This window comes from Gordonia sp. (in: high G+C Gram-positive bacteria), assembly GCF_047600385.1.
Lineage (GTDB): Bacteria > Actinomycetota > Actinomycetes > Mycobacteriales > Mycobacteriaceae > Gordonia.
On record NZ_JASGKZ010000002.1, the window covers coordinates 288358 to 345381 of the forward strand.

Here is a 57024-nt window from a genome sequence, read left to right on the forward strand (position 1 = left end):
TCCGGTCGTGATCTCGGAGATCCTGCTCGGTGTACTCGCGCCCCTTCGGAAATCGCGGCTGTGGGGGACGGCCCGTGTTCCTCAGCACCCGCGAGGGGAACTCGTCTGAGTGGAGCGAAAGCGAGTCGAACGGGTCCACGCCCATGCGGATCGCCTCGGCGATCTTGCGTCGGTAAGGGTTGGCGCTCTGCTCCATTTCGCGGATGGCTTCCTCCCCGTAGTACTCCATCGTGAACGGGTGACAGCTGGGTGGTTCGTTGTTCCGCGCGCGGTCTAAAGAAGCACGGATCACAGGGTGTTCATTCGCGAGCGGTGACAGATCCCGCGCGCGACGTAGGCCCTTCACGTCGTCCCGCGTCATGCGGTTGACGAGCGGCTGGTGAAGCGCGAGGATCTGCTCCGCGAGCGGATCAACCACAGACAGCAGCTCATCCGACTTCATCGACAGAGCAGGGAACCTGCGTCCCAGTTCTTCGCGGCGACCGGGATTCTTGCTGCTCATGCGGCATCGGGGCCGCGACGAACAGTGGGGCGCGCGAGGCTCTTAACCCACAGGTACAGGTCGCGTTCACTGAAGTAGTTGCAGCCCGAGATCTTGTAGACTGGCAGTTCGCGACCTTCGATCGCCGTCCTCATTCGCGTCGGGGTGATGGGAACGCCGAACACGTCGTTGAGGTAGTCCACCGCTCCGTCGCGACCTCGGATCGTTGGAAGGTCATTCAGCTGAATCTGGATGGCTTCAGTGGGCTTCCGGAGCTGTCTAGCCTGAACTTGCTGGTTGTAGATTCGCTGACTCACAGCGTTGCCTCTCTTGGGGAGGAGAGGAGTGAGATCGCAGCGAGCAAAGAAGCAGACGGCGAACACGCCCCTCGTAAGGATTGATGTGTTCGCTGCGCCAGCTGAGCGGTTCTGCGCCGCCAAGGTCTGCGCGCTGGTTCGCGCGGCCTTCCTCACTGCCAAGCTCTGGAAGGTCCCATGAATAATCAGGGACTGCTGTACGCCGACCTCGCGGCCGAAACCTTCCAGGAAACTGCGTCCTCGTAAGGGCGCAACTCGTGTTCCTCGGACCATCGATGTGGTCCGTGGTGCGCCTAACTGCCGGGCACGGTACTAAGTATAGCAAACGGCACCGTAGCCCGGCCGCACCTAGCGAGTCGTGATCGTTTGCGCGACAAGGGATCCTCCGTCCGCGTCTCCGCCGAATCTATGATCCTCCGCCGATGTAACGGAGCGTGACGAAAGTCGCCCACCTGTCATTGACCAGCGGGCGACTTACGGCAAGGGGAGTCCAAAATGTCTGGATTCCCTGAGTGGCGGCTAGGACTTGGCAACCTCGGGGCAGAGGTGCGAGACTGCGGCCACGGCGAGCCCTCTTCCCTGCTGGTCGATGTCGCCTCGCGCCTCCGCCCAGGCTCCTGCATTGTCTCCGGCTACCTTCACGCCGTAGCTTCGAGCGTCCGAGCACACCGCCTTGGCCTCGTCCAAGAACTCCTGCTGTCCGGAATCGATTTCTTCTTGCGAGTACGCGGACAACGGCCCTAACGACCCGAGGAACTTCTCTTCTTGAGCGGTAAGTGTAGTTGCGGAGGGACTCGTGACGGTGGTCGTGCTCGAAACTGCGGGAGCGCTGGCATCGCGGCCACCGCATGCAGTGAGCAGCGAGAGGGCCGCGACCCCAGTGCATAGGGCCACGTATGTCTTCTTCATCTTCCTCGTCCTATCTGAGTGATTTGAATGCGCCGATAGTAGCACTACCTGCGGTTACGTTGTTCGCACTCTGGTCGCTTGTACTCTGAACGTATGAGCTAGGGCACCGTGCCCCGCCGGAAGAACCCTGCTACCCCCGCGATGATCGTGTTCGGGGAGCGAGTACGGAACCGGCGAAACGCGCTGGATTGGAGTCAGGAGTACGCGGCCGACCAGATCGGCATTCACTTCACGCACTTGGGGATGGTGGAGCGCGGCCAGCGCAGTAGCCGTCTAGAGAACATTCTCAAGATCGCCGAAGGGCTCCAGACCACGCCGGGTGCGCTCCTTGACGGTCTGCCGTCCGAGACTCCAGATTCGGATCGGACGGACTAGGCCTGAGCCCGTATCCGGTACGAATACGGCGGATCCCGCCGAGGCTGGGGTCCGGCGTTCGGCGGGATCCGACGGTGAACGGCTACTCGTTCCCGCTAGGCGTTGGGCGCTACGGTGCAGCGCGGCCATGCGGTTGTGGCTGTGTGGCCTCGCGCCTGGCTGGGCGGTATGCCTACGGTTTGCGTGGCTGGGTCGGTGCGCAGGTCGGCCGCGTGGCGCGTCAACGCGGTACCGGCAGCGGTGCCGGTCATCGTTCACGCCCGTCGCGATCAGCGAGTTCGTCAGCTAAGGCGCGAAGTCCGGAAGGTTCCGTCATCGCCGGCGACCTTCCTCGGTATCTTCCACCGTCGGCAGGTCGGGCGTCGGAGAGGCTGGATCTCCATGAATACTCGCCCGGCCCGTCGGGGTCGCGCTGAGAACTGCGGACGCTCGCAGCCATCAGCGCCAGTCCCACGCGGGAGCCACGTACGCGCCGCTCGCCTTGATCTGAACCACGCACGCCGCGCCCCGGTACCGAATGCCCGCGCCGAAACTGCGCTGGAAGAACGAATCCTGCAATGGGTATCGCTGGTCGCGACCCGGGATGATCCGGAGGCCCCGATAGGCCGAGTTGGCGTGCTGGCGGAACGCGATCGGGTTCAGGTTGCTATTCGGCCCGCCCGTCGCCACGACGGCAACATACCCGGCGGGCAGGTAGTAGCTGGGGATGATCCACGCCGGGCCGTAGCTGCCGAGCACTTCCAGCCCGCCGAACTCGCCTGGAGCGACCTTGCCGACCACGTTCTCGGCGGTGAGGTACGCCGGGGCGGTTGCGCTCGGGATGAAGTCGTACTTTGATTCCACGCCGTTGGTTTCCAGTCCGGCGCGGAAGGTGGAGATGGTCTCGGCTTCGTTTGGGTGGCACAGCACGATCAGCCGCGAGGATGGATCGACACCGAAGCCCTTGCTACATACCTGCTCGATCGCGTCGACCAGGTCGCCGGGGTCCAGGGCGCTGTTGCCTGAGACCAGGTAGTGCGAAGTGGACGAGGTGAACTTCTGTCCTGCGTATGCGGGCGGCACCATGCCGTCGGTCCCGTTGTAGAGGCCGAACACGCGGTGGCCGACCTCGTTCAGTCCCTCGGCCGGGTCGAACAGCCGCCGGAGAATCTGGCCCGTGACAAGCCGGTTGTCGGACTCCATCGCGCGGTTGATCACGCTGTAGACCTGTTCGGCGCTGGCGCTGCGCAGGAACTTCCAGGTCATCCGACTGGCCAGGTCGTAGTCCTCGAACGTGTAGCCGAGAATCAGCGCGTCCGGTTCGGCGCGCAGGCCGTGGGGTTCGCCATACTCGCTGGCGACCTCGAAATGATCGCCGCCGATGGTCTGCGGAATGGCGTCGGCCATGTTCACCGTCGGATACGAGACCAGCGACGCCAAGGCGCTGCGTTGCTGATTCCACTTGGACATCGCTCCGGCGGTCTCGTTCCAGATGGAGTTGAGATCGACGCCGTCGGCGGTCTGGGAAACCAGGACGTCGCCTTCAGTGCTGTAGCCGACGCGGCCACTGTCACCGCCCATCGCGAAGATTGCGTCGGGCTCGCTGAAGCGAGCGCGCAGAGCTTGAAAGTCGGTCAGGGAATACGGGTTCATTGGATTGCTCCGGTTCGGTCGTGCGGGAAAGGTGACCGGCGGCTTCCTTCCGCCAAATTTCGGCCGCTGACCGAACGGGTTTCATTCTTGAGCCGGATACGACCTGGCTCGTTCCGCCGCTGTTGCGGCGAGGGCGCGTACCTACTTGGTCTCTAGCCACGCGGGCGCGCGTACCGCTACTGGGGCGCTGCCCTACGCGCAGCGGTATACCTGCCACCGTAGGCCCACCCTCCGACGCCGTGCCACCCCCGCCCCACCCCCGCCGCCGAGGGCGGTCTGGCGGTACTCAGCCGGTGATCCAGCGGTAGGCCGCTACTAGCGATTCATGGGTCCTGGCCTGCGGATATAGTTCAACGACGATCACATCACCGCAGGTAGTTCCCCTCGGACGGCAGTCCGACGCACGCACTTAAAATCCGCCAAGTGTCGGTTCGAGCCCGACCGGGGGCACCGCATGACAGCGGGTCACGGCGCATTCGTGTCGGCCGTTGCGAAATGACGGCGTACGAGGGAAATATTCCCTCGTGGCCTGCTATTTCGCAATGGCCGACATCGACCCGGGACGTGACCAGCGTGCAGGCCGTCCGACGACGCTGCAATCCACAGTCCGCGCAACAGAGTTCCTAACCCGGCCCCGCAGCGGACCCGGCCCCGTCGAACAGGTCCGTGATCTCCGCATCCGCCACCGCTCTCGGGCCCTCCATGACGAAGAACGAGACTCCCACCCGCACGTGCGGCCGGGCGATGTCGCGCGCGAGGAAGTCGACGGCCGCCGACCAGACGCCCTCCGCGTCCGACGACCGTTTCTGAACCAGAACGCTGAAGTACGCATCGCCAGCAACTTCGGGGTCGTCCGCGAACAGGCAGTTGGCGGCGTAGACGGTCGCCGTCGGCGGGCCGCTGCGCCTGCCTCCCTCGGCCGCGCTCCGCCACCGGATCGAGGCGAGGGCGAACGGGCTCTCGAGCTCGGCGATCACAGCCGGAATCCTAGATGAGCGGCTCCCGCCGATCGGACGGGACGGGGCTCGGGTGATCGTTCTCCGCGCGGCCCTTCGACTCGGATCGTCACTGCGTTCCTCCCCGGTTCAGGGAGCGGTGCGGCGCACCACGGTGGGAACACGACGGTTCACACCCGGCTCAGAGAGCGGTGCGGCACAGCAGCGGAGAACACAGCGGTTCACATGCATTTTCGACTCGGTTCACACACCGCAACGGCCCGGTCCTCCGGTCCGCTGACGCGGCGGGGCGCCGATCTCTACTCTCGGGGTCATGACCGAACGCAGGATCGACCTCGTCATCGGATGCCACGGTGCGGGCAAGTCGACGCTCATCGACACCGTGCTGCGACCCGAGCGGCCGGGTGTGCCGGTGATCGATCCCGACCGCATCGCCCGCCGCAAGTGGGGCGACGACGCTCCCCACCGGTCGTACGAGGCCAAGCAGATCGCCGACCTGACCCGCAGCGCACACATCGACGTCGGCCGCGAGTTCATCGGTGAGCTGCTGCTGGCCAAGGACTCCGAGATCGACGAGATCGAGACCGCTCGCGCGGCGGGCTTCGAGGTGGTGGTGCACGCGGTGATGGTGCCCGTCGACGTCGCCGTCGACCGGGTGCGCGCCCGCGCCGCCGCCGGCGGACTGACCGTCCCCGAGAGCGAGATCCGTCGGTACTGCCCCGAGATCTGGCCGTTGAGCTCGCGGGCGGTCACCCGCGCCGACCGCGCCGTCGTCTACCGGAACGACGGGCCGCACCCGGAGGCGATCGCCCGCCTCGTCGCGGGCACCGAACTGCCCGGCTCGTCCTGGCCGGAGTGGTCGCCCGTCCACCCCGGATGACCCGGCCCGGCCCCGGAGGACGACGCTCCGCATCCGGCACGACGATGACGATGCGGGTCAGGGTCGCACCGCACGGAAGGTCATCAGCTGCCCGAGCAGCCGCGGGCGCACCTCGACCGCCTCGAACCCGACGTGCGCCAGTTCCCGCCGTAGTTCCGCCGGGTCGATCAGCAGATGCTCCGAGCCGCTCACACCGTGCAGCACCTCGCCCAGGACTCCGGCGGAGAGGTCGTATCCGAGCAGCCGTCCACCCGGCCGCAGCACCCGGAACGCCCTCTCCACCAGCGGTTTCCAGTCGATCACGTGGTGGAGCATGAGCCAGGCGCAGACGATGTCGACCGATTCGTCGGGAACGGGGAGTCCACCGTCGGTGAGCACCGCCTCCGCGCGCTCGCCGTGGTGTGCCAGGCGTTTCTCCGCAGCGGCGATCATGGCCGGGTCGACGTCGGCGAGGATCAGCCTGTCGATGCCGTCGTGTTCACGGAGCAACCGGTCGGCCATCGCGCCGGCGCCGCCGCCGATCTCGAGCACCGTCCCGGCCCAGGGCGGGTCGTCGTCGACGAGCGGCAGGATCACCCGGTCCGCGAACACGCCCCACGGCGCCGACCGACAGAACACGCCCTCGACCCTGGACATCACGCTCATGGAGGCATCGTCCCGCCCGTCGACGGTCGACACAAGAGCCCGGTCGAACGGCGGACTCAGTTCTGCGCCGGCACGATCGTCGAACCGATCGAACCGATCAACGACGACGACACGCCGCCCGGCACCCGGACCAGACTGCCGTCCTTGCGGATCCGGTACGACCGCAACGTGGAGTGCGGCGCGTCCTGGGTGCCGAGGATGTCGACGGTCACCAGGCGCGAACCGTCGCCGGTCACCCAGTTCTGGCCGGACATCACCGGGCTCGGGCGACCGGGGTAGGGCGCGCCGGGCAGCGGAGCCAGCCGGCCGTCGGCGCCGATGCGGTAGCCCCAGGTGCTGTTGCCCAGCGCGTCCGGGGCGTACAGGAACTTCCCGTTCGGCGCGATCGAGATGCCGTGCGGCACCAGGCCCTGCGGCGCGAACGGCGATCCGGCCAGCTGCGTCAGCCTGCCCGACCCGCTCACCCGGTAGGCGCCGATCCCCGGCCGGCCTTCGGCGGCGGTGTACAGGAACTTCCCGTTCGGGGTGAACGTCGGGTTCACCGCGGCCAGCGGACCGGACTCGACCTCGCGCGCGGGCGAGAGGGAGCCGTCGCGCCGGACGTCGAACCGTCCGATGCCGCCGGACATGTACTGGGAGACGTAGACGTTCTCACCGTCGGGCGAGAACACGCTCTGCGGCAGCGGCGCGGCGGTCGGGATCGGCAGCGAACTGACCGGCCGGGCCGCTCCGCGGGCGGTCGGGATGCCGCGATCGTCGAGCGAGAAGCCCTGGATCAGGCCGCCGCCCTGCGGGTGCGGACCGTAGACGACGGCCATCGACGACCCGGTCGGCGACACCGAGACGCCGATCGGCGCGGGCGCGCCGCCGGTGCGGGCGGCCGGCAGTTTCACGGTGGCGATCCGGGTGAGTCCGCCGTCGTCGCCGATCCGGTAGACGAACACGGCGGGGTTCGGCACGGCGCCGAGCGCGTACAGGGTCCGTTTGACCACCGACGGGCGCAGGGTGGCCGCACCGAACGAGGTGGCGACCTCAGCGCCCGGGATCGGCCGCAGCCTGCCCGACTCGGTGACGGCGAAGCCCTCGATGTGGCTGGAGCCGGCCCCGCTCACATAGACGAAATCGGTCACGGTGTCCGGTGCCGCCGAGACCCGACCACCGGTGGCCGCCTCCGACACGGCACCGGTGACCAGGGCTGCGGCCATCATGAGGACTCGAAATAAGGTTCGACGTAAATTCATGTCCGGAACGTACTCGGCGGCGGGCACCCCGAATCGTTCAATTTTTCGGACATCGCGCGAGGCCCGTCCGGATGACGAGGAATCCGCCGATCAACCCTTGAGCCGCCACTTGATCGACACGCTCACTCGCACGGTCTGCTGTCCGGGTTCGATCGCCGTCGGCGCGGCCGCATTCGAGCTGCTCCTTCCGGAACGGGGTCTGCTGCCCGGACACGTTCTCCTCGATGCTGACGACGTCGCCGAGTTCGTCGCCGGACAGCGAGGCGTACTGTTCGGCGCGCGCCCGCGCATCGTCGAACGCCCGCTTCCGCGCGTCGGAGACGAGTGTCGAATCGTCCTCGATCGCGAACGAGATGCCGCCCAGCCTGGTCTGGTCGCCGCCCGCCTCGATCGCGGCGTCGAGCACCGACGAGGCCTTCGGCAGGTCCCGCACGACCACTCGGACGGTGTTGACGGCCTGGTAGCCGCCCACCCGGCTCACTTCGCCCTCGCGTGGACCGGTGTAGCGCGGCGAGATCGACATCTCCTGCGTCTGGATGTCCGCACCGTCCACGCCTGCGGCCCGCAACGCATTGCTCACCCGTCTGGCCGCGGCGTTCACCGCGCCGATCGCCGACGACACGTCGCTCCCCTCGGCCTCCACGCCGAGGTCGGCGCGCAGGGTGTCCGGTGCGCCCTGCACGTCTCCGGTGCCGGCGACCGTCACCACCCGGGTGTCGGGGTCGCCCGCCCCGTCGCTGCCGCAGGCCGCCGCCAGCATCGCGACCGCCGCCAGTACGACGATCATCGGCCACCGACCGATCGGATTCCGGATCCTGCCAGTGCCCATGGGAGTCCTCACTCGGTGTCGGGAACGGAACGTCACACCTCGATCATCCTTCCCCCGGCACCCCGGGCACAGCGATTCGCCCGGTCAGTCCTGGACGGCCTTCACGACGCTGATGCACCTGGTGATCCAGTCGTGTTCGTCCGCGTCGAGCCGCCGCCCGGCGCGCCGGGCGTCCTCGACGGCCCAGTGCGCGTTCAGGACCATCCGCACGATCACCCAGTCCCGCGCGCGCTCGTCGTCGAACCCGGCCGTCTCGACGACGGCGGCGAACCGCCGCCGGATCGATTCGCGCAGGTAGCCGGCCATCTCGTCCCAGCGGTTCCACAGCAGCGGCGCCACCTCGTAGTGCGGGTCGCCGGACACCGGCTGCGGATCGATCACCAGCCACGGCTCCCGCTCGGCGGCCAGGACGTTGCCGTAATGCAGGTCGCCGTGCACGATCGTCCCGACCGCATTGGGATCGACGACGAGGTCGCGCCCCAGCGCCAGCGCCTGATCCACCATCCGGCGCGGCATCGGGACCGCGTGCGCGTCCGTCTCCAGTGCGGTGAGCCAGCCGTCGAGCAGCCGCGGCAGCGCGGGGAACCGCTTCGGCGCGGGCCGGTGCAGACGGGGATAGAACCCGGCGACCAGCTCGCACGCCCGCAGATCCCACTCGGTGCTCAGATCCACTGCACTCCGCCCCTCGGCGCCCAGACGCTCCAGCAGCAGTGCGCGTCGCGCCGGATCGGCCCGGTACAGGCGGACCGCGCCGTCGCCGTCCCAGATCCGCAGCGCCAGGTGCTCCTGCGCGGTCTCCTCGGCGCCGTCGAACCCGACCTTGAGCATCGCGGCGGCGCCGTCGGCCCCGCGCACCGGGACCACGACCGAGGCGAATCCGTGCAACGGCTCCCCGACCGGCGTCAACCGCCATTCGGCGAGGAGGTCGTCGCACCGCCGCGGCAGGACGTCGACCCACGCCGCCCAGTCGGGGCCCAGCCGCCGTCGGGCCTGGAGTCCTTCGGGAATCCGCACCCGTCCACCGTAGGCCGATGGGCTAGCGTCGGCGAGGTGAGTCACCGCCTGCCCGAACCGGAATCGCCGGACACCGCCGCCACGCCGCCGCCCCGGGAACCCGCCGGACACGCGCACCCGCACTCGCACGGCCACTCGCATGCGAGCGGTCCGGTGGAGAATCTGGCGCATTACGCCCGGCCGCTGGTGCTGACGGTGCTGGCCCTCACCGCGATCGCGATGGCGGCAGGCGCGGTGCTGGTGTGGCCGAGCCATTCCGGCGACCGTCCGCTGCCCACCCGCTTCCAGTCCGCCGACGGCGGCCCGATCACCACCGTCGACGCCACCGTGGTGTCCCAGACCCGCGCCGACTGCGCCACCGCGGGCGACGGCACGCTCAGCGCCGAGTTCCCGCAGATCCCGTCGACCGGCGGCACCTGCATCAGTTCGATCGCCCGGATCGACTCCGGGCCCGATGCCGGGCGGTACACGGTGCTGGCGGTGCCCACCAATGCGAGCCTCACCGACGACGACCGGCCCGGCGGCACCGGCTCCACCGCGGACCTCGACCCCGACGAGCCCGTCGCCGGCCAGCCGACCCTGCGGGTCGACCAGCGGATCCGGCTGGCCGAGGTCGTCGCGCCCGACGGCCGGCAGCGCTACTCGTTCCACGACTACCGGCGCGGCACCGGTCTGCTGTGGTGGGCGCTCGCGTTCGTGATCGCGGTGATCGCCGTCGCCACCTGGCGCGGCCTGCGCGCGGTGGTCGGTCTGGCCTTCGCATTCGGGGTGCTGGGCTATTTCACGCTGCCGTCGATCCTCGACGGTAACTCGCCGGTCACGGTGGCCGTGATCTCGTCCGCGGCCATCCTGTTCCCGGTGATCTTCCTGGCGCACGGGCTCAACATGCGCGCCGCCTCCGCGCTGCTGGGCACCCTGCTCTCCCTGGGGCTGGCCGCGGGGCTGAGCCATGCCGCGGTGTCGTCGTTGACGCTCACCGGGCTGTCCGGCGAGTCGACGCGCAGCCTGCAGGTCTACCAGGGCTCCATCTCGCTGTCCGGGCTGCTGCTGGCCGGTTTCGTGATCGGCACCCTCGGCGTGCTGAACGACGTCACCATCACGCAGGCGTCCACCACCTTCGAGCTCGCGGCCCTGCCCGGTCAGTCCCGCCTGTCGGCGTTCCGCGGCGCGATGCGCGTCGGACGCGACCACATCGCCAGCACCGTCTACACCCTGGTCTTCGCCTACGCCGGCAGCGCCCTCCCCCTGCTGCTGCTGTTCTCGGTGGCCGGTCAGCCGATCTCCGGGCTGCTCACCGGGGAGGAGGTCGCGATCGAGCTGGCCCGCACCTTCGTCGGCGGCATCGCGCTGGCCCTGTCGGTGCCGATCACCACGGCCATCGCCACCGGTCTAGTCTCGACCCCGCGCGACACCCCCGCCTGACCGACTGCCGGCTGACCGGCCGCCGGTCCGTTCCGGCGGAGACCTAACCTGGATCCCATGTATGCCAAGGTGTGCGGTCTCACCGCAGTCGACGACGTCGCAGCGGCCGTGTCCGGCGGCGCCGATGCCATCGGGGTGGTGATGAACGACACCAGTCCCCGCGCGATCGACGCCGAGCTGGCCGCGCGGATCGTCGCGGCGGCGCGGGATCTCTCCCGGGCACGACGCCGCATCGACACCGTGCTCGTCGTGAACGACAAACCCGCCGACCGGGCCGCGCAGCTGGCCCGCGAGATCGGCGCCGACGTCCTCCAGTTGCACGGCCGGTACACGCCCGACGACTTCGCCGTCGCCACCGCGATCGCCCCCCGGGTCTGGCGGGCGACGTCCCTCGCGCACGACCCCGACCTGCGCGTCGGCGCCTACGGCGAGGAACTGCTCCTGCTCGACGCCCCGCGACCGGGTTCCGGGGAGCAGTGGGATCTGAGCGCGCTGGCCGAGCGCGGCCCCCGGGGACGCTGGCTGCTGGCCGGCGGGTTGCGGCCGGACAACGTCGCCGCGGCGATCGCACGCGCCCGGCCGTGGGGCGTCGACGTGTCCAGCGGCGTCGAGTCGTCGCCGGGGGTCAAGGACCACGCGAAGATCGCGGCGTTCCTCGCCGAGGTGCGTGCCGCCGCATAGCTCGACATATGTGTGTGGACTCACCGTGATCCGTCGTTGCGGTGAAAACTGTTAGTCAGTAACACTTGGTGGCATGTCCTCAGTTCTCTTCCGGCTCGGCCGGTTCTCCTTCCGCCACAAGTGGTGGGTTCTCGGCGCCTGGGTCGCCGTGTTCGCCATCCTGATCGGCCTGGTCGTCGGCTTGAAGCCGTCGTTCGACCGAGACTTCCAACTCCCCGGGACCGACGCCGGCATCGCCATGGAACAGATGCAGGAGAACTTCCCGCAGCTGGCCGAGCAGCAGACCAAGGCCCGCACGACGATCGTGGTGGCCGCCGACGACGGCCTCGCCGCCCACGCCGCCCAGATCGACGAGCTCGCCGCGGACCTGCGGGGCCTCCCCGGGGTGACCGAGGGCGACACGATCGTCAACCCGGTGACCGTCGCGAAGGCCGACCCGGCGAGCGCGGCGAAGGTCCTGTCCAAGGACGGCAAGATCGGCCTGATCTCCGTCGGCCAGAACATCGACGTCATGAATCTGAAGGTCGAGGACAAGGAGAAGCTGCTCCACGTCATGGCCGAGAACCGGACCGACGGCCTCCGGGTCGAGGCCACCGGCACCGGTATGACGGCCCAGGAGCAGAGCAGCGCCGAGGCCCTCGGCTTCGGCGTCGCGTTCCTGGTGATGATCGTCGCCTTCGGCGCCCTGGTCGCCGCCTTCATCCCGCTGATCAGCGGCATCGTCGCCGTGGGACTGACCATGCTGCTGCTGATGGTCGGCTCCGCCTTCATGTCGGTCAACCAGGCCGCCACCGGCATCGTCATGATGCTCGGCATCGCCGTCTCCATCGACTACGCGCTGTTCATCGTGTCCCGCTACCGCAACGAGCGGAACCGCGGCGGCGACCCCGCCGATGCCGCCGGCCGCGCGGTCGGCACCGCGGGCACCGCGGTGGTCTTCGCCGGCCTCATGGTGATCGTCGCCGTCGCCGCCCTGATGGTGATCGGCATCCCGATCATCACCCAGATGGGTCTGGGCGCCGCCGTCGCCATCGTCATCGCCGTCCTGTCGTCGCTCACCCTGATCCCGGCGCTGCTGGGCGCCTTCGGCCGCTTCGCGTTCGCTCCGCGGATCCCGTGGATCAAGCACGCCGAGCCGGACGAGCAGTACGAGTCGCTGGGCGTGAAGTTCGGCAGGACCGTCGTCAAGCGGCCGATCCCGTTCATCGTCGTCGGCCTGGCGATCCTCGTCGCCGCGGCGATCCCCGCCAAGGGCATGCAGCTGGGCATGGACATGACCTCCGACGACCAGATCGCCGCCCAGGAGATCATCGCCCAGGGCTTCGGCGAGGGCGTCAACGGTCAGCTGCTCGTCGTCATGCAGGGCGACGACGGCAAGGAGGTGGCCCCGGCCGCCGACGCCGCGGTCGAGAAGATCAAGACGATGCCCGGCGTCGCCCAGCCCGAGGCCCTGATGTGGATGGGCAACGGCACCGGCGCCCCCCTGATGCGGACCGGCGCCACGGCCGCGATGATCGCGGTGACCCCGCTGAGTTCGCCGGCGTCCACCGCGACGCACGACCTCGTCGAGAAGATCCGCGCCATCGCCCCGGAGATCGGGACCGCGGGTGCGCAGCTGCACGTCGGCGGCGAGACCGCCACCCTCTCGGACCTGTCGGCCAAGCTCGACGACGCCCTGATCGGCTACATCGCCGTGGTCGTGGGTCTGGCCTTCCTGATCATGATCGTGGTGTTCCGGTCCCTCTGGGTGCCGCTGATCGGCACGCTCGGCTTCGTGTTCTCGCTGCTGGCCGCGTTCGGCGTCACCACCGCGGTGTTCACCGACGGCTGGCTGGGCCTGATCGAACACCCCAAGCCGATGATCTCGATCCTGCCGATCTTCCTGGTCGGCGTGGTCTTCGGTCTGGCGATGGACTACCAGGTGTTCCTGGTGACCCGCATGCGGGAGGAGTTCATGCACGGCATGAGCCCGAAGGACGCCATCATCGCCGGCTACCGCCACGGCGCCCGCGTCGTGACCTCGGCTGCGGTCATCATGATCAGCGTGTTCGTCGCCTTCATGCTCTCCCCGGAGACCATGGTCGTGATGATGGGCTTCGCGCTGGCCGTCGCGGTGCTGTTCGACGCCTTCATCATCCGCATGATCGTCGTGCCCGCGGTGATCTCGCTGCTCGGCGCCAAGGCCTGGGGCCTGCCGACGTGGCTGAGCCGGATCATCCCGAACGTCGACGTCGAGGGCAGCGCCGTCCGCAACCGCGGCCTCTCCGCCGAGGTGGAGGAGCCCGTGGAGCTCGAGGGGGCGACCGCGAAGTGACCGCCGGATCGCAGCCCGGGTTGCGCGAGCAGAACAAGGCGCGCACCCGGGCGGCGATCCGTTCCGCCGCACTGGAACTGATCGCCGAACAGGGCTATCAAGCGACCACCGTGGCACAGATCGCCAAGAAGGCCGGGGTCTCGCACACCACGCTGTTCCGGTACTTCGAATCCAAGGAGCAGGTGATCCTCAGCGACGACTTCGACGACGCGCACCGGCGGATCCTGGACCACGTTCCACCGGGCCTGAATCACTTCGACCTGCTCCGCCGGACGGTCACCGAGATGTTCCGGATTGCCGCCGACGATCCGTGGGTCACCGACCCGCAGCGCCTGGCACTGATCCTCACCGAGCCCGCCCTCCGGATGGCGCATCAGATCGAGGCCGACCGCGCGATCCAGGAGATGACCGCCTTCTTCGCCGAGTACATCGGCGTCCCGGAGGACTCGTTCGCCCTGCGCGTCTTCGTAGCCGCGGGCTCCGGAGTGATGATGCACATCGCCGAACGGTCCGGCGCGCCGAGCGAGGACACGCTCACCGAGTTCCTCGATGCCCTGGACCTGTTGGAGAAGGGACTCCCCCTGTCCTGACCGGTCCCCCGGGGTAACGTCGTCCACCATGACCACTCCGGGGGATCGCAGCGGCACCGACCTCGGCCCGTACCGCCTCGTCCGACGCATCGGGCGAGGCGGCATGGGCGAGGTGTACGAGGCGGTCGACACCGTCAAGGACCGCACCGTCGCACTGAAACTGCTGCCGCCCGCTCTCGCGGACGACGAGCAGTTCCGCACCCGCTTCCTGCGGGAATCGCAGACCGCGGCCAAGCTGAGCGATCCCCACGTGATCCCGATCCACGACTACGGCGAGATCGACGGGCAGCTCTATCTGGACATGCGGATCGTCCGGGGGCAGGACCTGCGCGGCCTGATCAACACCGGACCGGTGCCGCCCGAGCAGGCCGTCGACGTGATCTCCCAGATCGCCGGCGCCCTCGACGCCGCCCACGAGTCGGGGCTCACGCACCGCGACGTGAAACCCGAGAACATCCTCCTCGACGCCCGAGGCTTCGCCTACCTCGTCGACTTCGGCCTGGTCCAGTCGGCGGGCCAGAGTTCGCTCACCGCCACCGGCGCTGCGATCGGCTCGTTCAACTACATGGCTCCCGAGCGGTTCGGCACCGGGGCGCCGGTCGGTCCGCCGAGCGACGTCTACGCCCTGGGCTGCGTGCTGTTCGAATGTCTCACCGGCGCCAAGCCCTTCGGGGCGACGAGCATGGAGCAGATCATCGCCGGTCACCTGCACCGCGCACTGCCCACCACCGGCACCGCGTACGACGCGGTGATCGCCCGCGCCACCGCGAAGAATCCCGCCGAGCGCCACGCCACCGCGGGCGAGCTGGCCGAGGCGGCCCGGCAGACCCTGGCGGGGCGGCCGCCGTCGTCGCCCGTCGTCCCGGTCCCGGCGGCCCCGATCACGGCCACCAAGACCGCGCCGCCGGGAACCTACGATCCGACCGCGCAGCGGGTGCCGTCCCAGCCCGTGCCCTCCCAGCCCGTGCCGGCCCCGCCGTATCCGTACCCCTACCCGTATCCGCCCGCCCCGCCGCAGCAGCCGGCACGGTCGGTCAACGTGCTGCTGGCCGCGATCGCGGTGATCGCCGTCCTCACCCTGGTCGGACTGGGCACCTGGTTCGTGCTCGCCGGCAGCGACGACGACACCACCGTCACCGATGCGAACGCGACGGTCGGCCAGGTGCCGCAGACCCTGACCGTCACCGCCACGTCGCAGGCTCCCGCCCAGGCGCAGGAGACGACGGTCACGGCGACGCAGACCACCGGCGACCGCGGTCTGGAGACCACCTCGGCCACCGGCGACCGCGGCGCCCGGCCCACCGGAGACCTGGGTTTGAGCACCCCCATCTCCGATCCGCCGTGCGACGGGCGGACCGTCGCCTTCGTCTACAACGCGACGACCCCTGGCGCCTACGCGCAGGAGGTCTCGAACGCGCTGGCGCAGTTCCCGGGAGCGTCGTACCTGCGGACCGACCAGTCGTGCTCGTCGCTGCGGCAGTCGCTCGACGGGAACCCGATCTACGCCGTCTACTACGAGGGCTCCTCGCTGTCGGACACCTGCTCGACCAAGGCCCGGATCGGCGGCGAGACGTACGCGCGCAAGCTCGACGACTCGACCCCGGTCGGCGTCGAGATCTGCTGATCCCCCGCCGGTGACCGGTCTCCCCGCAGGGGCGAAAGTCACGACTGTACCGACAGTCGTCATCCGCCACAGGTTGTTAACTTTCACAGGTTACGATCCCAGCGTGCTGGAAGAACTCAACAAAAAGGCCAAGAACGTCGGACTGCATGTCGCCGACGCCAAGAAGTCCAAGCTGTTCACCATCCGGAAGGTGAAGAACGGCAAGCTCGTCGCGAAGAACGTGACGGCGGACGAAGCACTGTCGATCATCAAGAAGCACAAGTGATCCCCGGCGTGCAGTCACTGGTGCACGCCGCCCTCCGTCCCGCACCCGCCCTCTCCGACCTCGGTCGAGCGCTCGGCCTTCAGCACCACTCCTTCGACGGGTGCCTCGTCGTGGTCACCGGAGCCTCCTCCGGCATCGGCGAGGCCGCCGCGCGGAGGTTCGCCGAGCGGGGCGCGCACGTCGTCGCCGTCGCCCGGAACCTCGGACCGCTGACGGAGGTCTGCGAGTCCATCGCCGCCGCCGGGGGCACCGCGTCGCCGATCACCGCGGACCTGTCCGACGTCGCCGACGCCGAACGCCTCGCCGCCGAGATCACGGACCGGTTCGGCGTCCCGGACGTCTTGGTGAACAACGCGGGCCGGTCGATCCGACGCACCGTGCTCGACACCGTCGACCGCTTCCACGACTTCGAACGCACCATGGCGCTCAACTACTTCGGCGCGGTCCGGCTCACCACCGCGCTGCTGCCGGCGATGGTCGAGCGCGGCAGCGGCCGGATCGTCAACGTGGTCACCTGGGGCGTCGCCGCCGGATCGATGCCCCGATTCAGCGCGTATCACGCGTCCAAGGCCGCGCTCGCCGCCTTCGGCCAGAGCCTCGACGACGAATGCCGCGGCACCGGCGTCAGCGTCGGCAACGTCGGGTTCCCCCTGGTGCGGACGCCGATGATCGCGCCGACCGCCGCGTACGACGACGCCCCCGCGCTCTCCCCCGACGAGGCCGCCGACTGGATCCTCACCGCGGCCCGGACCGGCCGCCGCGAGATCTACCCGCGCTACGCCACCGCGCTGCGCGCGCTCGCCGGGCACTCCCCGCGCCTGGTCGGCGACCTGATCCGCCGCGCCGGAATCTGACCCCTCGTCGACCGAGCGAGCGATCTGTCAGAATCGACGGCATGGCCGATTTCATGTCCCGCGCGGACCTCGACTTCCTGCTCCACGACTGGCTGAAGGTGACCGAGCTCACCGAACGACCGCGATTCGCCGAGCACTCGCGCGAGACCTTCGACGCCGTCCTCGACCTCAGCCACGACATGGCCGCCAAACTGTTCGCCCCGCACAACAAGAAGTCCGATCAGAACGAGCCGACGATCGGCCCGGACGGCGCGGTGGTGCTGATCGACGAGGTGACCGAGGCGGTCCGCGCCTACGGCGAAGCGGGCCTCAACGCGGGCACCTTCGACGTCGAACTGGGCGGGATGCAGCTCCCGCACACCGTCGCGCGCGCCTCGATGATCAACTTCCAGGCGGCGAACGCGAGCACGTCGTCGTACGCCTTCCTGACCGTCGGCAACGCGAACCTGCTCGCGAAGCACGGTTCGCCGGAGCAGATCGACACCTGGGTGCGGCCCATGCTCGACGGCCGCTACTCGGGCACCATGTGCCTGTCCGAACCGCAGGCCGGATCGTCGCTCGCCGACATCACCACGCGGGCGGTGCCGAACGACGACGGGACCCACTCGATCACCGGCACCAAGATGTGGATCTCCGCGGGCGACCACGAGATCACCGAGAACATCGTGCACCTGGTGCTGGCCAAGACCCCCGGCGGCGGCCCCGGCGTCAAGGGGATCTCGCTGTTCATCGTGCCCAAGCACCTCCCGGACGGCCGCCGGAACGACGTCGCGCTGGTCGGCCTCAACCACAAGATGGGCAACCGCGGCACCACCAACACCCTGCTCAACTTCGGCGACGGCACCTTCGCGCCGGAGCCGTCCTCGTCGGACGGGCCCCGTCGCAACCCCGGCGCCGTCGGCTACCTCGTCGGCGAGGAGCACCAGGGTCTGCGCTACATGTTCAACATGATGAACGAGGCCCGCATCGGGGTGGGCTTCCTGGCCACCGCGCTCGGCTACACCGGCTACCTGCAGTCGGTGGAGTACGCCGCGACCCGCGTCCAGGGCCGCCCGGTCGACTCCAAGGATCCCACGAGCGCCCCCGTGCCGATCATCGAGCACGCCGACGTCAAACGGATGCTGCTGGCGCAGAAGTCGTACGTCGAGGGCGCGCTGGCGCTCGGACTGTACGCGTCGCGGCTGGTCGACGAGGAGACGACCGCCCCGGACGAGGCCGATCGCATCGAGGCGCACACGCTGCTCGAGGTGCTCACCCCGATCGTCAAGAGCTGGCCCAGCCAGTGGTGTCTGGAGGCCAACAGCCTGGCGATCCAGGTGCACGGCGGGTACGGCTACACGCGGGAGTTCGACGTCGAGCAGTGCTACCGGGACAACCGGCTCAATCCGATCCACGAGGGCGCGCACGGCATCCACGGGCTGGACCTGCTGGGCCGCAAGGTGATCATGGACTCCGGCGCCGGATTCGGGGTGCTCGCCGCGCGGATCGGCGCCGCCGTGACGCGCGGGCGCCAGGCGGGCGGCGCGGCCGCCGAGTACGCCGAGTCGTTGAACGCCGCGGTGGCGCGGCTCGGCGAGGCGACCGCGGCCGCGTGGTCGTCGGGCGATCCGGCCGTGGCGCTGGCCAACGCGACCGCGTACCTCGAGGCGGCGGGCCACATCGTCGTCGCGTGGATGTGGCTGGAGCAGTCGCTGGCGGTCGGCGACCGGACCGGCGACTTCTTCGACGGCAAACGCGCCGCCGCCCGGTACTTCTTCGTCTACGAACTGCCCAAGACGCGCGCCCAGCTCGACCTGGTCGCCGCGAACGACCGGACGACGCTGGACGCGCAGCCCTCCTGGTTCTGACGGCCGGAGTTCAGTGCGCTTCCAGCCAGGTCAGGACGTCGTCGAGCACCTCGTCCTGTTCGGGCTCGTTGAAGATCTCGTGGAAGAGCTCCGGGTAGATCTTGACGGTCACGTCGCCGCCTCCGCCGAGTTCCCCGATCATCCGGGTGCCGTCGGGGTTGGCGAGCGCGTCCCGGCCGCCGTGCAGCGCGAGGGTCGGCACGCGCAGACCCGGCAGCCGCTTCGGGAAGGTGGTCATCTCGGCGATGAGCGCCCCGCCCAGACCCGCCGGGATCTTGCCGTGGAACACCTGCGGATCGGCCTCGTAGGCGGCCACCACCTCCGGGTCGCGGGAGACCGCCGACGCGGGCAGCGCCGTCGCCGGGAGCCGCGGGACCAGACCGCCGAGCACCGGAGCCAGGGCGACCATCACCGGCGACAGGTCCGCCCCCGGGACCACCGCGGGCCCGGACAGCACCAGTCCGGCGATGCCGTCGGGGCGATCGAGCGTGTACGAGAGCGCGATCGCCCCGCCCATGCTGTGCCCCACCACGTAGAGCGGGAGGCCGGCGCGTTCCACCGCGCCGATCACCCGGCCGAGGTCGGCGACGAAGTCGCCGAAATCCTGCACGTCGGCCGGCGTCCCGTCCGACCGACCGTGTCCGGCGTGATCCGGTGCGACGACGACGTACCCCGCCTCGAGGAGCTTCGCGATCACGTGGCCGTAGCGTCCGGCGTGCTCGCCGAGGCCGTGGACCAGCGCGATCACGCCGATCGCCTCGGTGTCGGGCCGGTAGACGTCGTACACGATGGTCCGGCCGCGCGAGCCGAGCAGTGAGCGTTCCGAATGAGCCACGGGGAGGTCTCCTAGATCGGTGATCGATTCACCGGTGATAGTAGGAGACTCGGCGCCTCTCAGTCCTTACCCGGCAGGGCCCGTCGCGGATCGGGGTGCGGCTTGCCGCTGAATCCGAGGATCCCGGCCACCCCGCGGCCCGCCGACTCGATCATCCCGAGCGGCTTCATCGCGGTCTCCGCCAGCGTCACCAGGACGTCCACCTGATCGACGATGCGCTCGAAGCCGGCTCACCACGCCGCCCATCCGGTTGACGGTGGTGTCGACGTTGTCCAGCGAGCGGTTGAGCCGCGCGAGGGTGGCCTCCAGGTTCTCGATGGCGCCGTCGAGCTCACCGATGGTGTTGGTGAGCGCGCCGAGCGCCGGACCGAGGTCGCTGACGATGCCCTCGACCTGGTCGACGGTCTGGTCCGCGTTCATCGCGGCCTGGGCCAGTTTGCGGAGCCGCTGCCGCTCGCGCCCGGGCCTGTCGTTGGTCGGATTAATCGCCATGGTGCTGATTATGACTGTTGCCGAGCCCGGGCGAGTCGATTGGGTGGCATCGAGTGCATCGATTTTCTCGCGGCCGGCATCGCCTCCGGAAACCGTTGTGTGAAGCTGGACGGCATGACCCATCCTCCCGTCTCCCCTCCGCTCGCCGAACTGGTCGATGCCCACCTGGATCGCGCCCGCACCGACCTGGCCGAGTCGGTCGCGTTCGCCTCGGTGCACGACGACCCCGACCGCGCCGAGGAGAACCTCGCCGGTGCGCAGTGGGTGGCCGACCGGTTCACCGAACTGGGCTTCGCCTGCGAGGTGATCGAGACGTCGGACGGGTCGAGGGCGATCGTCGGACACCGGCCCGGGCCGGACGGCGCCCGCACCGTGGCCCTGTACAGCCATCACGACGTGCAGCCGGCCGGCGACGAAGCACTGTGGGACACCCCGCCGTTCGCCCTGACCGAGCGGGACGGTCGCTGGTACGGGCGCGGCGCCGCCGACTGCAAGGGCAATCTGGTGGCGCATCTGACGGCGCTGCGGGCGGTGGGCGATGCGGCGTCGTGCCATGTGCGGATCATCGTCGAGGGCTCCGAGGAGGCCGGCGGGGAGGGCCTCGACCACCTGGTGCGCGAGCGGCCGGAGCTGTTCGACGCCGACCTGATCCTGATCGGCGACACCGGCAACGTGGCGGTGGGGGTGCCGACGCTCACCACCGGCCTGCGCGGTGTGGTGAACGTACGCGTGCGGATCCGGACGCTGGAGACCGCGGTGCACTCGGGACAGTTCGGCGGTGCCGCACCGGATGCGATGGCCGCCTTGATCGCGCTGCTGGCGACGCTGCGCGACGAGGCGGGCGATACGACGATCGACGGCCTCGACGGCGACGCGCGGTGGGCCGGCGCGGACTATCCGGCCGAGCGGTTCCGCACCGATGCCGGGGTGCTGCCCGGGGTCGGTCTGCTCGGTTCGGGCACGCCGGCCGACATGGTCTGGGCGCGGCCCGCGGTCACCGTGATCGGCATCGACGCACCGTCGGTCGATGCCTGCGCCGCCGCGATCATCCCCGAGGCGACGGCCCTGCTGAACCTGCGGATCCCGCCGGGCGTACGACCGCAGGAGGCGTACGACGCCCTCGAGACGCACCTGCGGAACCGGATCGGCGGGCGGGGCGAGCTGGAGGTGACCCCCGACGCGATGGGCGCCCCGTTCGCCGCGAAGACCGACGGGCCCGGATACGCCGCGCTCACGGCGGCGATGCGCGAGGCGTACGACGACGCCGAGGTGGTCCACTCCGGTCAGGGCGGTTCCATCCCGCTGTGCACGGTGCTGGCCGAGACCGTGCCGCACGCCGAGATCGCGCTGCTGGGGGTGGAGGAGCCGCAGTGCCGGATCCACGCCCCGAACGAGAGCGTGGACCCGGGCGAGATCCGCCGCACCGCGCTGGCCGAGGCGATCCTGCTGACCTCGTTCTGACCGACCTCCTTCTGACGGGGTCGCGCAGACGCACGGGGCCGCCGTTCAGAACGCTGCCGTTCAGAACGCTGCCGTTCAGAACGGCGGCGGGCCGTCCCGTCTCCGCACCCGGTCGCGTTCACGCCGCCGCCGGGCGCGCTCGGCCTTCCGCCAGGCGTGCTTGTCGGCGGTGGCGGCCCGACGACCGCCGCGCGGCGCACGACCGTTTCCCGGACCGGGACCGCGCTCCGAACCCGTACCGTGCGTCGGTCCCCGTTCGTGCTCGTGCTCGTGCTCGTGCGGGCAGCGGAGTCCCCGTGTTCCGGAGAACAGCCACTGGTTCGGGGCCCGGACCTGGAATGTCGTGCCGTGACGCAGGGTCACCGACGTCCAGACCACGCCGTCGGCGTCGATCCACTGGTCGTCCACCCACCCGTCGTCCGGGACGGTGGCACCGAGGTGCGTCTTGAGCTGATGATGCCTGAGGCATTTGGGGCCGAGGTTGCACAGGCAGGTCGGTCCGCCGCTCGCCGGGCACAGCGCGTCGAACTCCTCGACATGATCGAGTTCGCAGTTCCACGCGGGGCGCTCGCAACCCGGTATGGCGCATTCGCCGAACAAGCTCTTCACCAGTGCCTCCAGCGTGGCCGTCGGCCGGTACCCGTCGGACGGCTGGCGGGCAGCCGCCGTGGGCGCCGGGGCCCCGACGGATTCTCGGAGCGCCGACGGGGCGTCCGGATCGAGGTCGCGGACGGTCGTGTCGGTGCGTCCGGCGATCTCGCGCAGCCGGTCGGCGCCGATCACGCCGTGGCCGTCGAGGAAGCCGGGTTCGTCGTTCTCGCCGTCGAGGGTCGACTTCCGGCACACCGCGTGGACCACCACGCGAGCGGTCCGCTTCTCGACGGCCTCGTCCGACAGCGTCGCGACGCAGGTGGCGGCGTCGTCGCAGGCGCAGGTGAACGCCAGACCCCGCAGGCGGGCCAGCGCGGCCGCGGATCGTCGTTGACCGGCGGTCCGGGGATCGTTCGGGCAGACGCCCGCCGCCAGCGCCTCGAGTTCTGCGAAGGCCACGCGGGCGTCGATCTCGTCGGCGGTCACGACGACCCCGGCCAGACCGTCGCCGTAGTCGCGGCATTGCACGTTCTTCCGCTTCTGGGCCTTCTCGTGCCGGCGCCGCACCGCATCCGGGTCGTGGCGGGCCACCACCAGGTCGGCGATCGACGACGCCCGTTTCTCCGAGATGTGCCCGGCCTCGGCCAGGGCGGCCGCGAGTTCGGTGTCGATCTGGGCCAGGACGACGGGATCGTCGACGATGTCCGAGCGGTGGACGACGGCGTCGAACATCGCCTGACCGATCGCGCCCTCCCGCAGCATCCCGGCAGTGCGCGGGAGCCGCTCGCTCGCCGCGATCGCGGCGCCCACCAGCGTCCGCGCGGCGTGGAGCGGCACCGCGAACAGCACGCCGATCTCGGCGACCGCCACGGTGTACGGATCGAACAGGTCGCGCTCGTCCCGCCCCGACTCGATCAGATCGGAGAGCGTCGCGACGGCGATGTCGACGAACTCGCCGATCGCGCGCAGCTGCGCCCAGTAGAGGTACGCCTGCCCCCGGAACGCCGAGGCCGCGTACCTCATCCAGCCGCGGCATTCGGCCCGCTCGCCGTCGGCCGGGTCCGGCACCGTCATCCCGACCGAGGCCAGGTCGATCCCGTCCCACGGCGACGACCGATCGAACTCCCCCATCGCTACCCCCTCAGCGAATGATCGAACATGTGATCCCGGTGACCATGACGCTACCCCCGTTCGATCATGGGCACAAGTGTTCGATATTGATCTCGCGGACTGTTCCTTTCGGGAGCGGGAAGAGGGTCTAGCCCAGCGGTCCGCAGACACCCGCCGGGAACTCGTCGATGTTCCGCAGCCACCACCTGCCCACCCGCGAGACCATCGCGGCACCGTCACCGAACGAGCCGCTCTTCGGCGTCGCCGCGATGCTGACTCCGTAGGCGCCGCGCGGCGTGGTGACCACGGCGAGCTGCCGGACCACCTGCCTGCCGTCGGTGTTCGACACCGGGCCCCAGCCGCCCTTCACCGCGGCGGTGACGCCCGGAGACTTCGGGTTCGACACGCCCCACCGCTGGTTCTTATCGGTGTGCGCCATGTAGTCGAGGACGTCGGCCCCGTCCGGGAGGCAGGGCAGGTGCGCGGCGAAGATCGACTGGTCGGTCAGCGCCCAGCGCGTGTACCCCGGATAGCTGCGGGGACGGTCCTGGTCGGAGGCCACCCGCGTCCGGCCGTCGTGCGCCTCGCGGAGCACCGCCTCCACGCCGTCGACGGATTTCCGGCCGCCCCCGACGGCACGCCAGAGAGCCTCCGCGGCCGCGTTGTCGGATGCTTCGATCGCCCGGATCTCCTGGGCGGTGACGGCCGAACCACGGGCCCGCTGCGCGGCGATCGCGACCGGCACCTTCATCGTCGACCACGCGCGGGCGGTCTTGAGGTTCCCGAACGAGATCGGCACGTCGCCGCCGACCGGCGTGATCGCGATGCCGACCGCACCGGGCAACGAGGCGGCCATCGACCCGGTCAGCCGCTGGAAGCTCTCGTCCAACTCCGCCTTCGGCACCGCCGGCGGTATCGGCAGCGCAGGCATCACCGGCACTCCGAGACTGCCGTTGGGCAGCCCCGGGACCACGTCGTGCAGCCGAGGGAGCGCCTGCGCGGCACCACCCGCGGCGAACGTCGAACCGACTATCGCGACAGCCATTCCGACCACGAGCACACACCGTCGAACCGAAACCACAATCACCCCTAGAGTCACACCTGCAACACAGGTAACACTAGGGCGTGTGCCCGGCCCCGTCGAGCCCCACGACCACGACGAGACCCGAATGTCACTGGATCGGTATGGTCTTTCCATGTCTTACGGGGGTAACAGCCAACAACCGACTCAGCCGGGCGGTACGCCGCAGTTCACGCAGCATCCGCCGGGCAAAGGCTCGTCCACCGTCCTCATGGTCTCGATCGTCTGCATCACGCTCGCGGTGACGGCGATCGTCATCACGTTCCTGCTCACCAGGTCCGACGACGATGCCTCCTCCAACGCGTCGGACACACCCGGCACCGTGGTGCACACCGAGGTCCGCGAGACCACGACCCAGACCGAGGTGCAGACACAGACTGTCGTCCCGAACGTGCCCACACCACAGAATCCCCCTGCCCAGAACGACCTCGAAGCAGTTCTGGCCGCCGAGGGCTTCACCCTCGCGTGCCCGAACTCGTCAGTCCGCAAGCAGAAGGAGGAGACCACCTGCGAATGGGCGAGCAAGGTCGAGGACGAGATCCGCAGTCGCGGCGGCGGCTTCAACGACGTGGGAATCTACAGCGACGGCGCGAAGACCACGATCTACACGAGCTGCCACGACCAGGGCGCTTACTACCAATGCACCGGCAGGAACTCGACGTTCGCCGTCGTCAAGTAGTCCTCACCGACTGTCACACCTACGAGCGACGCCACCGGGCGGCTCTCCCCGACCGGCGTGTGACCGGTATAGTTCCCCCATGTCTTATGGGGGCAACGGCCATCTACCGACTCAGCCGATTCAACCGGACGCCGCTCCGCAGTATGTGCAGCAGCCGCCGCACCGGGGCCCGTCCACGGTGCTCCTGGTCTCGATCATCTGCATCACGCTCGCGGTGACCGCCATCGTCGTCACGTTCCTGGTCACCCGGACCGACGACGCCCCCTCGAACGCGCAAGAGACTCCTGGCGCTGTGGTGCACACCGAGATCCGCGAGACCAAGATCCAGACCGAGGTCCAGACGGTCGCCCCGAACGTGCCCGCCGCACCCGCGCCCGCACCGGCGAACAATACGCAAGCGGCACTCCAGGCAGGCGGCTTCGTCTATCCGTGCGACTCCTCTGTGTATCGCCAGCGCACCGGAACCACATGCGAGTGGGCACGCGATGTCCAAAGCGAGATCTCCCGCCGGGGCGGCGGATTCAGCGGAGTCGGCATCTACAGTCGAGGCGCGGGAACCACGATTTACACGAGTTGCTACGACCAGGGCTACTTCTACCAGTGCACCGGACGAAATTCCACGATCGCCGTCGTCAAGTAGTCGATCCAGACATCATTACTGCCCGCAATTCAGCAACTCAGAGCACCGTTCAATTACCACATGTGTTGGGAAGTGCCGCCTTGATCCCCTTCGTTAAGCCCTCGGCATAGGTCTTGACACCAGCTTCACCGATCGGCACCGAACCACCGGCGCCCGGCACCCCGAATTCGTTATACACCCAGGGAATATCCTCCGAGATCAACGCGATCATCGGAATGTTCCCCGGCCACAGTGGAGCTCGACCGTTGAAACTGTTATCGGTTACCAGAACAGGCTGCCCCTCGACCTGAGTTCTCGCTTTCGCGACCGCGGTAGAGTATTGCAGACTCTTCGCAGCGGTAGCCGCATTCTTGAACTCGACGCGAGTGTGCTTCCCATTCGCCCCGACGCCTTCGCGGAAGAGCCCGACCCGCTGCGGAAACACCCTGTGATCGTCCGTGTAGGTGTGAACGCTCACACCGATGTCGGCACCGGCCTTCTCTGCTCTGGTCACTCTCTCACGATAGGTGACGTTCTCGTTCACCGAACGCTTCAGCAGCACGACCTCATAGCCGTCTCGTTCCAGGCTCCGCTTGGTCCGAAGCGAGACCTGCATGGTGTCCTCGTCTTCGGCCCCGTTCGAGTAATCGCGCATCGCGACGCCGGTGATTGGGTCGAACTCGGCGGTCTCGACCGGATTGTGCCCCGGATCGATAGCGACCACCGGAGCCTTGCATCCGTCCCGTTTCACCGATGCACTCAGCACCTCCTTGCTCGTCGGCGAGGAGGATTCCACCGTTTCACCGGCGGTCTTGAACACGGTCACCGTGGCGACACCTGAACCCTGAGGTGCCCCACACGCGGATAACATCCCGACAGCAGCCGCAACGATCGCCGCCTTAGTCGCTTTACTCTGCATTACTCGACCTTCCCCTAGACGATTCGATCACGGGTATACGAACACCACTGCGTTACCCGACCACCCGCCCTGGCAACGCCACAGGTCGATCGGATTGGAGTCACTGATCCGACCACACGACATCGGCAGGGAATCACCGTATTCTGCACTGAAGGCCGATATGTTGCGCGGGCCGGAATTCGGGTTTACTCCGGCGAGCTGCGAGGCGATATTGGTCGCGAATCCGCACGACGTCGTGCTGTATCCGGTGAACACCGCGACCGCTGAACCCGCATCACAGGTCTTGAATATCGTGAGCCCCGCGCCATAGTTTCCTGGCGGAGTCCGAAAATTTGTCGGCGCCTGGGTAACTGCGGCCTGAGTCTGTGACTGAGTGAGCGTCGTCGTCTGCGTATCGGCCGACTGAGGCTCCGCCTGCGACGACGAGTCTGCCGCAGAATTTTTCACGTCGTCGTCGTTCGCGACAAGCATGATGACGATCGCCGCGATAGCGCCGACCACGATGAAAACGGTAAGGATGAGCAGAGGAACCGTCGATCGCTGTGGCGGCGCCGGATAAACCTGGACTGGAACCACCATCGGACCCGAAGACGCCGGGACTCCCACAGGTCCTGAATACGCCGGGACCGATACCGGACCCGACGGAATCGAGGGTGAAGAGGGCCGCTGATCGATGGTCGCATGACCACCCGAACCGATCGCAGTGGCCGCATACGAGGTGGCCGTCTGCGGACCAGAGCTCCCGTGAGGCGGGTTCTTCTCAAGCGGCACCAAGTCTGTTTGCCGAGCCGAGGGCATAGCTGTCGTCGGTCCGAGCACCGGCGGCATCGCACCGTCGTTCCCAGTTCCGAATCGCATCGCCTCACGAGCAGCGGTCACCATCTCGGCGGCCGTACCGTACCGATCGCCGGCCTGCTGTTCCATGCCACGGGCGAGCACCGCGTCGAGTGCCGGAGGAAGCCCCGGACGCACGCTGCTGGCCGGTGGTACCGAACCGATCAGGACGGATTTGAGAATCTCGCTGATCGAGGTACCGCGATGCGCCGGGCGCCCCACGAGCAGCTCGTACAGCACCGTCGTCAACGAGTAGATGTCCGTCGCCGGGGAGATCCCAGTGCCTTCGAACTGCTCCGGCGCCATGTACGCCGTCGATCCGACCGCCGTACCGGTTCTCGTCAATCGATCCGCAGCAGCCGCGTCGCCGGCCACCGCGATGCCGAAGTCCACGAGATAGGCGAAGTTCTCCTCGGTGACGAGGATGTTCTCCGGCTTGATGTCACGGTGAACGATCCCCGCACGATGCGCGGCACCGAGCGCCGATGCCACCTGTCCCGCGATGTCGATCGCGAGGTAGGGGTCGAGAGCGCCCTGCTGCTTCAGCAGATCACGCAATGTCGCCCCCTCGACCAGTCGCATGTCGAGGAAGAGGGTGCCGTCGATGTCACCGTAGTCGTGGATCGGGATCACATGCGGCTCACCGAGCCGCGCCACGACCTGGCACTCGCGCCGGAAACGCTCGGCGAACGTGCCGTCGTCGCCTCCTCGCATCGCGAGCACCTTGAGCGCCACCTCGCGATCGCGCTTCCTGTCGTACGCACGGTAGACGTCACCCATACCGCCCCGCCCGATCAACGCATTGATCCGGTACCAACCGAAGTCGGAACCGACCAGCCCGCCCTGCGAGTCACTCGACATGTCTCTCCCCATTCCCGTTGTCGACGGATTCACACGTCGGCGAATCAGTAGACGTGTACCACAGCGTTGTCACCGCCACGGCACACGATGATCCCGGATTCGGGAGCACAGGACATCGTGTAGTTGAGACCGGTCGCCGGACTGGACGCGACCACTGTCCGAGCATCACCTTTCCGACCTCCCGCCAGATAAGCAGACCGGACGTTTATCGCGAAACCACACGTCGTCACCGGACTGCCGACACCGACGTCCTCATTGCAAGGAGTCGACCACGACGGGGGCGCCGCTCGAGTCGGTTCGATGGTGCTGGTGATGGTCGTCGTCGACGACTGCGCGGAGGCCATGAGACTGTCGGCCGGTCCTCGATACACGAGATAGTAGGCGCCCAACGCGATGAGTACTGCGATCAAGATTCCGATCGCGAAGAGCAAGACGATGTTCGAACGGCTCGCACGTTCCGGCGGAGGGTGGGGCTGCGTGTACCCGACGGGGCCGCTGTACTGCATGCCCACCGGGCCCGACGGATGCACGACCATCGGCCCGGACACCTGCGGCGGGACCTGCGCGTACTGCGTCCCCGCGTACGCCGCCGGATCCACCGGTCCGCTGTACCGTTCCGGCTGCGGCGCGGTGGCGGGCTGCGGCCCGGTGCCCTGCTGCAGGTTCGGGACCGCCGTGGTCGGGTGGACCACGGTCGGCCGCGACGCGGGGACGAACGACGTCGGAGCCTCGCCGGTCAGCGCCGCCCGGGCCGCCGCCCCCAGCTGCGCCGCCGAGGTGAACCGCCCCGCCGGATCCTTCGCCAGCCCGATGGCCAGCACCGAGTCGAGCGCCTGCGGCACAGCGGGGTTCGCCGCGCTGGCCGACGGGACGTCGTTCAGCACGGCCGCCTTGATGATCGAGGTGACGGTGTCGCCGGCGTACGGAGTGCGGCCGGTCAGCAGCTCGAAGAGCACCGCCGACAGCGCGTAGACGTCCGACGACGCCGAGGCGGGCACGTTGTCGAAGAGTTCGGGGGCCATGTAGGCGGTGGAGCCGATCGCCGTGCCCGCCCGGGTGAGCCCGGATTCGGCGCCGTCCTGGGCGATGCCGAAGTCGACCAGGTACGCGAACCCGGTCGGCGTCAGGAGCACGTTCTCCGGTTTCACGTCTCGGTGCACCAGCCCGGCCTTGTGCGCCGCGTCGAGCGCATCGCCGATCTGCTCGATCACCGAGACCGCCTCCTCCACCGGCATGGCACCCCGCCTGCGCAGCGCATGCCGCAGGTTGTCGCCCTCCACCAGGCGCATGTCCAGGTAGAGGGTGCCGTCGATCTCGCCGTAGTCGTGGATCGGGATGATGTGCGGCTCCCCGAGCCTCGCCACCAGCTGACACTCACGGCGGAACCGTTCGGCGAACGTGCCGTCGTCGGCGGTGGTTCCGCCGAGCAGTTTCAGCGCCACCTCCCGGTCACGCTGCGTGTCGAACGCGCGATACACCGCGCCCATGCCGCCCCGACCGATCATCTCGTCGATGCGGTACGGACCGAACACGGTCCCCACCAGATTCTCGTTCATCGCCCCGAACCCTCCCATTGACCCGAACCCTTCCATTGACCCATACCGAGCATCACCAGCACGAGCTGTTTCTCGGCGCGGCGCACCAGCGCCTCCTCCATGCTGGGCCGTCCGGCGCCGTCCAGCAGCTCGGCCACCGCCGTCATCATGATGGTCACGAACATGTCCGCGACGATCTCCAGGTCCTCGGTCTCCCAGTTCGCGAGAGCCGGGAGACGGGCCAGGTCGATCGCCAGTTCCCGGGAGAACAGGCGCAGTTCCGTGCTGATCGCGCGCCGCACCTCCGCGACGCCGCCGTGCTGCTCGCGGATGAGGAAGCGGAACTTGGCCTCGTCGGAGTGCACGTGGCGCAGCAGGATGTTCAGCGATTCGCGCGCGGTCGGCATGCCGCGGCCGGCCAGGTCGCGGCGCCCCTCACGCAGGGCGCGCCGCAGCACCCGCATGGAGTCCTCCACCAGCGTGACGCCGAGATCCTCCATCGAGGCGAAGTGCCGGTAGAACGCGGTCGGGACGATCCCCGCCCCGCGCGCCACCTCGCGCAGCGACAGGCTTCCGAATGAACGGTCGTCCACCAAGTCGATGGTGGTGTCCAGAAGCGCCTGCCGCGTCTGCTCCTTCTTCTCCGCACGGGAACCGCCGGCATCGCCGTCGGCCTTGCCACGCCGCGGTCGACGGCGCGCGCCACCAGCGGAATCGGTCGTTGCAGCCACCCGCTCAGTCTAGGCGGTGATGGCCGACACAGCGGAAACCGTTGCACAGTTCATCGCCCATGTGTCATCGTTGTTTGTGTACAGCCGTTCACTCAAATTCAGCACAGCCCCCAAGGAGCGATCATGGCTCACCGACTCGCCGGACTTCTCGAGAACCTCGTCGAAGCCACCGCCACCCCCTACCCCGTCGACCGCTACCTGGAGTTCGTGAGCCCGATGCTCACCTGGCGCGAGACCCGCGCCAAGGTCGTCCGGCACGAGCGGCGGACCGATCGGACCGTCACCCTCACCCTCGCCCCGACCCGGCAGTGGAAGGGCCACGTCGCCGGACAGTATGTCGAGGTCAGCACGGTCGTCGACGGTGTTCGCCACCGCCGCTTCTTCTCGCCGGCCAACGCCGAGCAGGACGCGCGGACCATCGAGCTGACCGTCACCGCGCACGACGACGGCTTCATCTCCAAGCACCTGCGGGAGAACGTGCGGGCGGGCGACGTCCTGGGGCTGGGCACCGCCGCAGGCGCGTTCACGCTTCCGGCGCAGCGCCCCGAGCACACCGTCCTGGTGAGCGGCGGCAGCGGGATTACACCTGTCATCTCAATGCTGCGCACGCTGGTCGCCGAAGGACACCACAAGCCGGTGACACTCGTGCACTACGCCCGTTCCGCGGACGACGTCCCCTACCTCGCCGAGCTGGAGGCCACCGCCCGGGCGATCGGCAACGTGGACGTACGACTGCACTTCACGCGCACCGCCGACGGAGAACGCTTCGACGGCGGACGCTTCGCACCCGAGCACCTCGACGGCCTCGCCGACGCCGACGGTGCACAGGTGTTCCTGTGCGGCCCGTCGTCGTTGATGACGCAGGTCCGCGAGCACATGGACGCCCGCGGCCTCGGCGACCGCCTGCACAGCGAGGCGTTCACCGTCGACACCGCCCCGGTGATCGATCCGAACCAGCCCATCACCGGCACCCTCACCTACACCGAGTCGGACACCGCCAGCGAGAACGACGGCCGCACCATCCTGGAGCAGGCCGAGGCCACCGGGCTGAACCCCGAATACGGCTGCCGCATGGGGATCTGCTTCTCGTGCACCAAGGTCCGCAAGTCCGGCTGCACGCGCAACATCCTCACCGGCGAACTCGACTCCGAAGCCGACCAGCCGATCCAGATCTGCGTCAGCGCCCCGGTCGGCGACGTCGACATCGAACTCTGAACCGCCCCCCCCCCCGCACACTCTTCTTCCCCAGCCACCGCACCGCCCAGGAGGTCCACGATCATGGCCATCAACATCACCGACTACTTCAAGTCCGACGACGACTCCAAGACCATCGAGGTCAACCTGACCGCCGAGCAGGTGGAGCAGATCGGCAAGGAGCTCGACGACCTGCGCGCCCGCATCGTCGCCGACCTCGGCCAGTCCGATCGCGACTACATCTACGGGATCATCGAGGCGCAGCGGAAGCTGGAGTTCGTCGGCCGCGCCCTGATGTACGTCCCGTTCATCCCGCCGCTGTGGCTGGCCGGGGTCGGCGCGCTCGGCGCGTCGAAGATCCTCGACAACATGGAGATCGGCCACAACGTGATGCACGGCCAGTACGACTGGATGCGCGAGGACACCTACAACTCGCGCGAGTTCGACTGGGACAACGTGTGCCCGGGCGACCAGTGGAAGCACAGCCACAACTACATGCACCACACCTTCACCAACGTCCTCGACGAGGACCGCGACATCGGCTACGGCATCCTGCGCATGGCCCGCGACCAGAAGTGGAACCCCTACTACCTGGGCAACCTGGGTTACGCGTTCGCGCTGATGGTGCTGTTCGAGTGGGGCGTCATGGTCCACGACCTCGAGGTGGAGCAGATCGTCCAGCGCAAGCGCGGCTGGAAGGACATCAAGGGCCTGGTGAGCGGCCAGTGGCGCAAGGCCGGCAAGCAGGTCCTGAAGGACTACGTCCTCTACCCGCTGCTGAGCGGCCCGTTCTTCGCCACCACCCTGATCGGCAACGCCGGCGCCAACCTGATCCGCAACGTCTGGGCGTACTCGATCATCTTCTGCGGCCACTTCCCCACCGGCACGCAGACCTTCACCAAGGAGGAGACCGAGAACGAGACCAAGGGCGAGTGGTACCTGCGCCAGATGCTCGGCAGCGCCAACATCGACGGCGGCGAACTGTTCCACATCATGAGCGGCAACCTGAGCCACCAGATCGAGCACCACCTGTTCCCGGACGTGCCCGCCAACCGCTACCCGGAGATGGCCGAGGAGGTCCGTGCGCTCTGCGAGAAGTACGGCCTGCCGTACAACACCGGTTCGCTGAGCCACCAGCTCGCCTCCACCTGGAGCAAGATCGCCAAGCTGTCGCTGCCCAACTCGTTCACCTCCGACGACAACAACGTGGTGCTGAACATCGAGCGGGCCGGCGACGCCGCCAAGGCCACCCGCTCGGAGAAGGTCGCCTGACACCGCCCCACCACCGAGACGGTCGCGCACGGGCGCGGCCGTCTCGGTATCGTCGTATCCGCAACGCAACGAAGGAGTCGTCGTGGTCGGCAGACTGGAACGCAACAAGGACCTGATCCAGGACGTGGTGGAGAACACCGCGCGCGGGGTCGGGTCGATCGCCTCGATCATCACCGACGCCGTCGCCGACGTGACCCGCGAGATCGGTGACATCGTGACCGACGGTCTGGAGATGCGCGAGGCCGCCAAGGCCGCGAAGCTGGCCGAGCGGACCGAGGAGCGGATCGAGGCCGAGGCCCCGACGTACGACGACGAGCCCGCGCCGGAGCCGGTGACCGCGGAGTCCGTCGACGCGCCGGCCCCGGAGAGCCCCGCCGTCCCGGCCGAACCCGTCCCGACCGAACCCGCCCTCGCCGACCCGGCCGAGCCGCAGTTGGCGGCCGCCCCCGTCGAACCTCAGCTGGAGGCCGCGCCGGTCGTCGAGCGGGAGGCATGACCGCCGCGCTCGACACGCTGCGGACCGTCTTCGGCTACGAGTCGTTCCGCGGCGATCAGGAACAGATCGTCGAGCAGGTGATCGGCGGCGGCGACGCGGTGGTCCTGATGCCCACCGGCGGCGGCAAGAGCCTCTGCTATCAGATCCCGGCGCTGGTCCGGGACGGGTGCGCGATCGTGGTGTCGCCGCTGATCGCGCTGATGGCCGACCAGGTGGGCGCGCTCCGGCAACTCGGGGTGAACGCGGCCTACCTCAACTCGACGCAGGATCCGCAGGAGCGCGCCGAGGTGCAGCGCGCGTACCTGGCCGGCGAGCTCGACCTGATCTACATCGCCCCCGAGGGGCTCAGCCGCCAGTGGACCCGCGACTTCCTCTCCCGCGGCACCATCGCGCTGCTCGCCATCGACGAGGCCCACTGCGTCTCGCAGTGGGGTCACGACTTCCGGCCCGACTATCTGGCCCTGGGCGAACTCGCCGAACTCTGGCCGGACGTCCCGCGGATCGCGCTCACCGCGACCGCGACCGATCTGACCCACCAGGAGATCACCGAGCGCCTGCACCTGCAGAACGCCCGGCACTTCGTCGCCAGTTTCGACCGGCCCAACATCAGCTACCGGATCGAGGCCAAGGACCGCCTGCAGCAGCAGCTGCTCAGCTTCATCCGCACCGAGGGGTTCGACGGCGACGTCCCGCTCACCGGGATCGTCTACGCCCTGAGCCGCAAGAGCGTCGAGAACATCGCCGCGTTCCTGAGCCGGAACGGGATCGACGCCATGCCGTACCACGCGGGCATGGACTCCCGGACGCGCGAGCGGACGCTGCGACGGTTCCTCCGCGAGGACGGCGTGGTGGTGGTCGCGACCATCGCTTTCGGCATGGGGATCGACAAACCGGACGTGCGCTTCGTGGCGCACGTGGATCTGCCCAAGAGCGTCGAGGGCTACTACCAGGAGACCGGTCGCGCCGGCCGGGACGGCCTGCCGTCGGTGGCGTGGATGGCGTACGGGCTCGCCGACGTGGTGCAGCAGCGCCGGATGATCGACATGTCCGACGGCGACCAGACGCACAAGATGGCGCAGAGCCGACTGCTCGACGCCATGCTCGCCCTCTGCGAGACCGCCGACTGCCGACGGGTGCAGCTGCTGCGCTACTTCGGCCAGGAGATCGCCCCCTGCGGCAACTGCGACACCTGCCTAAATCCGCCCGCGACCTGGGACGGGACCGTCGCCGCGCAGAAGGTGCTGTCCACGGTGTGGCGGCTCGACCGCGAGTTCGACGGGCAGCGCTACGGCGCCGGCCACCTGACCGACATCCTGCTCGGCAAGGAGAATGCGCGGATCGCCCAGTTCGGGCACGACCGGTTGTCGACCTACGGGATCGGGACCGAGCTCGACGCGAACGGCTGGAAGAGCGTGGTCCGGCAGCTGATCGCGCAGGGCCACCTGGCGCCCCAGGGCGAGTACGGCGTGCTCACGCTGACCGCCGCCGCCCGCGACGTGCTCTCCGGGAGGGTGACGGTGAGCTTCCGCGAGGAGGCCAAGCGGGTGCGCGCGTCCGGCGGCCGGTCCAAGCGGGTCGCCACCGAGCTGTCCGGCGAGGAGGGGCTGCTGTTCGAGGCGCTCCGCACGTGGCGCTACGCCGTCGCCCAGGAGGCCGACGCCCCCGCGTACACCGTGTTCAGCAACAAGACCCTCGAGGCGATCGCCCAGGTCCGGCCGACGAACGTCGACGAACTCCTCACCGTGTCGGGGGTCGGCGAGGCCAAGGCCGCCAAGTACGGCGAGGCCGTGATCGACGTGATCGCCGACTTCGACTCGCTCTGAGGTGACGGGCACCACGGACCCGTCGAAACGGACTTATTTTACGCACGGGTAAACTCGATCCGCCTTTAAGGTACCGGCGCACGGGCACCGGGTGGCACGCACGCGATCTTCACCGCGCCGTCGACCCCCGCCCCTCCGTGCGGACGCACCCCACCTATATGAATACGGAACAAGAGGTCTACCCCATGTCACGAGTAGCGATCATCGGAGCCGGTCCCAGCGGACTGGCGATGCTCCGGGCCTTCGAAGCAGCCCGCCGGGCCGGCACCGAGGTGCCCGAGCTGGTGTGCTTCGAGAAGCAGTCCGACTGGGGCGGCCAGTGGAACTACAGCTGGCGCACCGGCCTGGACCAGTACGGCGAGCCGGTCCACTCGAGCATGTACCGCAACCTCTGGTCCAACGGCCCCAAGGAGGGCCTGGAGTTCGCCGACTACTCGTTCGACGAGCACTTCGGGCGCCCGACGTCGTCGTACCCGCCCCGCCCGGCGCTGTGGGACTACATCGCCGGCCGCGTCGCCAAGAGCGACGTCCGCGAGGACATCCGCTTCGAGACCGCCGTCCGCTGGGTCGAGTACGACGACGAGACCGGCCGCTTCTCGGTGACCAGCCAGCATCTGGCCACCGGTGAGGACGTGACCGAGGACTTCGACCACGTGGTGGTGGCCAGCGGCCACTTCTCGTACCCGAACTTCCCCGAGGTGCCGGGTATCGAGACCTTCCACGGTCCGGTGATGCACGCGCACGACTTCCGCGGCGCCGAGGGCCTGCGCGACAAGCACGTGCTGGTGATCGGGTCCAGCTACTCCGCCGAGGACATCGGCAGCCAGGCCTACAAGATGGGCGCCGCCTCGGTGACCGCCTCCTACCGGACGTCGCCGATGGGCTACGACTGGCCCGAGGGCTTCACCGAGCGCCCCGCCGTCGAACGTTTCGAGGGCGACGTCGCCCACTTCGCCGACGGCACCGAGAAGCGGGTCGACGCGGTGATCCTCTGCACCGGCTACCTGCACAAGTACCCGTTCCTGCCGGAGGTACTCGCGCTGAACTCCCCGAACAACGTGTACCCGGACGGGCTGTACAAGGGCATCGTCTGGCAGGACAACCCGAAGCTGTACTACATCGGTGCGCAGGACCAGTGGTTCACCTTCAACATGTTCGACGCCCAGGCCTGGTTCGCCCGCGACCTCATCCTCGGCCGCACGCCGATGCCCGACGCCGCCGAGCGCGCCGAGTCGATCGCGCAGTGGCGGGAACGGTTCGCCGCCATCCCGAACGCCTCGGCGGAGATCCGCTTCCAGGGCGACTACGTCCGGGACCTGATCGACCTGACCGACTACCCCGCGTTCGACGTCGACGGCGTGGTGGAGATCTTCCAGCAGTGGAAGCGCGACAAGGCCGGCGACATCATGGGCTACCGCGACTACACGTACACGTCGGTGATGACCGGGACCGAGAGCGTCAAGCACCACACGGCGTGGCTGGCCGAGCTCGACGACAGCCTGGAGCGCTACCTGGGCGACGGCGACGCCGAGTAGTTCTCGGCGGGGGCTTCGACACGGGCTCCTTCGTCGCCCGGCTCAGCCGGCGGACGAAGCCGTTTCTCTCCGGCGGCTGAGCCGGGCGGTCTGGCCGGAGAGCCCGGGAGGCCGGTCCGACTCAGCTGTTCTCTCTCCGACGGCTGAGCCGGGCGGCGAACGCGGTGAGCGCCCGTGTCGAAGCCCACTCGCGTTCGAATCATCGCGCGCACAACCCTGCTCCGGGTTCTCCGCACGCAGTACCGTGAGGCGTTCGGAGAATCTGGAGGCAGCATGACCGACCTGTTCACGCAGGTGGACGACTCGATCGTCGTCGACGACACACCGAAGAGCCGATGGCGGGCCGCGCTGGCGTTCCCCGACCCGGTCAACGAGTACGCCGCCCGCACCACCGCCGGACTGGTGATCGTCCTGGCGGCGGCCGCGATCGCGGTGAACCAGTGGTGGCTGTACGCGCTGCTCGCCGTCGGATTCGCCCTGCGGGTGGCCGGCGGGCCGCGCTACTCCCCCTTCGGCCGGCTCGCGGTGCACGTGATCGTGCCGACCGTCGTCAAGCGGACCAGATCGGTTCCCGGGCCGCCGAAGCGCTTCGCCCAGGCCGTCGGTCTGGTGTTCTCCGCCGTCGCGCTGGGTCTCTCCCTCGCCGGCCTCGGCACGGCCGCCCAGATCGTCACCGGGGCGCTGATCGCGGCGGCGTTCCTGGAGTGCGTCTTCGGCTTCTGCCTCGGGTGCGTGATGTTCGGATTCCTCCAGCGTGCCGGGGTGGTTCCGGCGTCGGCCTGCCAGACCTGCCACCGCGGCTCCTGAGTCGTCCCCGGCCGAGCCGTCCCCCGAACGGACGAAGGGTTGCCTGAGTCCATGACCAGCGAATTCACCGCGCTATCCTGAGAATCGAGTTCGAACCACCGACGTATCGTCACAGCCCACCCGGTTCGGACAGCGAGCTCAGGGGGATGGACCATGACCGCACCCACACCGGTCGGCGCCGGTGACACCACGGATCCGCCGACGGCACCGCGGACGGACCCGCTCGCCGGCATCTCGCCGACCACGAGTGCGTTCCTGCGCACCGTCTACAACCTGTACGAGGACCACGTCCCGATCCGGCGCGCTCGGATCCGCGAGCGGCTGAAGCTGTCCGGCCCCACCGTGACCCAGGCCGTCACCCGCATGATCGACACCGGACTGCTCGAGGTGCGGCACGAGCAGTACCTCACCTTCACCGACCGCGGCCTGCAGGTCGCGGTGATCGCCGTCCGCCGTCATCGGCTGGCCGAACGGCTCCTCACCGACATCCTCTCCCTCCCCCCGCTGCAGGCGCACGGTGAGGCGACGCGCTGGGGCCAGATGATCGGCGAGGAGACCGAACGCGCCATCGTCGCCTCGCTCGACGACCCGACCACCTCCCCCTGGGGCAACCCGATCCCCGGTCTGGAATCGGTCGGCGGCCCGGAGCCGACGTTCGTGGAGCCGGATCTGCTGTACCAGCTGGGCCCGCCCGGAAGCACCTTCGACGCCCTGGTCCGCTCCCTCTCCGAAGACGCGCAGGACGACGAGCAGGCGATCACGGCCCTGGTCGGCGCCGGCATCGTCCCCGGCGCCCAGATCAAGATCACCGTCGGCAAGGACCGGTTCGAGCTGCGCGGCCTGGGCCGGTACGACCTCCCGGTGAAGAACGCCCACCGGGTGCGCGTCGACGTCGTCCGTCCTTAACCGGTTCGTCCGCGGGGCTCGGCGAGCACGGCGACGCGCGTCCCCGGCTCCGGTGCCGGGCCGTCGCCGGGTGCGGCGACGAGCACCTCCTCGTGTCCCGCGCCCGGCACCACCGTGACCAGGCGATGCGCACCGCGGAACTCGACGGCGCGGACCACCCCGGTGACCAGCGCGCCCGGGGTTCCGGCCCGGGCCAGAACGAGTTCGTGCGGGCGGGCGAATCGCTTCGACTCGCCGCCGCCGATCCGGTTGAGTTCGCCGAACAGTTCGCCCACCCGGGCGTCGACGGGCCGCCGGTACACCGCCTCGGGAGCGCCGATCTGCCGGATCCGCCCGTCGAGCAGCACCACCACGCGGTCGGCCGTCGCCAGCGCCTCGACCGGATCGTGGGTCACCAGCAGCGCGGTGGTCCCGGTGATGCGCAGCAGCGCCGCCACCTCGGCGCGCAGCGCCGACCGCAGACCGGCGTCGAGTGCGGAGAAGGGCTCGTCCAGCCCGATCAACGACGGCGACGGCGCCAACGCCCGGGCCAGCGCCACCCGCTGCCGCTGCCCGCCGGACAGTTCCGCGGGACGGCGTTCGGCCACGGCCCGAAGGTCCACCAGGTCGAGCATCTCGTCGATCCGCGCCGCCCGACCGTCGCGCCGACGCAGCCCGTAGCCGATGTTCCCGCGCACGGTCAGGTGCGGGAACAGGGCGCCGTCCTGCGGCACGAGCCCCACCCCGCGGCGCTCGGCCGGGACGTCGCATCCCGGACCGGCCACCGTCCGGCCGGCGATCCGGACGGTGCCGGCGACGATCGGTTCGAGTCCCGCGACGGCCCGGAGCAGCGTCGTCTTACCGCAGCCCGACGGGCCGAGCACCGCGGTGAGCGATCCGGCGGGCAGGTCCAGACAGGCCTCGTGCAGGGCGACGGTGCGGCCGTACCGCACGGTCACCGAGTCCAGGGCCAGGAGCGGTTCGGGTGTCGGGGTCTCGGGCGTCGGGGTCTCGGTCACCGGGTGCCGCCTTTCGCGAACAGGAAGGCCGAGAGCATCGCGGTGGGGAGCGCGGTCACCGCGATCAGCACCAGACCGAGCACCGCGGCCTCGCCGGTCGCCAGGTCGTTGGAGAGACTCCACATGTGTGTGGCCAGCGTCTGCGTGCCGATCGGCCGCAACAGCAGGGTGGCGGGCAGTTCCTTGGCGATGGTGAGTCCCGCCAGCAGGGCGCCCGCCGCGATCCCCGGCGCCACCAGCGGGAGACGGACGCGCAGCAGCGTCTCCCACGGTCCGGCGCCGAGCGTCCGGGAGACCTCGTTCACCCCGCCGGAGGTGGCGTCGAAACCCGCGCGGATCGGTCCGACGGCCAACGGCAGGAACAGCACCGCGTAGCAGGCGATCAGCAGGCCGGGCGTCAGATAGAAGTCGCGTCCGAGCCGGATCCCGACGAAGACGAACGCCAGGCCGACGGTCACCCCCGGCAACGCGTACCCCAGATACGAGATCGCTTCGGCCGTCCCGGCCCCTCGACGACGTGGGCGCGCGGTGAACAACGCCGACGCGATCGCCGGCAGGGTCACCGCCGCGGCGCCGACGAGGGCGTACCCGACCGTCGCCGTCACATCGGGCCACAGCCATTCCACGATCTGCCGCACCGATCGCGCCGCCAGCCGCCGGGACCGCCCGATCTCGCCGATCAGCGCCGCCACCGGGATCACGATCCCCACGACGAGCACACCGGTCATCGCCGTCCACGCCGCCGCCCGCACCGGCAGGCGATGACGTCGCACCGGGGCGCGCTCGGTCGCGGTGATCGGCGCGACGTCGTGCCGCCGGAGCCGGCGCTCGGCTCCGGCCAGCACCAGCGCCGCGGCGATCAGCGCGACGCTGTACACGGCGGGCAGCGTCCGGTCGAAGGACCCGTGGTAGGCGTTGTAGATCCCGACGGTGAACGAGTCGAACCGGACCGACGCCGGTCCGCCGAAATCGCCGAGCGCGTAGAGCGCCACGAGCAGCGCACCGCCGGCCGCGGCCGGTCGCACGCGCCGCAGCGTGACCGTCGCGAAGACGTTCCACGGACCCCGTCCCAGGCTGCGCGCCGCGTCCTCCCACGCGCGCCCCGACGCCGAGAGCGACGCCGCGACCGGGAGCAGCACCAGCGGATAGCAGGCGGCACCGAGCACCAACACCGCCGCCCAGAACCCCTCGAATCCGGGAAACAGCCTGGTCCAGGCGAAACCTGCGACGTACGACGGCACCGCGAGCGGCGCCGCCAGCAGGCCGACCATCAGCGGGCGGCCCCCGACCAGGCGCACCGCGGCCACCGCCAGTCCGACCCCCAGCACCAGAGACACCGAGGTCACCACCCCGGCGAGCGCCACCGTGTGCAGTGCGAGTCGGACGGTCCGCGCCCGCCAGAACAGGTGTCCGGCGTCGTCGGCCTCGAACACCCGGATCACCAGATAGCTCAGCGGCACCGCGATCAGCAGACAGATCGCGGCGACCACCGTGGTGAGCGCGGTCTTCGACAGCCCGGCCGCACTCACCCGGAGAGGGGCTACAGCGCCCCCACTTCCGTGAGCAGTTTCTCGGTGCCGTCGAGATCGGCGAGCTCGTCCAGGTCGATCGCCGGCGGCGAGAGCTCGTTCAGTCGCGGCAGACCCGGAACGTCGAGCGGCACGTCGACGGCGATCGGGTACTCCCCGGTCTCGGAGGCGAAGTAGCGCTGCGAATCGTCGTTCAGCAGGGCCCGGACCACGTCGAACGCGGCCTCCTTGTCCTCGGCGCTCTTGAGCACCGCGACGCCGGCGACGTTCACCAGGCCGCCCGGATCGTCGGTGAAGAAGTGCAGGCGCGCGGGCACCCCCGCCTCGCCCTTCTCGGCGACCGCGGCCGCCCAGTAGTAGTGGTTGATCAGGCCGGTCGCGACGGTACCGCTGTTCACCGCATCCAGGATCTGGCCGTTCTTCTCGAAGGTCTTCGGTTCGTTCGCGAGGAACTTCGTCAGCCAGTCGCGGGCGCCGTCGTCACCGCGGATCACCCGCAGCCCCGTGACGAACGACTTGAACGACGCGTTGGTCGGCGCATACCCGATCTGCCCCTTGAACCGCGGATCCAGCAGTCCGTCGATCCCGGCGGGCAGGTCGGCCGCGGACATCTTGCCCGGATCGAAGGCCAGCACGCGCGCACGTGCGGTGACCGGAGCCCAGTCGTTGTCGCTGGGCCGGTACTTGGCGTCGACCACCTCGGTGATGTCGGTGGGCAGGGTCTCCAGGAGTCCGGCGTCGGCGAGTCGTCCGAGTTCCCCGGCGTCCTGCGCGAAGAAGACGTCGGCCGGCAATGCCTCGCCTTCTTCCAGGATCTGATTCGCCTTGCGGTCGTACGAGACGTTCAGCTCGATCCCGTCGGAGTCCAGACGCGAGACGAGCGGCCCGACCAGTTCCTCCGACCGCCCGGAGTACAGGGTCACCGCCCCGCCGTCGTCGCCCGAGCCGCAACCGGCGAGCACGCCGACGGCCGTCACCATCGCCGCCCCGACCGCCAGGAGCCGCCTTGATCGCTTCATGCGCTTTCCCTTCGCTGATATCGCACAGAACTGTGCAAATCAGACGCTACGCAGCGCACGGCGAGTGAGGCGAGCATCGCCTAAGCCAACCTTAAGCTTCGCCCCTTCCGGGAACACCGCGTCTGTCGTTACCGTTCGCCGCATGAAATTCAAGCAAGGCTCGCCTAAACATCAGGTTCTCGTGTTCGCCGTGTTCGGGCTGATCGCCGCCCTGGTCCTGAGCGGTTGCGGCTCGTCGACCGACACCGGGGACGGCGCCGCAGCCGGATCCGTCACCGTCACCGACATCGCCGGTCGACAGGTGACGTTGAAGGCGCCGGTCGAGCGGATGGTCCTGGGTGAGGGGCGGCTCCTGTACCTGACGGCGCTCCTCGACAAGGAGGACCCGATCTCCGGCGTCGTCGGCTGGCCCGACGACCTCAAGAAGACCGACCAGGCCACCTTCGACAAGTACGAGGCGAAGTTCCCCGAGATCGATCGGATCCCGGAGATCGGCTCGTTCACCCAGGGCACCGTCTCCCAGGAGAAGGTGATCGACCTGCGGCCCGACGTCGTGATCATGACCAAGGACAACTACAAGGGCGCCCAGGAGATCGGCGCCGTCGCGACGCTGGAGAAGGTCGGCATCCCGACCGTCGTCGTCGACTTCCGTGACGAACCGCTCAAGAGCACCGTCCCCGGCATCGAACTGCTCGGCAAGATCACGGGCCGCGAGGCGCAGGCCGCCGCGTTCACCGAGTTCTACGACGCGCAGATGAAGACCATCACCGATCGCGTCGCGAAGACGAGCACCCGGCCGAAGACCTTCCTGTACACCGGCGCGGGCCTCTCGGACTGCTGCAGCACCTGGGGCGATGCCAACCTCGGCTCGATCGTGAAGTTCGCCGGCGGCGAGAACCTGGGAACCGAGATCATGCCGGGCGCCAAGGGCAGCGTCGCCGAGGAACAGGTCTTCGCCAGCAACCCCGACATCATCATCGTCACCGGCTCGGACTGGCGGAACCAGGACAAGAAGCGCGAAGACGTCTCGTACGTGAACCTCGGCTACGAAGCCGATCCCGCCCAGGCCCGCAAGCAGACCGACGCGCTGATGCACGAGCCGGGCTGGGGCGATCTGGCCGCGGTGAAGCAGGGCCGCACGCACGCGCTGTGGCACCAGTTCTACACCTCGCCGTACAACTTCCTGGCCGCCCAGCAGATCGCCAAGTGGCAGCATCCGGAGGCCTTCGGCGACGTCGATCCGACGCAGAACTTCCGTGAGCTGCACGAGAAGTTCCTGCCGGTGGAGTACAGCGGCACGTTCTGGACCCAGTCGTGACGGCCACCGCCGCCCCCGGGACGGCGAAGGACGTCGCCCCCGGTCTCGCCGCCGCCCGGGTCTACCGCGGGATGACGGTCCGCAAGCTCACGATCCTCGTCGGTCTGACGGCGGCGCTCGTGGTGTCCGTCCTCCTCGACGTGGCGCTGGGACCGTCCCGGCTCGGCCTCGGCGAGACGGTGTCGACCGTCTTCGATCCGGCGGACGCCGACGTGGTGGCGCACGCGATCGTGTGGGACATCCGCATGCCGATGGCGATCATGGCGGTGGTGGTCGGCGCCGCGCTGGCCGTGTCCGGCGCCGCGATGCAGACCATCCTGAACAACCCGCTCGCCGAACCCTTCACCCTGGGCATCGCGGCGGCGGCCGGCTTCGGCGCGGCCACCGCGATCGTGTTCGGGACCAGCGTGATCGCCGTCAGCGGCCTGTTCATCACCGCCGCCAACGCCTGGTTCTTCGCGATCCTCGCGTGCCTGGTGATCCAGGGGCTGAGCCTGATCCGCGGCGCCACCTCGGAGACCATGATCCTGCTCGGCATCGCGCTGGTCTTCCTGTTCAGCGCCCTGCTCGCGCTCCTGCAGTTCGGCGCCAACGAGCAGCAGCTCCAGCAGATCGTGTTCTGGACCATGGGCAGCATGACCAAATCCGACTGGCCGCGGGTGCTGATGGTGCTGGTGGTCCTGGTGACGGTGATGCCGCTGTGCGCCCGGGTGGCGTGGAAGCTCACCGCGCTGCGCATGGGCGACGACCGGGCCGCCAGCCTGGGCGTCAACGTCAGACGGCTGCGCCTGTCGGTGCTGCTGGCGGTCTCCGTGCTCGCCGCCACCGCCGTGGCCTTCGTCGGCACCATCGGCTTCGTCGGCCTGGTCGGTCCGCACGTCGCCCGCATGCTCCTCGGCGAGGACCAGCGCTATCTGCTGCCCGGCGCGGCGATCTGCGGGGCCCTGCTGCTGTCGATCACCTCGATCGTCAGCAAGCTCATCATCCCCGGCGTGGTGATCCCGGTCGGCATCATCACCGCGCTGATCGGCGTCCCGTTCTTCATGGGAATCATCTTCTTCCGTCGGCAGAGGATGTGGTCATGAGAATCTTCACCGAGGATCTGCGCTTCTCGTATCGTTCGCGCGAGGTGCTGCGCGGGATCGACGTCGACGAGGACCGGCCGGGCGAGCTGACCGCGCTCATCGGGCCGAACGCGGCGGGCAAGTCCACGTTCCTGCGCTGCCTGGCCGGTCTGCACAGCGGCACCGGGACGGTGGCGATCGGCGGCAGGCCGATCTCGGCGATCCCCCCGCGCGAACGCACCCGGACGGTGAGCTACCTGCCCCAGGACCTGCCCGGCGCGGCCGCGCTCACCGTCTTCGAGGCGGTGCTCGTGGCCCACCGGCAGACGCGGCCGGGCTGGCGGCTGCACGACGACGATCTCGCCGCGGTCGGATCGATCGTCGACCGCCTCGGGCTCACCGGGCTCGCCGACCGGAACCTGGGCGAGCTCTCCGGTGGCCAGCGCCAGCTGGTGGCCGTCGCCCAGGCCCTGGTGACCGAGCCGGAGGTCCTGCTGCTCGACGAGCCGACCAGCGCGCTGGACCTGCACCACCAGCTCGAACTGCTCACCCTGGTCCGGGAGCTGGCGCGGGAACGGAACATGTCGGTGCTGATCGCCATCCACGATCTCAACCTCGCGGCCCGGTTCGCGTCGCGGATCCTGGTGCTGCACCACGGGTCGGTGACCGCGGCGGGCACCCCGACCGAAGTGCTCACCGCGGAGATGCTGCGCACCGTGTACCGCGTGCACGTCCGGGTGCTCGACGACGAGGGGATCCCCCTCGTCGTTCCGCTGGAGCACCTGCCCGCGCCGGAGGCCGTCGCATGACGGAGAACGACGTGAAGGCCTTCATCGAGGCGCACTGGGACGCCCGCGCGGTCCGGTTCGACGAGGGGCCGACGCACGGACTGCACTCGGACGCCCAGCGGGCGGCGTGGTCGTCGCTGATCCGGACCTGGGTGGGCCGGACGCCGACCGACACCCTGGACGTCGGCTGCGGCACCGGTTTCTTCGCGCTGCAGCTGGCCGCCCTCGGGCACCGCACCGTCGGCGTCGACCTGGCCGAGACAATGCTCGCCCTGGCCCGCGAGAAGGCGGCGAAGGCCGGGCTCGACACGGTGTTCCAGCGCGGTGACGCCGAAGAGCTGGAGTTCCCCGATCAGTGCTTCGACCTGCTCACCGCCCGCCACCTGATCTGGACCCTCCCGGATCCGGCGAAGGCGCTGCGCGAGTGGGCCCGGGTGCTGCGGACCGGTGGGCGCGCGGTGCTGGTCGAGGGCGTCTGGGCGGGCCTCACCGAGGCCGACTACCACCTCCCGGTCCGCGACCGGCTACCCATGTACGGCGGCCGGCCGGCCCGCGAGGTGGGCGAACTGGCCCTGGCGAACGGCTTCACGCACGTCGAGGTCGAACCCCTGACGTCGGCCGATCTGTGGCTCGCACCGCAGTCGGGCGACCGCTACGCCCTGCACGCGTGGACGTAGCGCCGATGTTGCTTAACCAGGGCTTAAGCCGGTTATGCCGGACCGGTGGGGCTCGGCGAAGATGGTGTCCATGCAGGGGCGGATCCGACTGATGGCCACGGTTTCATGACACAGGTGACACCGACCACCGGTTCTTTCTTGAGAATCATCTACAACCTCCAGGAAGATCGGATCCCGGTCCGCCGCGCCCGGATCCGCGAGCGCCTCGGCCTCGCCAGCCCGACCGTCACCCAGACGGTCAACCGGATGGCCGACAGCGGACTGCTGCGGTTCGGCCGCGACCAGTACCTCGAACTGACCGAGACCGGGGCGCGGGAGGCCGTCGTCGTGGTCCGGCGCCATCGCCTCGCCGAACGCCTGATGACCGACGTGCTGAAGATGCCCGCCCAGCAGGCCCACGCGCAGGCGATCACCTGGGGCGGCATGATCGACGCCGACACCGAGCGGGCGATCATCGACGTGCTCGACGACCCGCGGCAGTCGCCGTGGGGCAACCCGGTGCCGGGCCTGGACGAGTTCGGTCTCACCTGCGATCCGCGGCCGGAGCCGTCCTCGCTCCTGCAGATCGGCCGCCCCGGGACCACCGTGTCCGGGACGGTGCGCTCGATCTCCGAAGACGCCCAGGACGATCCCGCGCTCGCCGCCTCGCTGGTGGGGGCCGGGATCGTGCCCGGCGCGCACATCACGGTGCGCATCGGCACCGACTGCTTCCAGCTGCTGGGCTTGACTCGGTACGACATCCCCGTGACGCTGGCTCACGTGGTGAAGATCGACGTGCCCCAGAACGGATGACGCCGGACGGCATACCGGCGCAGCGCCGGGTCCGTACCGTCCGAGTGCAGTTGACGCTGGTCTCGTCGCTGCTGGTGGCGGTGGCGCTCGCGATCGCGGGGGTCAGCATGGCCGTGGCGCTGAACCATCTGCTGACCAACGCCGCCGACAGCGCGGGCACCGCGCGGGCTGAGCACATCGCGGCCACCCTCGCCAAGGGCGGACTCAAGTCCGTCACCGGCACCATGCTGATGCCCGCGGGCGACGTCGACGTCGTGCAGATCGTCGACGCCGACAGCGAGGTCCTGCGCGCCTCGGCCATCGAGCACGACGAGCCCCTCGCCCCGCCCGTCCCGCCGGGCGAACTCGACCACGTCAACGTCAGCGACGACCGGTTCGACGACCACTACCGTTCGACGGTGATCGGCACGTCGACGCCCCGCGACGGCGACCTGACCGTGCTGGTCGCGTTCAGCGCCCGCCCGATCGACCAGACGGTCATCATCGTCGTGGTCCTCTGCTGCCTGATCTTCCCCTTCGTGGTGATCGCGATGGGCTGGCTCACCTACCATTTCGCCGGCCGCGCACTGCAGTCCGTCGAGGACATCCGGGCCCACGCGGCGGAGATCACCGGAGGCGACCTGTCCCGCAGGCTCCCGGTCCCCGAGGCCGACGACGAGATCGCCGCGCTGGCCACCACGATGAACGAGATGCTCACCCGGCTGGAGAACGCCCGGCTGCAGCAGTCGAGGTTCGTCAACGACGCCTCGCACGAGCTGAACAGTCCGCTCACCTCCATCCTCGGCATCGTCGAGTTCGCGGCGAGCAGCGACTCCGGCATCGACGCGGCCACCGTCTCGTCCCTGCTTCTCCCCGAGTCGCTCCAGCTCAAACGCCTGATCTCGGATCTGCTGTTCCTCGCCCGCGCCGACGAACACGGCGTCCCCAAGAACGACGTGGCCATCGACCTCGACGACATCATCGGCAGCGAGGTGACCCGGCTGCGGCAGACGTCCGGTCTCCGGGTGGGCGCCGACATCGTCGCCGCCCGGGTGGTCGGCGACCACGCGCAGCTCACCCGGGCCTTCCGGAACCTCGGCGACAACGCGATGACGCACGCGGAGTCGGCGATCGCGCTGACCATGTCCGTCGACGACCACGCCCGCGAGGTGACCGTCCTGGTGATCGACGACGGCCCCGGGATCCCCTGCGAGGACAGGGAGCGGGTCTTCGAACGCTTCGTGCGGCTCGACGACGCCCGCGTCCGCCGGGCGGGCGGCTCCGGGCTGGGCCTGGCCATCGTCGCCGAGATCGCCCAGGCGCACCACGGCCGGGTCGGCCTGCGGCACGTCGAGCAGGGCACGACGATCGCGTTCACCCTCCCCCTCGACGGCGGCTATCCCCCGTCGGCGTCGAGCCGGTAGCCCACCCCGCGCACGGTCTCGATCGCGCGGCGGCCGAACGGCGCGTCCACCCGTTGCCGCAGGTAACTGATGTACACCTCGACGATCTTGTCCGAGCCGGAGAAGTCGGCCTCCCACACCGCGTGGACGATCGCCGCGCGCGTGAGGGCGACGCCCTTGTTCCGCATCAGGTATTCGAGCACCGCGAACTCCCGCGGGGTCAGCTCGAGTTCGGTGTCGCCGCGGCGCGCGATGTGCGCCGCCGGGTCGAGGGTGAGATCGCCCGCGGTGAGCACCGCGGGCCGGATCGGCGCGGCACGGCGCGCCAGCGCGCGCAGCCGCGCGAGCAGCACCACGAACGAGAACGGCTTGGTCAGGTAGTCGTCGGCGCCGAAGTCGAAGGCATCGGCCTGGTCGTACTCGCCGTCCTTCGCCGTCAACATCAGCACCGGCGTCCACACCCCGGCGCGGCGCAGATCGCGGACCACCTCGTAGCCGTTGCGCTTCGGCATCATGATGTCCAGGATGATGATGTCGTACGGGCGGTTCATGGCCCGCTCGAGCGCCGCGACGCCGTCGGGCACCACCTCCACGACCCAGCCCTCCGAGGCCAGGATCCGGCGGACCGTCTCGGCGACCTTGTCGTCGTCGTCCGCGAGCAGGATCCTCATCGCGGCACCACCGCCCGGATCGGACTCCCTCCAGCGACCGGGCTCAATCCAGCAGCCCCAGCGCGATGCCGTCGAGGATGTCGGTCTCGGAGACGACGAGCTCGTCGATGCCCGCGCGCCGCGCGAACTCGGCGGCCAGCGCGAGGGTCACCAGCGCTCCCCCGCCGATCACGTCGACGCGGCCGGGGTGCATGGGCCCGAGTTCGGCGCGCTGCGCGCACGGCATGGCGATCAGGTCGCGGCAGACGCGCTCGAGGTCGGCCAGCGGGATGCGCGAGAGGTGGATCCGCGCCGAGTCGTACTCGGTCAGGCCCAGGTGCAGCGCGGCCAGCGTGGTCAGCGTGCCGGCGACGCCCACCCAAGTGCGGGCCCGTTCGACCGGCACCGCGGCGAAGGCCGGCGCCAGACGTTCGGCGACGAAGGCCTCGGCGGCGGCGATCTCGGCGGCCGTCGGCGGATCGGAGTGCAACGCGTGCTCGGTGAGGCGGACGCACCCGATGTCCGCGGAGAACGCGGCCTCACTCGTCACCAGTTCGGTGCTGCCGCCGCCGAGATCGGTGACGAGGAAGGTGGTCTCGACTTCGCTCGACCAGCGAGAAGTCTCTCCCCGATCGAGAGTCTCCCGCCGATCGAGCGAAGCCCCTCGCCGATCGAGCGAAGCCCCTCGCCGATCGAGCGGAACCCCTCGCTGATCGAGCGGAGTCGAGATCAGATCGCCCACCGCGCCCCGGAACGAGAGGCGCGCCTCCTCGTCGCCGCTGATCACCTCGGCGACGGCGCCGGGCACCACCCGCCCCAGCAGATCGGCGGTCATCGCGAAGAACTCGTCGCGGTTGCTCGCATCGCGGGTGGCCGAGGTGGCGACCATCCGGACCCGTTCCACCCCGTGCTCGCCCATCGACTCGACGTAGTCGGCCAACGCCGCCCGGGTCCGTTCGACGGCCTCCGGCGCGAGCCGCCCGGTGGCGTCCACGCCCTGACCGAGCCGCACGATCACCATGTCGCGCCGGATCTCGGTGAGGCCGCCGCGACCGTCGTCGTCGGCGATCAGCAGGCGGATCGAGTTGGTGCCGCAGTCGACGGCGCCGACGCGGGTCATGCGGGGTCCGTGAAGGTGGGCCAGTCCGCCGGGATCGCGCTGCCGCGCAGGCCCTCGTCGTCGGCCAGGAGTGCGACGGCCTCGTCGCCCAGCGGGTTCAGCCCGGGGCCCTTGGCCAGGGAGTGCGCCACCAGCACGTGCAGGCATTTGACGCGGTCGGGCATGCCGCCGCCGGTGAAGTCGGTGCCGAGCGACTCCAGGGCGTCGCGCTCGGCCAGGTAGCTCTCGTGCGCGACGCGGTAGCCGGCGGCGAGCTCGGCGTCGTCGTGCAGGCGTGCCGTCATCGCCCGCATCACGCCCCCGGACTCCAACCGGCTGCACGCGCTGGTCAGCCTCGGGTCGGTGAGGTAGTAGAGCGTGGGGAACGGGGTGCCGTCGGGCAGGCGCGGCGCGGTCTTGACGACGGCGGGCAGCCCGTCGGGCGTGGTGTAACTGATCTCCAGCACCCCCCGCGGCTCCCGGCCCAACTGGGCGGCGACGATGTCGAGTTCGGCTCGGCTGATGCTCACTTATTTCTCCGGCGGTGTGGACACCGCATCCCACAGATTCGAATACCAGGGGTTGGCGGCGTATTCGCGGGCCGCCTTCTCTTCTGCCTGCCGGCGCTCCTTGGCCGGGAACTGCAGCACGACGACCTTCTCGCCGGGCATCCGGAACTGGAGGCGACTGCGCGCCTCCTGCTCGATCCAGGCGGGGTCGTTCTGTTCGGTGACGCGCTTCTGGAGCTCGTCGACCTCCTGCGCCAGCTGGGCGTTCTCCGCTTCCAATCGGTTGAACTCGGCGCGCTGCGCGAGGTACGTGCGGGTCGGCACCGCCAGCGTCAACGCCAGCAGCACCAGCACCGCGAGCAGCCCGATCGCGCGGCGGGCGTTGACCGAGGCGATGCGCTCGAACACCGCGGGCATCCGGAACGACGCCGCCGACGGCAGCCGCATCGTCGAGTCCGGGGCCGCGTCGTCGCACGTGTCGAGCGACGACGCGACCGGCTCCGCGGCATCGGCGGCGGAACGGGCCCGGGGTCGGCGGGGTGCGGGACGGGAGGTCCCGGGGGTGCGCGGACGCCCCGTGGCCCTTCCCCGGCCGCCTCGCCCGGACTCGTTCTTCACCATGCTGCTAGCTCAGCACGCTCACGCGTTGAAACGCGGAAACGCCAGGTCTCCGGCGTAACGCGCGGCATCGCCCAGGCTCTCCTCGATGCGGAGGAGCTGGTTGTACTTGGCGACGCGCTCGGAGCGGGCCGGGGCACCGGTCTTGATCTGGCCGCTCGCGCAGGCGACGGCCAGGTCGGCGATGGTGGTGTCCTCGGTCTCGCCGGAACGGTGGCTCATCATCGTCTTGTACGAGTTGTTGTGCGCCAGCGCGACGGCGTCGAGGGTCTCGGTCAGGGTGCCGATCTGGTTCACCTTGACCAGCAGCGCGTTGGCGATGCCCTTGCCGATGCCCTCTTCGAGGCGCTCCGGGTTGGTGACGAACAGGTCGTCGCCCACCAGCTGCACCTTGTCGCCGACGGCCTCGGTGAGCGCGGCCCAGCCCGCCCAGTCGTCCTCGGCCAGGCCGTCCTCGATCGAGACGACGGGGTAGTCGGCGACCAGCTTCGCGTAGAAGGCGGTCATCTCCGCGGCGTCGAGCGCGTTGCCCTCCAGGTGGTATTTGCCGTCGCGGAAGAACTCGGTGGCGGCGGCGTCGAAGGCCATCGCGACGTCGGCGCCGAACTTGAACCCGGCCTGCTCGACGGCCTCGGCGATCACGTCGACGGCGGCGGCGGTGTTCGGCAGGTCGGGGGCGAAGCCGCCCTCGTCGCCGAGCGCGGTGGCCAGACCCTTCTTGTGCAGCACGGACTTGAGCGAGTGGTACACCTCGGCACCCCAGCGCAGCGACTCCTTGAAGGTCGGCGCGCCGATCGGGGCGATCATGAACTCCTGGAAGTCGATGCCGTTGTCGGCGTGCTCACCGCCGTTGATGATGTTCATCATCGGGACGGGGAGGATCTTCGCGTTCGGGCCGCCGAGGTAGCGGAACAGCGGGAGGCCTGCCGACTCGGCGGCGGCCTTGGCCACGGCGAGCGAGACGCCGAGGGTCGCGTTGGCGCCCAGACGCGACTTGTCCGGGGTGCCGTCGAGGGTCACCATGGCCTGGTCGACCAGGACCTGGTCGTCGGCGTCGATGCCGATGACCTCCGGGGCGATCTCGTCGAGGACGCCGGAGACGGCCTTCTGCACGCCCTTGCCCTTGTAGCGGTCGCCGCCGTCGCGAAGCTCGACGGCCTCGTGCTCGCCGGTCGATGCACCCGAGGGAACGGCCGCCCTCGAGAACGTTCCGTCGTCCAGGAGCACCTCGACCTCGACGGTCGGGTTGCCACGCGAGTCCAGGATCTCCCGTGCGCCTACCTGCTCGATAATTGCCACTGCCAGCCCCATTCGCCAGGTTCGTGTCGACGCCAGAGTCGGTGCGCCGACGGGTACGCCCCTCAGGGTAGTGGAGGTTCAGTACCGAACGTTGATGGAGTAGGCGTTGGCGTGGTTGCGCACCCGGATCAGATACGGGCGCGACTGGTTGTAGGTGAGGATCGCCTTCTCCCACCCCGCCCGAGTGGTCATGTCGCCGCCCGCCGAAGCGCACAGGTAGCGGGCCGCCGAGAGCGCGGCGTCGTCGATGTTGTCCGGGTCGGCCTTGCCGTCGCCGTTGGCGTCGACGCCGTAGTTCGCCCAGGTCTCCGGGATGAACTGGAACGGACCCATGGCGCGGTCGTACTCGGGATCGCCGTCGTACCGGCCCTTGTCGGTGTCCTTGATCTCGTAGTTGCCGTTGGTGCCGTCGAGCACCATGCCGCGGATCGTCGGCCGGATGTCGCCGTTCTCCGCGACGTCGGAACCGCGGTGCCTGCCGTGTTTGCTCTCCACGCCGGCGATGCCCGCGATGGTGGTCCAGCGGATGCCGCATTCGGGATACTGCTGACGCTGGATCTCCGCGGCGTTGCCGTAGGCCTCCAGGGAGGTGCGCGGGATGCCGGTCTGCTCGGCGATCGGCTCGGCCCAGGCCCGCATCCCGTCGGCGGTCCGCCCGGACGCGTGGATGTCGATCTGCGGCTGCTGCACGCCGGGACCGGGCGGCACGTCCTCGGGGATGTCCTGCGACTCCCACGGCAGTTCAATGCACGCTGTCGCGGTCAGCGCGACACTGACAAGCAACAGCGGAGCAGTGAGTCGTCGCCGCAGCGGCAACTTGTTACTCAATCGCTCTCCTCTTGTTCCGGCCCGCCGAAAAGCGTGCCACCAAGGACTTGAACGCCGCAAATCGCGTCGAGGTTCCCGCCCCGGCCGCGCCCGCCGCTCAGCGATCCTTCAGCGACGTCTCCGCATGGTGATCCCATGTCCTCACGCTCCCGTCGTTCCCGGATCGTCGCCGGTGCGAGCCTGCTCGCCCTGGTCGCCCTGGGCGCCGTGTTCTTCGCCGTCCGGCCCGCGCCGACCCCGTTCGACCGCGCGACCACAGAACGGCTGGTCGCCGTCCGCGGCGAGACGCTGAACGCGTTCGCCGTCCACGCGAGCTTCCTGTTCAGCCCGGTCGTGGCCGTCGGCACGACCGCGGCGGCGGCCTGCGCGCTGGTGCTCCGCGACCGTTCGCCGTATCGGGCGCTGCCGGTGGCCGCGACGTCGGCCGTCGCGGCCGGCGCGGCCGCGGTGTTCAAGGTCGCCGTGGCCCGCCCCCGACCTCCGGAGCATCTGCAGGTCGGCCCGCCCGAGGGGACGTACTCGTATCCGTCCGGGCACGTCACCGGGACCGCGGCCCTCGTCGCCGTGCTGCTCGTCGTGGTCGTGGCCGATCGGCCCCGCGGACAGGCGCTCGCCGCGTACACGCTCGGCGCGGGCGCCGTCCTCCTCTGCGCCTGGACCCGCATCTACCTGGGGATGCACTGGCTCAGCGACACGACCGCGGGCGTTCTGCTCGGGGTCTCCGCCGCGCTGCTGGTGCCGCCCGTCGTCGAACCGGTGGCCGAACGTCTCGGACACCTCCCCCTAAGGAAAGGACAACGATGATCCACGCGAAACCGGCCACCGGCGCGTTCACCGCCCTCACCCGGAGCAAGGTCCCCGAGGTCACCGTCTACTTCTGGATCATCAAGATCCTCTCCACGACGGTCGGCGAGACCGCCGCCGACTACCTGAACATGGATCTCGGCATGGGTCTGCCGGTCACCACCGCGATCACCGCGGGGCTGCTCACGGCGGTCCTCGCCCTGCAGTTCTCCCTCGACCGCTACGTGCCTGCGGTCTACTGGGCGGCGGTGCTCCTGATCAGCGTCACCGGGACCCTCGTCACCGACGACCTGACCGACGTCGCCGGCGTTCCGCTCAAGGTCTCCACCGCGGTCTTCTCGGCGGTGCTCGTCGCGGCGTTCGCGGCCTGGTATCGCGTCGAGGGCACCCTGTCGATCCACTCGATCCGCACGCGGCGCCGCGAAGCCTTCTACTGGCTCGTCGTGCTGGTGGCCTTCGCCCTGGGCACGGCCGCAGGCGATCTGATCGCCGAACGCCTCCATCTGGGCTATACGGTGTCCATGGTGATCTTCGCCGCCGTGATCGCGGTGGTCTTCGCCGCACACCGGTTCCTGCACCTGGCCGCGGTGCCGGCGTTCTGGGCGGCCTACATCGTCACCCGGCCGTTGGGCGCGTCGGCCGGCGACCTGCTGATCCAGCCGCGGGCGGCCGGGGGCCTGGGACTGGACTCGACCCTGGTGAACTCGGTGTTCCTGGTCGTGGTCGTGTCGCTCACGGCCTATCTCTCGGTCAGCCGTGTCGACCGGATCGACGGCGCCGACTCCACGGAGGTTCCGCTCGTTGATCGTTGATCGATTCCGCTCGGTGCGGTCGCGCACCACGCTGCTCGCCACCGTCCTGGTCACCGTCGCGCTCGGCTTCGCCGCCGTCGCGATGGTGCTGGCGGTGAAGTACGTCCTGTTCCGCGGCGCCGACGACGCCACCGAGACGCGGGCCCGCCAGATCGAGGCGGCCTTGCAGACCGAGCGGCCGTCCGACCTCGACGGACCGCTGCTCCTCGCCTCCCAGGACATCGCGGTGATCCAGGTGATCGACGCATCCGGGCGGGTGGTGAACTCGAACGAACCGCGTTATTCCGCCCCGTTGAGCCGCCCCGTGACGCCGGGTCGGGCCACGGTGCTCGACGGGGTCCACGCCGACGGGACCGACGACGAGTTCCGGGCCCGCGCCCTCGGCGTCCGGACCGACGACGGCGACTTCACGATCGTGGCCGGTACGGCCGAGGGGCCGCTGAACCGCCTGGTCGTGATCGTCGCCGCGGTGTCGTGCATCCTGTTCCCGCTCATCGTGATCGCGATGGCGATCCTCACCCACCAGCTCGTCGGCCGCACTCTGCGGCCGGTCGACGACATCCGCGCGCAGGTCGACGAGATCAGCGGCGGAGACCTGAGCCGCCGGGTCCCGGTGCCCCGCACCGGCGACGAGATCGCCGGACTCGCCTCGACCATGAACCGCATGCTCGGCCGTATCGAGGCGTCTCGCCGGGAGCAGCTGAGATTCGTCAACGACGCATCGCACGAACTGAACAGCCCCTTGACCACCCTCGTGGGTCTCCTCGACCTCGCACACGAGACCGGCCGGCCGATCGATGTCGAGACCGCCGGATCGGTGATGCTGCCCGATGCGCTCCGCCTCCAGAAGATGGTCGCCGACCTGCTGCTCCTCGCCCGGGCCGACGAGAGCGGAGTCCCGCTGACCCGGGCGGAGGTCGATCTCGACGACGTCGTCGCGGCCGAGGCCGTGCGCCTGGAGGCCCTGACCGATCTCCGGGTCACGGTGCGGATCGCGCCGGCCCGGGTCGTGGCCGACCACGACAAGATCGTCCGGGCGCTCCGGAACCTCGTCGAGAACGCGGTACGGCACGCGCGGGGCGCGGTCGCCCTGACCATGGACGCCGGCCCGCGCACCGTCACGGTGTCGGTCTCCGACGACGGGCCGGGGATCCCGGACGCCGACAAGTCACGGGTCCTGGATCGGTTCGTGCGGCTCGACGACGCCCGCCGACGCGAGACCGGCGGATCCGGGCTGGGCCTGGCCATCGTGACCGAGATCGTGCGGGCGCACGGCGGCCGGGTGTCGGTGACCGACTCCCGGCTCGGCGGCACGACGGTGAGCCTCACCCTGCCGATCGAGCCCCTGCCGATCGAGTCCGCCCGGTGCGACGGCGATCAGCCGCCGTCCTCCGCCAACCGGTAGCCCACACCGCGCACGGTCTCGATGGCCCGGCGGCCGAACGGCACGTCGATCCGGCGCCGCAGATGACTGATGTACACCTCCACGATGTTCTCGTCGCCGCGGTAGTGGACGTCCCACACGGAGTCCACGATGGCCGTCTTCGACACCGCCGTCCCCTTGTTCCGCATCAGATGATGCAGCAGCGCGAACTCGCGAGGGGTCAGGTTCAGGCGGTGGTCGCCGCGGTGGACGGTGTGCGCGGCGGGGTCGAGGAGGAGATCGCCCGCGGTCAGGATCGCCGGCCGCTCGGGGGCGTTCCGTCGTACCAGCGCGCGCAGCCGCGCGGTGAGGACCACGAACGAGAACGGCTTGGTCAGGTAGTCGTCGGCGCCGATGTCGAAGGCATCGGCCTGGTCGTACTCGCCGTCCTTGGCGGTGAGCATGAGGACCGGCGTCCAGATGCCCGACGACCTCAGGTCGCGCACCACCTCGTAACCGTTGCGTCCCGGCATCATGATGTCGAGGACGATCACGTCGAACCGCTCGGACAGCGCCTTCTCCAGTCCGGCGGCGCCGTCGTGCACCACGTCGATCACCCAGCCCTCGGCGAGCATCATCCGGCGCACCGTCTCCGCCACGTTCCGGTCGTCGTCGACGAGAAGAATCCGCATGCGGTCGAGCATGCCGTCCCGGTCCTGTGGAATCGCTGAAGAGACGGGCGGTCCGGTCGGCGTTCCGCGGCTCCGCCGGTGTTCAGAGGCTCTTCAGCGGCCGCCGCCGACGATGTCGGCATGCGA

56 protein-coding genes and 1 pseudogene (2 of these 57 cut by a window edge) are annotated in these 57024 nt (G+C 69.5%); 30 read left to right on the top strand and 27 right to left on the bottom strand.

The genetic code is table 11. The features are described from left to right. The 3 genes from QM809_RS18850 to QM809_RS18860 form a co-directional block, all read right to left on the bottom strand. Window positions 1-502: the 5' portion of a hypothetical protein gene (locus QM809_RS18850; protein WP_415047380.1), read on the bottom strand. 440 nt of this gene lie to the left of the window's left edge; the window shows 502 of its 942 coding nt (coding positions 1-502); it begins with the start codon at window positions 500-502; its stop codon lies off the left edge, out of view. Beyond that, window positions 499-960, bottom strand: coding sequence for a hypothetical protein (locus QM809_RS18855; RefSeq protein WP_415047381.1), 462 nt, complete (start codon window positions 958-960; stop codon window positions 499-501). The genes QM809_RS18850 and QM809_RS18855 overlap by 4 nt, the downstream gene beginning before the upstream one ends. A gap of 357 nt (window positions 961-1317) precedes the next feature. Next, window positions 1318-1707: a DUF732 domain-containing protein gene (locus QM809_RS18860; RefSeq protein ID WP_415047382.1), complete on the bottom strand. Its 390-nt coding sequence runs from the start codon at window positions 1705-1707 to the stop codon at window positions 1318-1320. A gap of 141 nt (window positions 1708-1848) precedes the next feature. Between QM809_RS18860 and QM809_RS18865 the strand changes: the two genes are divergently transcribed. Beyond that, the gene (locus QM809_RS18865) at window positions 1849-2082 is read left to right on the top strand and encodes a helix-turn-helix domain-containing protein (RefSeq protein WP_415047383.1); all 234 of its coding nucleotides are present in this window, start codon (window positions 1849-1851) and stop codon (window positions 2080-2082) included. A gap of 438 nt (window positions 2083-2520) precedes the next feature. Here QM809_RS18865 and QM809_RS18870 read toward each other — a convergent pair whose 3' ends face one another. Continuing rightward, window positions 2521-3714: a hypothetical protein gene (locus QM809_RS18870; RefSeq protein WP_415047384.1), complete on the bottom strand. Its 1194-nt coding sequence runs from the start codon at window positions 3712-3714 to the stop codon at window positions 2521-2523. Between the two features lie 623 nt (window positions 3715-4337). Further along, window positions 4338-4691, bottom strand: coding sequence for a hypothetical protein (locus QM809_RS18875; protein WP_415047385.1), 354 nt, complete (start codon window positions 4689-4691; stop codon window positions 4338-4340). Between the two features lie 292 nt (window positions 4692-4983). Here QM809_RS18875 and QM809_RS18880 point away from each other — a divergent pair, with 292 nt between their 5' ends. Next, complete coding sequence (locus QM809_RS18880; RefSeq protein ID WP_415047386.1) at window positions 4984-5550, top strand: AAA family ATPase; 567 nt, start codon at window positions 4984-4986, stop codon at window positions 5548-5550. 57 nt (window positions 5551-5607) lie between these two features. Here the strand turns inward: QM809_RS18880 and QM809_RS18885 are convergent, their stop codons facing one another. The 4 genes from QM809_RS18885 to QM809_RS18900 form a co-directional block, all read right to left on the bottom strand. Beyond that, window positions 5608-6195, bottom strand: a complete 588-nt coding sequence (locus tag QM809_RS18885) for a class I SAM-dependent methyltransferase (protein ID WP_415047387.1) — start codon at window positions 6193-6195, stop codon at window positions 5608-5610. A gap of 56 nt (window positions 6196-6251) precedes the next feature. Next, window positions 6252-7400: a lactonase family protein gene (locus QM809_RS18890; RefSeq protein ID WP_415047388.1), complete on the bottom strand. Its 1149-nt coding sequence runs from the start codon at window positions 7398-7400 to the stop codon at window positions 6252-6254. 73 nt (window positions 7401-7473) lie between these two features. Further along, on the bottom strand, window positions 7474-8265 hold the full coding sequence (locus QM809_RS18895; protein WP_415047389.1) for an SIMPL domain-containing protein: 792 nt from the start codon (window positions 8263-8265) through the stop codon (window positions 7474-7476). 84 nt (window positions 8266-8349) lie between these two features. Continuing rightward, a complete protein-coding gene (locus QM809_RS18900) occupies window positions 8350-9279 on the bottom strand; it encodes an aminoglycoside phosphotransferase family protein (RefSeq protein ID WP_415047390.1) in 930 nt (309 codons plus the stop codon). 36 nt (window positions 9280-9315) lie between these two features. On the opposite strand from QM809_RS18900, the gene QM809_RS18905 reads away from it, so the two are divergent. From QM809_RS18905 to QM809_RS18940, 8 genes are all read left to right on the top strand, one after another. After that, the gene (locus QM809_RS18905; RefSeq protein WP_415047391.1) at window positions 9316-10701 is read left to right on the top strand and encodes a YibE/F family protein; all 1386 of its coding nucleotides are present in this window, start codon (window positions 9316-9318) and stop codon (window positions 10699-10701) included. A gap of 57 nt (window positions 10702-10758) precedes the next feature. Continuing rightward, the gene (locus QM809_RS18910; protein ID WP_415047392.1) at window positions 10759-11382 is read left to right on the top strand and encodes a phosphoribosylanthranilate isomerase; all 624 of its coding nucleotides are present in this window, start codon (window positions 10759-10761) and stop codon (window positions 11380-11382) included. A 73-nt stretch (window positions 11383-11455) separates the two neighbouring features. Further along, the gene (locus tag QM809_RS18915; RefSeq protein ID WP_415047393.1) at window positions 11456-13696 is read left to right on the top strand and encodes an MMPL family transporter; all 2241 of its coding nucleotides are present in this window, start codon (window positions 11456-11458) and stop codon (window positions 13694-13696) included. Then, entirely contained in the window at window positions 13693-14286 is a 594-nt protein-coding gene (locus tag QM809_RS18920) for a TetR/AcrR family transcriptional regulator (protein WP_415047394.1), read from the top strand. Before QM809_RS18915 ends, QM809_RS18920 begins: the two co-directional genes overlap by 4 nt. A 28-nt stretch (window positions 14287-14314) precedes the next feature. Continuing rightward, on the top strand, window positions 14315-15910 hold the full coding sequence (locus QM809_RS18925; protein ID WP_415047395.1) for a serine/threonine-protein kinase: 1596 nt from the start codon (window positions 14315-14317) through the stop codon (window positions 15908-15910). Between the two features lie 103 nt (window positions 15911-16013). Then, entirely contained in the window at window positions 16014-16175 is a 162-nt protein-coding gene (locus QM809_RS18930) for a hypothetical protein (RefSeq protein ID WP_415047396.1), read from the top strand. Then, on the top strand, window positions 16172-17029 hold the full coding sequence (locus QM809_RS18935) for an SDR family NAD(P)-dependent oxidoreductase (protein WP_415047397.1): 858 nt from the start codon (window positions 16172-16174) through the stop codon (window positions 17027-17029). The genes QM809_RS18930 and QM809_RS18935 overlap by 4 nt, the downstream gene beginning before the upstream one ends. Window positions 17030-17070: 41 nt before the next feature. After that, on the top strand, window positions 17071-18876 hold the full coding sequence (locus QM809_RS18940; protein WP_415047398.1) for an acyl-CoA dehydrogenase: 1806 nt from the start codon (window positions 17071-17073) through the stop codon (window positions 18874-18876). 10 nt (window positions 18877-18886) lie between these two features. Here QM809_RS18940 and QM809_RS18945 read toward each other — a convergent pair whose 3' ends face one another. Further along, a complete protein-coding gene (locus QM809_RS18945) occupies window positions 18887-19711 on the bottom strand; it encodes a lysophospholipase (protein ID WP_415047399.1) in 825 nt (274 codons plus the stop codon). A gap of 59 nt (window positions 19712-19770) precedes the next feature. After that, window positions 19771-20203: pseudogene (locus QM809_RS18950) on the bottom strand (hypothetical protein). 114 nt (window positions 20204-20317) lie between these two features. Between QM809_RS18950 and QM809_RS18955 the strand changes: the two are divergent. Continuing rightward, window positions 20318-21664: a dipeptidase gene (locus QM809_RS18955; protein WP_415047400.1), complete on the top strand. Its 1347-nt coding sequence runs from the start codon at window positions 20318-20320 to the stop codon at window positions 21662-21664. A gap of 75 nt (window positions 21665-21739) precedes the next feature. Here the strand turns inward: QM809_RS18955 and QM809_RS18960 are convergent, their stop codons facing one another. Together QM809_RS18960 and QM809_RS18965 are read right to left on the bottom strand one after the other, a co-directional pair. Further along, on the bottom strand, window positions 21740-23386 hold the full coding sequence (locus QM809_RS18960; RefSeq protein ID WP_415047401.1) for a DUF222 domain-containing protein: 1647 nt from the start codon (window positions 23384-23386) through the stop codon (window positions 21740-21742). 127 nt (window positions 23387-23513) lie between these two features. Then, window positions 23514-24410 carry a hypothetical protein gene (locus QM809_RS18965; protein ID WP_415047402.1) on the bottom strand — a complete coding sequence of 299 codons (897 nt, stop codon included), beginning with the start codon at window positions 24408-24410 and terminating at the stop codon, window positions 23514-23516. Window positions 24411-24492: 82 nt separating this feature from the next. Between QM809_RS18965 and QM809_RS18970 the strand changes: the two genes are divergently transcribed. Beyond that, window positions 24493-25125: a hypothetical protein gene (locus tag QM809_RS18970; RefSeq protein ID WP_415047403.1), complete on the top strand. Its 633-nt coding sequence runs from the start codon at window positions 24493-24495 to the stop codon at window positions 25123-25125. A gap of 79 nt (window positions 25126-25204) precedes the next feature. Then, window positions 25205-25765, top strand: coding sequence for a hypothetical protein (locus QM809_RS18975; protein WP_415047404.1), 561 nt, complete (start codon window positions 25205-25207; stop codon window positions 25763-25765). Between the two features lie 49 nt (window positions 25766-25814). Here the strand turns inward: QM809_RS18975 and QM809_RS18980 are convergent, their stop codons facing one another. From QM809_RS18980 to QM809_RS18995, 4 genes are all read right to left on the bottom strand, one after another. After that, window positions 25815-26570 carry an N-acetylmuramoyl-L-alanine amidase gene (locus tag QM809_RS18980; protein WP_415047405.1) on the bottom strand — a complete coding sequence of 252 codons (756 nt, stop codon included), beginning with the start codon at window positions 26568-26570 and terminating at the stop codon, window positions 25815-25817. A 120-nt stretch (window positions 26571-26690) separates the two neighbouring features. Continuing rightward, window positions 26691-28358: a serine/threonine-protein kinase gene (locus tag QM809_RS18985; RefSeq protein ID WP_415047406.1), complete on the bottom strand. Its 1668-nt coding sequence runs from the start codon at window positions 28356-28358 to the stop codon at window positions 26691-26693. A 44-nt stretch (window positions 28359-28402) separates the two neighbouring features. Further along, a complete protein-coding gene (locus tag QM809_RS18990) occupies window positions 28403-29914 on the bottom strand; it encodes a protein kinase domain-containing protein (protein WP_415047407.1) in 1512 nt (503 codons plus the stop codon). After that, window positions 29911-30507: a TetR family transcriptional regulator gene (locus QM809_RS18995; RefSeq protein WP_415047459.1), complete on the bottom strand. Its 597-nt coding sequence runs from the start codon at window positions 30505-30507 to the stop codon at window positions 29911-29913. Before QM809_RS18995 ends, QM809_RS18990 begins: the two co-directional genes overlap by 4 nt. Before the next feature lie 240 nt (window positions 30508-30747). Between QM809_RS18995 and QM809_RS19000 the strand changes: the two genes are divergently transcribed. The 7 genes from QM809_RS19000 to QM809_RS19030 all read left to right on the top strand — a co-directional run bounded on the left by QM809_RS19000 (window position 30748) and on the right by QM809_RS19030 (window position 38657). After that, window positions 30748-31839, top strand: a complete 1092-nt coding sequence (locus QM809_RS19000) for a ferredoxin reductase (protein ID WP_415047408.1) — start codon at window positions 30748-30750, stop codon at window positions 31837-31839. 63 nt (window positions 31840-31902) lie between these two features. Continuing rightward, window positions 31903-33090, top strand: a complete 1188-nt coding sequence (locus QM809_RS19005) for a fatty acid desaturase family protein (protein ID WP_415047409.1) — start codon at window positions 31903-31905, stop codon at window positions 33088-33090. Window positions 33091-33172: 82 nt separating this feature from the next. Next, a complete protein-coding gene (locus QM809_RS19010; RefSeq protein ID WP_415047410.1) occupies window positions 33173-33586 on the top strand; it encodes a hypothetical protein in 414 nt (137 codons plus the stop codon). Continuing rightward, a complete protein-coding gene (gene recQ, locus QM809_RS19015; RefSeq protein ID WP_415047411.1) occupies window positions 33583-35409 on the top strand; it encodes a DNA helicase RecQ in 1827 nt (608 codons plus the stop codon). Before QM809_RS19010 ends, recQ begins: the two co-directional genes overlap by 4 nt. 185 nt (window positions 35410-35594) lie before the next feature. Next, window positions 35595-36944 (top strand): flavin-containing monooxygenase, encoded by a 1350-nt coding sequence (locus QM809_RS19020; protein ID WP_415047412.1) that lies wholly within the window; start codon window positions 35595-35597, stop codon window positions 36942-36944. Between the two features lie 273 nt (window positions 36945-37217). Next, window positions 37218-37751 carry a DUF4395 domain-containing protein gene (locus tag QM809_RS19025; RefSeq protein WP_415047413.1) on the top strand — a complete coding sequence of 178 codons (534 nt, stop codon included), beginning with the start codon at window positions 37218-37220 and terminating at the stop codon, window positions 37749-37751. A 153-nt stretch (window positions 37752-37904) separates the two neighbouring features. Next, window positions 37905-38657 carry a metal-dependent transcriptional regulator gene (locus QM809_RS19030; RefSeq protein ID WP_415047414.1) on the top strand — a complete coding sequence of 251 codons (753 nt, stop codon included), beginning with the start codon at window positions 37905-37907 and terminating at the stop codon, window positions 38655-38657. On the opposite strand, the gene QM809_RS19035 is transcribed toward QM809_RS19030, so the two are convergent. From QM809_RS19035 to QM809_RS19045, 3 genes are read right to left on the bottom strand one after another with little or no spacing between them, the layout of a single operon-like run. Further along, window positions 38654-39655: an ABC transporter ATP-binding protein gene (locus QM809_RS19035; RefSeq protein ID WP_415047415.1), complete on the bottom strand. Its 1002-nt coding sequence runs from the start codon at window positions 39653-39655 to the stop codon at window positions 38654-38656. The two genes, QM809_RS19030 and QM809_RS19035, sit on opposite strands and share 4 nt — an antisense overlap. Continuing rightward, window positions 39652-41184 (bottom strand): ABC transporter permease, encoded by a 1533-nt coding sequence (locus tag QM809_RS19040; protein ID WP_415047416.1) that lies wholly within the window; start codon window positions 41182-41184, stop codon window positions 39652-39654. Before QM809_RS19040 ends, QM809_RS19035 begins: the two co-directional genes overlap by 4 nt. An 11-nt stretch (window positions 41185-41195) precedes the next feature. Further along, entirely contained in the window at window positions 41196-42203 is a 1008-nt protein-coding gene (locus QM809_RS19045) for an extracellular solute-binding protein (protein ID WP_415047417.1), read from the bottom strand. A 142-nt stretch (window positions 42204-42345) separates the two neighbouring features. On the opposite strand from QM809_RS19045, the gene QM809_RS19050 reads away from it, so the two are divergent. The 6 genes from QM809_RS19050 to QM809_RS19075 all read left to right on the top strand — a co-directional run bounded on the left by QM809_RS19050 (window position 42346) and on the right by QM809_RS19075 (window position 48245). Continuing rightward, window positions 42346-43521, top strand: coding sequence for an ABC transporter substrate-binding protein (locus QM809_RS19050; protein ID WP_415047418.1), 1176 nt, complete (start codon window positions 42346-42348; stop codon window positions 43519-43521). Beyond that, entirely contained in the window at window positions 43518-44606 is a 1089-nt protein-coding gene (locus QM809_RS19055) for a FecCD family ABC transporter permease (RefSeq protein ID WP_415047419.1), read from the top strand. Before QM809_RS19050 ends, QM809_RS19055 begins: the two co-directional genes overlap by 4 nt. Continuing rightward, window positions 44603-45394, top strand: coding sequence for an ABC transporter ATP-binding protein (locus QM809_RS19060; RefSeq protein ID WP_415047420.1), 792 nt, complete (start codon window positions 44603-44605; stop codon window positions 45392-45394). Before QM809_RS19055 ends, QM809_RS19060 begins: the two co-directional genes overlap by 4 nt. Continuing rightward, a complete protein-coding gene (locus QM809_RS19065; RefSeq protein ID WP_415047421.1) occupies window positions 45391-46050 on the top strand; it encodes a class I SAM-dependent methyltransferase in 660 nt (219 codons plus the stop codon). The genes QM809_RS19060 and QM809_RS19065 overlap by 4 nt, the downstream gene beginning before the upstream one ends. Window positions 46051-46155: 105 nt before the next feature. After that, complete coding sequence (locus QM809_RS19070; protein WP_415047422.1) at window positions 46156-46842, top strand: metal-dependent transcriptional regulator; 687 nt, start codon at window positions 46156-46158, stop codon at window positions 46840-46842. Further along, on the top strand, window positions 46839-48245 hold the full coding sequence (locus QM809_RS19075; protein ID WP_415047423.1) for an ATP-binding protein: 1407 nt from the start codon (window positions 46839-46841) through the stop codon (window positions 48243-48245). Before QM809_RS19070 ends, QM809_RS19075 begins: the two co-directional genes overlap by 4 nt. Here QM809_RS19075 and QM809_RS19080 read toward each other — a convergent pair. The 6 genes from QM809_RS19080 to QM809_RS19105 all read right to left on the bottom strand — a co-directional run bounded on the left by QM809_RS19080 (window position 48218) and on the right by QM809_RS19105 (window position 53185). Beyond that, window positions 48218-48895: a response regulator transcription factor gene (locus QM809_RS19080; RefSeq protein ID WP_415047424.1), complete on the bottom strand. Its 678-nt coding sequence runs from the start codon at window positions 48893-48895 to the stop codon at window positions 48218-48220. The genes QM809_RS19075 and QM809_RS19080 overlap by 28 nt on opposite strands. Window positions 48896-48938: 43 nt before the next feature. Further along, on the bottom strand, window positions 48939-49994 hold the full coding sequence (locus tag QM809_RS19085) for an exopolyphosphatase (protein ID WP_415047425.1): 1056 nt from the start codon (window positions 49992-49994) through the stop codon (window positions 48939-48941). Then, window positions 49991-50503, bottom strand: coding sequence for a DUF501 domain-containing protein (locus QM809_RS19090; protein ID WP_415047426.1), 513 nt, complete (start codon window positions 50501-50503; stop codon window positions 49991-49993). Before QM809_RS19090 ends, QM809_RS19085 begins: the two co-directional genes overlap by 4 nt. Then, on the bottom strand, window positions 50504-51103 hold the full coding sequence (locus QM809_RS19095) for an FtsB family cell division protein (RefSeq protein ID WP_415047427.1): 600 nt from the start codon (window positions 51101-51103) through the stop codon (window positions 50504-50506). It lies immediately after the preceding gene. Between the two features lie 18 nt (window positions 51104-51121). Next, the gene (eno, locus tag QM809_RS19100; protein WP_415047428.1) at window positions 51122-52399 is read right to left on the bottom strand and encodes a phosphopyruvate hydratase; all 1278 of its coding nucleotides are present in this window, start codon (window positions 52397-52399) and stop codon (window positions 51122-51124) included. A 78-nt stretch (window positions 52400-52477) separates the two neighbouring features. Continuing rightward, window positions 52478-53185: a lytic murein transglycosylase gene (locus QM809_RS19105; protein WP_415047460.1), complete on the bottom strand. Its 708-nt coding sequence runs from the start codon at window positions 53183-53185 to the stop codon at window positions 52478-52480. 177 nt (window positions 53186-53362) lie between these two features. On the opposite strand from QM809_RS19105, the gene QM809_RS19110 reads away from it, so the two are divergent. The 3 genes from QM809_RS19110 to QM809_RS19120 are packed head-to-tail and all read left to right on the top strand — an operon-like array spanning window position 53363 to window position 56248. Beyond that, entirely contained in the window at window positions 53363-54031 is a 669-nt protein-coding gene (locus QM809_RS19110) for a phosphatase PAP2 family protein (RefSeq protein ID WP_415047429.1), read from the top strand. Then, window positions 54028-54843 carry a hypothetical protein gene (locus tag QM809_RS19115; RefSeq protein ID WP_415047430.1) on the top strand — a complete coding sequence of 272 codons (816 nt, stop codon included), beginning with the start codon at window positions 54028-54030 and terminating at the stop codon, window positions 54841-54843. The genes QM809_RS19110 and QM809_RS19115 overlap by 4 nt, the downstream gene beginning before the upstream one ends. Beyond that, window positions 54833-56248: a sensor histidine kinase gene (locus tag QM809_RS19120; RefSeq protein WP_415047431.1), complete on the top strand. Its 1416-nt coding sequence runs from the start codon at window positions 54833-54835 to the stop codon at window positions 56246-56248. The genes QM809_RS19115 and QM809_RS19120 overlap by 11 nt, the downstream gene beginning before the upstream one ends. On the opposite strand, the gene QM809_RS19125 is transcribed toward QM809_RS19120, so the two are convergent. Next, window positions 56221-56898 carry a response regulator transcription factor gene (locus QM809_RS19125; RefSeq protein ID WP_415047432.1) on the bottom strand — a complete coding sequence of 226 codons (678 nt, stop codon included), beginning with the start codon at window positions 56896-56898 and terminating at the stop codon, window positions 56221-56223. The genes QM809_RS19120 and QM809_RS19125 overlap by 28 nt on opposite strands. A 120-nt stretch (window positions 56899-57018) precedes the next feature. Here QM809_RS19125 and QM809_RS19130 point away from each other — a divergent pair, with 120 nt between their 5' ends. Then, window positions 57019-57024: the start of an alpha/beta hydrolase family protein gene (locus QM809_RS19130; protein WP_415047433.1), read on the top strand. The gene runs 837 nt beyond the window's last position; 6 of the gene's 843 nt are visible here — the first part of the coding sequence; its start codon is at window positions 57019-57021; its stop codon lies off the right edge, out of view.

What these genes read in the sequence shown, in the direction of transcription:
- QM809_RS18860 (WP_415047382.1), bottom strand. Translation starts at nt 1,707, where the DNA reads ATGAAGAAGACATACGTGGCCCTATGCACTGGGGTCGCGGCCCTCTCG.
- QM809_RS18865 (WP_415047383.1), top strand. Translation starts at nt 1,849, where the DNA reads ATGATCGTGTTCGGGGAGCGAGTACGGAACCGGCGAAACGCGCTGGAT.
- QM809_RS18870 (WP_415047384.1), bottom strand. Translation starts at nt 3,714, where the DNA reads ATGAACCCGTATTCCCTGACCGACTTTCAAGCTCTGCGCGCTCGCTTC.
- QM809_RS18880 (WP_415047386.1), top strand. Translation starts at nt 4,984, where the DNA reads ATGACCGAACGCAGGATCGACCTCGTCATCGGATGCCACGGTGCGGGC.
- QM809_RS18885 (WP_415047387.1), bottom strand. Translation starts at nt 6,195, where the DNA reads ATGAGCGTGATGTCCAGGGTCGAGGGCGTGTTCTGTCGGTCGGCGCCG.
- QM809_RS18890 (WP_415047388.1), bottom strand. Translation starts at nt 7,400, where the DNA reads ATGGCCGCAGCCCTGGTCACCGGTGCCGTGTCGGAGGCGGCCACCGGT.
- QM809_RS18895 (WP_415047389.1), bottom strand. Translation starts at nt 8,265, where the DNA reads ATGGGCACTGGCAGGATCCGGAATCCGATCGGTCGGTGGCCGATGATC.
- QM809_RS18910 (WP_415047392.1), top strand. Translation starts at nt 10,759, where the DNA reads ATGTATGCCAAGGTGTGCGGTCTCACCGCAGTCGACGACGTCGCAGCG.
- QM809_RS18915 (WP_415047393.1), top strand. Translation starts at nt 11,456, where the DNA reads ATGTCCTCAGTTCTCTTCCGGCTCGGCCGGTTCTCCTTCCGCCACAAG.
- QM809_RS18925 (WP_415047395.1), top strand. Translation starts at nt 14,315, where the DNA reads ATGACCACTCCGGGGGATCGCAGCGGCACCGACCTCGGCCCGTACCGC.
- QM809_RS18940 (WP_415047398.1), top strand. Translation starts at nt 17,071, where the DNA reads ATGGCCGATTTCATGTCCCGCGCGGACCTCGACTTCCTGCTCCACGAC.
- QM809_RS18955 (WP_415047400.1), top strand. Translation starts at nt 20,318, where the DNA reads ATGACCCATCCTCCCGTCTCCCCTCCGCTCGCCGAACTGGTCGATGCC.
- QM809_RS18960 (WP_415047401.1), bottom strand. Translation starts at nt 23,386, where the DNA reads ATGGGGGAGTTCGATCGGTCGTCGCCGTGGGACGGGATCGACCTGGCC.
- QM809_RS18965 (WP_415047402.1), bottom strand. Translation starts at nt 24,410, where the DNA reads ATGGCTGTCGCGATAGTCGGTTCGACGTTCGCCGCGGGTGGTGCCGCG.
- QM809_RS18975 (WP_415047404.1), top strand. Translation starts at nt 25,205, where the DNA reads ATGTCTTATGGGGGCAACGGCCATCTACCGACTCAGCCGATTCAACCG.
- QM809_RS18985 (WP_415047406.1), bottom strand. Translation starts at nt 28,358, where the DNA reads ATGTCGAGTGACTCGCAGGGCGGGCTGGTCGGTTCCGACTTCGGTTGG.
- QM809_RS18990 (WP_415047407.1), bottom strand. Translation starts at nt 29,914, where the DNA reads ATGAACGAGAATCTGGTGGGGACCGTGTTCGGTCCGTACCGCATCGAC.
- QM809_RS19000 (WP_415047408.1), top strand. Translation starts at nt 30,748, where the DNA reads ATGGCTCACCGACTCGCCGGACTTCTCGAGAACCTCGTCGAAGCCACC.
- QM809_RS19005 (WP_415047409.1), top strand. Translation starts at nt 31,903, where the DNA reads ATGGCCATCAACATCACCGACTACTTCAAGTCCGACGACGACTCCAAG.
- recQ (WP_415047411.1), top strand. Translation starts at nt 33,583, where the DNA reads ATGACCGCCGCGCTCGACACGCTGCGGACCGTCTTCGGCTACGAGTCG.
- QM809_RS19020 (WP_415047412.1), top strand. Translation starts at nt 35,595, where the DNA reads ATGTCACGAGTAGCGATCATCGGAGCCGGTCCCAGCGGACTGGCGATG.
- QM809_RS19025 (WP_415047413.1), top strand. Translation starts at nt 37,218, where the DNA reads ATGACCGACCTGTTCACGCAGGTGGACGACTCGATCGTCGTCGACGAC.
- QM809_RS19030 (WP_415047414.1), top strand. Translation starts at nt 37,905, where the DNA reads ATGACCGCACCCACACCGGTCGGCGCCGGTGACACCACGGATCCGCCG.
- QM809_RS19045 (WP_415047417.1), bottom strand. Translation starts at nt 42,203, where the DNA reads ATGAAGCGATCAAGGCGGCTCCTGGCGGTCGGGGCGGCGATGGTGACG.
- QM809_RS19050 (WP_415047418.1), top strand. Translation starts at nt 42,346, where the DNA reads ATGAAATTCAAGCAAGGCTCGCCTAAACATCAGGTTCTCGTGTTCGCC.
- QM809_RS19060 (WP_415047420.1), top strand. Translation starts at nt 44,603, where the DNA reads ATGAGAATCTTCACCGAGGATCTGCGCTTCTCGTATCGTTCGCGCGAG.
- QM809_RS19065 (WP_415047421.1), top strand. Translation starts at nt 45,391, where the DNA reads ATGACGGAGAACGACGTGAAGGCCTTCATCGAGGCGCACTGGGACGCC.
- QM809_RS19070 (WP_415047422.1), top strand. Translation starts at nt 46,156, where the DNA reads ATGACACAGGTGACACCGACCACCGGTTCTTTCTTGAGAATCATCTAC.
- QM809_RS19075 (WP_415047423.1), top strand. Translation starts at nt 46,839, where the DNA reads ATGACGCCGGACGGCATACCGGCGCAGCGCCGGGTCCGTACCGTCCGA.
- QM809_RS19080 (WP_415047424.1), bottom strand. Translation starts at nt 48,895, where the DNA reads ATGAGGATCCTGCTCGCGGACGACGACGACAAGGTCGCCGAGACGGTC.
- QM809_RS19085 (WP_415047425.1), bottom strand. Translation starts at nt 49,994, where the DNA reads ATGACCCGCGTCGGCGCCGTCGACTGCGGCACCAACTCGATCCGCCTG.
- QM809_RS19095 (WP_415047427.1), bottom strand. Translation starts at nt 51,103, where the DNA reads ATGGTGAAGAACGAGTCCGGGCGAGGCGGCCGGGGAAGGGCCACGGGG.
- QM809_RS19110 (WP_415047429.1), top strand. Translation starts at nt 53,363, where the DNA reads ATGTCCTCACGCTCCCGTCGTTCCCGGATCGTCGCCGGTGCGAGCCTG.
- QM809_RS19115 (WP_415047430.1), top strand. Translation starts at nt 54,028, where the DNA reads ATGATCCACGCGAAACCGGCCACCGGCGCGTTCACCGCCCTCACCCGG.
- QM809_RS19125 (WP_415047432.1), bottom strand. Translation starts at nt 56,898, where the DNA reads ATGCGGATTCTTCTCGTCGACGACGACCGGAACGTGGCGGAGACGGTG.